Annotated in this window: 48 protein-coding genes, 1 tRNA gene and 1 pseudogene (1 of these 50 cut by a window edge); 27 read left to right on the forward strand and 23 right to left on the reverse strand. The window is 62.5% G+C overall.

What is annotated here, in order from left to right; all coding sequences use genetic code 11:
* Nucleotides 1-929, reverse strand: the beginning of a protein-coding gene (gene mutS / locus CO670_RS16780) for a DNA mismatch repair protein MutS (protein WP_097591279.1). It extends 1,798 nt beyond the left edge of the window; the window shows 929 of its 2,727 coding nt (coding positions 1-929); its start codon is at nucleotides 927-929; its stop codon lies beyond the left edge, outside the window.
* Nucleotides 930-1,042: 113 nt separating this feature from the next.
* On the opposite strand from mutS, the gene CO670_RS16785 reads away from it, so the two are divergent.
* Together CO670_RS16785 and CO670_RS16790 are read left to right on the forward strand one after the other, a co-directional pair.
* Nucleotides 1,043-3,328 (forward strand): NADP-dependent malic enzyme, encoded by a 2,286-nt coding sequence (locus CO670_RS16785; RefSeq protein ID WP_097591280.1) that lies wholly within the window; start codon nucleotides 1,043-1,045, stop codon nucleotides 3,326-3,328.
* Between the two features lie 179 nt (nucleotides 3,329-3,507).
* Nucleotides 3,508-4,497, forward strand: coding sequence for a helix-turn-helix transcriptional regulator (locus CO670_RS16790; RefSeq protein ID WP_097591281.1), 990 nt, complete (start codon nucleotides 3,508-3,510; stop codon nucleotides 4,495-4,497).
* Between the two features lie 59 nt (nucleotides 4,498-4,556).
* Here CO670_RS16790 and CO670_RS16795 read toward each other — a convergent pair whose 3' ends face one another.
* The 6 genes from CO670_RS16795 to CO670_RS16820 form a co-directional block, all read right to left on the reverse strand.
* Nucleotides 4,557-5,435 carry a GNAT family N-acetyltransferase gene (locus CO670_RS16795; RefSeq protein ID WP_097591282.1) on the reverse strand — a complete coding sequence of 293 codons (879 nt, stop codon included), beginning with the start codon at nucleotides 5,433-5,435 and terminating at the stop codon, nucleotides 4,557-4,559.
* A gap of 109 nt (nucleotides 5,436-5,544) precedes the next feature.
* Entirely contained in the window at nucleotides 5,545-7,827 is a 2,283-nt protein-coding gene (locus tag CO670_RS16800; RefSeq protein ID WP_097591283.1) for an ATP-binding protein, read from the reverse strand.
* Between the two features lie 55 nt (nucleotides 7,828-7,882).
* Nucleotides 7,883-8,386, reverse strand: a complete 504-nt coding sequence (gene lspA / locus CO670_RS16805) for a signal peptidase II (protein ID WP_097591284.1) — start codon at nucleotides 8,384-8,386, stop codon at nucleotides 7,883-7,885.
* On the reverse strand, nucleotides 8,383-9,243 hold the full coding sequence (locus CO670_RS16810; protein ID WP_097591285.1) for an RNA methyltransferase: 861 nt from the start codon (nucleotides 9,241-9,243) through the stop codon (nucleotides 8,383-8,385). Before CO670_RS16810 ends, lspA begins: the two co-directional genes overlap by 4 nt.
* Nucleotides 9,240-10,337: a class I SAM-dependent methyltransferase gene (locus tag CO670_RS16815; protein ID WP_097591286.1), complete on the reverse strand. Its 1,098-nt coding sequence runs from the start codon at nucleotides 10,335-10,337 to the stop codon at nucleotides 9,240-9,242. The genes CO670_RS16810 and CO670_RS16815 overlap by 4 nt, the downstream gene beginning before the upstream one ends.
* 119 nt (nucleotides 10,338-10,456) lie before the next feature.
* Nucleotides 10,457-11,047: an NUDIX hydrolase gene (locus CO670_RS16820; protein WP_097591287.1), complete on the reverse strand. Its 591-nt coding sequence runs from the start codon at nucleotides 11,045-11,047 to the stop codon at nucleotides 10,457-10,459.
* Between the two features lie 107 nt (nucleotides 11,048-11,154).
* Between CO670_RS16820 and CO670_RS16825 the strand changes: the two genes are divergently transcribed.
* Together CO670_RS16825 and CO670_RS16830 are read left to right on the forward strand one after the other, a co-directional pair.
* On the forward strand, nucleotides 11,155-11,610 hold the full coding sequence (locus CO670_RS16825) for a carbon monoxide dehydrogenase subunit G (protein ID WP_097591288.1): 456 nt from the start codon (nucleotides 11,155-11,157) through the stop codon (nucleotides 11,608-11,610).
* 44 nt (nucleotides 11,611-11,654) lie between these two features.
* The gene (locus CO670_RS16830; RefSeq protein WP_097591289.1) at nucleotides 11,655-12,089 is read left to right on the forward strand and encodes a GNAT family N-acetyltransferase; all 435 of its coding nucleotides are present in this window, start codon (nucleotides 11,655-11,657) and stop codon (nucleotides 12,087-12,089) included.
* A gap of 17 nt (nucleotides 12,090-12,106) precedes the next feature.
* Here the strand turns inward: CO670_RS16830 and CO670_RS16835 are convergent, their stop codons facing one another.
* From CO670_RS16835 to sppA, 3 genes are all read right to left on the reverse strand, one after another.
* Nucleotides 12,107-12,439 (reverse strand): DUF1049 domain-containing protein, encoded by a 333-nt coding sequence (locus tag CO670_RS16835; protein WP_097591290.1) that lies wholly within the window; start codon nucleotides 12,437-12,439, stop codon nucleotides 12,107-12,109.
* Between the two features lie 209 nt (nucleotides 12,440-12,648).
* Nucleotides 12,649-12,948, reverse strand: a complete 300-nt coding sequence (locus CO670_RS16840; protein WP_003544934.1) for an integration host factor subunit beta — start codon at nucleotides 12,946-12,948, stop codon at nucleotides 12,649-12,651.
* A gap of 29 nt (nucleotides 12,949-12,977) precedes the next feature.
* Complete coding sequence (gene sppA, locus CO670_RS16845; RefSeq protein WP_097591291.1) at nucleotides 12,978-13,928, reverse strand: signal peptide peptidase SppA; 951 nt, start codon at nucleotides 13,926-13,928, stop codon at nucleotides 12,978-12,980.
* Nucleotides 13,929-14,153: 225 nt separating this feature from the next.
* On the opposite strand from sppA, the gene lptC reads away from it, so the two are divergent.
* The 7 genes and pseudogenes from lptC to ptsN all read left to right on the forward strand — a co-directional run bounded on the left by lptC (nucleotide 14,154) and on the right by ptsN (nucleotide 20,383).
* Entirely contained in the window at nucleotides 14,154-14,819 is a 666-nt protein-coding gene (gene lptC / locus CO670_RS16850; protein ID WP_088676646.1) for an LPS export ABC transporter periplasmic protein LptC, read from the forward strand.
* Between the two features lie 15 nt (nucleotides 14,820-14,834).
* On the forward strand, nucleotides 14,835-15,470 hold the full coding sequence (locus tag CO670_RS16855; RefSeq protein WP_097591292.1) for an LptA/OstA family protein: 636 nt from the start codon (nucleotides 14,835-14,837) through the stop codon (nucleotides 15,468-15,470).
* Nucleotides 15,471-15,508: 38 nt separating this feature from the next.
* Complete coding sequence (gene lptB, locus CO670_RS16860) at nucleotides 15,509-16,285, forward strand: LPS export ABC transporter ATP-binding protein (RefSeq protein ID WP_088676648.1); 777 nt, start codon at nucleotides 15,509-15,511, stop codon at nucleotides 16,283-16,285.
* 152 nt (nucleotides 16,286-16,437) lie between these two features.
* A complete protein-coding gene (gene rpoN / locus CO670_RS16870; RefSeq protein ID WP_097591293.1) occupies nucleotides 16,438-17,997 on the forward strand; it encodes an RNA polymerase factor sigma-54 in 1,560 nt (519 codons plus the stop codon).
* Nucleotides 17,998-18,084: 87 nt separating this feature from the next.
* Nucleotides 18,085-18,977 (forward strand): annotated as a pseudogene (locus CO670_RS16875) (EamA family transporter).
* 292 nt (nucleotides 18,978-19,269) lie between these two features.
* Nucleotides 19,270-19,845 (forward strand): ribosome-associated translation inhibitor RaiA, encoded by a 576-nt coding sequence (gene raiA / locus CO670_RS16880; RefSeq protein WP_003570772.1) that lies wholly within the window; start codon nucleotides 19,270-19,272, stop codon nucleotides 19,843-19,845.
* A gap of 73 nt (nucleotides 19,846-19,918) precedes the next feature.
* Nucleotides 19,919-20,383 (forward strand): PTS IIA-like nitrogen regulatory protein PtsN, encoded by a 465-nt coding sequence (gene ptsN, locus CO670_RS16885; protein ID WP_065281989.1) that lies wholly within the window; start codon nucleotides 19,919-19,921, stop codon nucleotides 20,381-20,383.
* Between the two features lie 79 nt (nucleotides 20,384-20,462).
* Here the strand turns inward: ptsN and CO670_RS16890 are convergent, their stop codons facing one another.
* From CO670_RS16890 to CO670_RS16900, 3 genes are all read right to left on the reverse strand, one after another.
* The gene (locus tag CO670_RS16890) at nucleotides 20,463-22,793 is read right to left on the reverse strand and encodes a methyl-accepting chemotaxis protein (RefSeq protein ID WP_097591294.1); all 2,331 of its coding nucleotides are present in this window, start codon (nucleotides 22,791-22,793) and stop codon (nucleotides 20,463-20,465) included.
* A gap of 241 nt (nucleotides 22,794-23,034) precedes the next feature.
* Nucleotides 23,035-23,934, reverse strand: coding sequence for a ribokinase (locus CO670_RS16895; protein WP_097591295.1), 900 nt, complete (start codon nucleotides 23,932-23,934; stop codon nucleotides 23,035-23,037).
* A gap of 85 nt (nucleotides 23,935-24,019) precedes the next feature.
* Nucleotides 24,020-25,243, reverse strand: a complete 1,224-nt coding sequence (locus CO670_RS16900) for a DNA recombination protein RmuC (protein WP_097591296.1) — start codon at nucleotides 25,241-25,243, stop codon at nucleotides 24,020-24,022.
* 204 nt (nucleotides 25,244-25,447) lie between these two features.
* Here CO670_RS16900 and CO670_RS16905 point away from each other — a divergent pair, with 204 nt between their 5' ends.
* From CO670_RS16905 to truA, 6 genes are all read left to right on the forward strand, one after another.
* Entirely contained in the window at nucleotides 25,448-26,944 is a 1,497-nt protein-coding gene (locus CO670_RS16905) for a globin-coupled sensor protein (protein WP_097591297.1), read from the forward strand.
* Between the two features lie 97 nt (nucleotides 26,945-27,041).
* On the forward strand, nucleotides 27,042-27,557 hold the full coding sequence (gene def / locus CO670_RS16910) for a peptide deformylase (protein WP_097591298.1): 516 nt from the start codon (nucleotides 27,042-27,044) through the stop codon (nucleotides 27,555-27,557).
* Nucleotides 27,558-27,619: 62 nt separating this feature from the next.
* On the forward strand, nucleotides 27,620-27,880 hold the full coding sequence (locus CO670_RS16915) for a plasmid stabilization protein (protein WP_097591299.1): 261 nt from the start codon (nucleotides 27,620-27,622) through the stop codon (nucleotides 27,878-27,880).
* Nucleotides 27,877-28,296 carry a type II toxin-antitoxin system VapC family toxin gene (locus CO670_RS16920; RefSeq protein ID WP_097591300.1) on the forward strand — a complete coding sequence of 140 codons (420 nt, stop codon included), beginning with the start codon at nucleotides 27,877-27,879 and terminating at the stop codon, nucleotides 28,294-28,296. Before CO670_RS16915 ends, CO670_RS16920 begins: the two co-directional genes overlap by 4 nt.
* A gap of 20 nt (nucleotides 28,297-28,316) precedes the next feature.
* Nucleotides 28,317-29,252, forward strand: a complete 936-nt coding sequence (fmt, locus tag CO670_RS16925) for a methionyl-tRNA formyltransferase (RefSeq protein ID WP_097591301.1) — start codon at nucleotides 28,317-28,319, stop codon at nucleotides 29,250-29,252.
* Nucleotides 29,252-30,052: a tRNA pseudouridine(38-40) synthase TruA gene (gene truA, locus CO670_RS16930; RefSeq protein ID WP_097591302.1), complete on the forward strand. Its 801-nt coding sequence runs from the start codon at nucleotides 29,252-29,254 to the stop codon at nucleotides 30,050-30,052. The genes fmt and truA overlap by 1 nt, the downstream gene beginning before the upstream one ends.
* A gap of 16 nt (nucleotides 30,053-30,068) precedes the next feature.
* Here the strand turns inward: truA and CO670_RS16935 are convergent, their stop codons facing one another.
* The 3 genes from CO670_RS16935 to dapD form a co-directional block, all read right to left on the reverse strand.
* Entirely contained in the window at nucleotides 30,069-30,665 is a 597-nt protein-coding gene (locus CO670_RS16935) for a hypothetical protein (RefSeq protein ID WP_097591303.1), read from the reverse strand.
* Nucleotides 30,652-31,845, reverse strand: coding sequence for a succinyl-diaminopimelate desuccinylase (gene dapE, locus CO670_RS16940; protein ID WP_097591304.1), 1,194 nt, complete (start codon nucleotides 31,843-31,845; stop codon nucleotides 30,652-30,654). The genes CO670_RS16935 and dapE overlap by 14 nt, the downstream gene beginning before the upstream one ends.
* A 102-nt stretch (nucleotides 31,846-31,947) precedes the next feature.
* On the reverse strand, nucleotides 31,948-32,808 hold the full coding sequence (dapD, locus tag CO670_RS16945; protein ID WP_088687338.1) for a 2,3,4,5-tetrahydropyridine-2,6-dicarboxylate N-succinyltransferase: 861 nt from the start codon (nucleotides 32,806-32,808) through the stop codon (nucleotides 31,948-31,950).
* A gap of 193 nt (nucleotides 32,809-33,001) precedes the next feature.
* Between dapD and CO670_RS16950 the strand changes: the two genes are divergently transcribed.
* Nucleotides 33,002-33,868 carry an LOG family protein gene (locus tag CO670_RS16950; RefSeq protein WP_088676662.1) on the forward strand — a complete coding sequence of 289 codons (867 nt, stop codon included), beginning with the start codon at nucleotides 33,002-33,004 and terminating at the stop codon, nucleotides 33,866-33,868.
* A 90-nt stretch (nucleotides 33,869-33,958) separates the two neighbouring features.
* On the opposite strand, the gene CO670_RS16955 is transcribed toward CO670_RS16950, so the two are convergent.
* Nucleotides 33,959-34,585 (reverse strand): EF-hand domain-containing protein, encoded by a 627-nt coding sequence (locus tag CO670_RS16955; protein ID WP_097591305.1) that lies wholly within the window; start codon nucleotides 34,583-34,585, stop codon nucleotides 33,959-33,961.
* Between the two features lie 111 nt (nucleotides 34,586-34,696).
* Entirely contained in the window at nucleotides 34,697-35,413 is a 717-nt protein-coding gene (locus tag CO670_RS16960; protein WP_097591306.1) for a pyrimidine 5'-nucleotidase, read from the reverse strand.
* A 103-nt stretch (nucleotides 35,414-35,516) separates the two neighbouring features.
* On the opposite strand from CO670_RS16960, the gene CO670_RS16965 reads away from it, so the two are divergent.
* Nucleotides 35,517-36,590 carry a trifunctional transcriptional activator/DNA repair protein Ada/methylated-DNA--[protein]-cysteine S-methyltransferase gene (locus CO670_RS16965; protein WP_097591307.1) on the forward strand — a complete coding sequence of 358 codons (1,074 nt, stop codon included), beginning with the start codon at nucleotides 35,517-35,519 and terminating at the stop codon, nucleotides 36,588-36,590.
* A complete protein-coding gene (locus CO670_RS16970) occupies nucleotides 36,587-37,357 on the forward strand; it encodes an isocitrate lyase/phosphoenolpyruvate mutase family protein (RefSeq protein ID WP_097591308.1) in 771 nt (256 codons plus the stop codon). Before CO670_RS16965 ends, CO670_RS16970 begins: the two co-directional genes overlap by 4 nt.
* Nucleotides 37,358-37,422: 65 nt before the next feature.
* Here the strand turns inward: CO670_RS16970 and argB are convergent, their stop codons facing one another.
* Nucleotides 37,423-38,310, reverse strand: coding sequence for an acetylglutamate kinase (gene argB, locus CO670_RS16975; protein WP_088676966.1), 888 nt, complete (start codon nucleotides 38,308-38,310; stop codon nucleotides 37,423-37,425).
* Between the two features lie 145 nt (nucleotides 38,311-38,455).
* Between argB and CO670_RS16980 the strand changes: the two genes are divergently transcribed.
* From CO670_RS16980 to CO670_RS16990, 3 genes are all read left to right on the forward strand, one after another.
* Nucleotides 38,456-38,995 carry a sigma-70 family RNA polymerase sigma factor gene (locus tag CO670_RS16980; RefSeq protein WP_097591309.1) on the forward strand — a complete coding sequence of 180 codons (540 nt, stop codon included), beginning with the start codon at nucleotides 38,456-38,458 and terminating at the stop codon, nucleotides 38,993-38,995.
* Nucleotides 38,992-39,711 (forward strand): anti-sigma factor, encoded by a 720-nt coding sequence (locus CO670_RS16985; protein ID WP_097591310.1) that lies wholly within the window; start codon nucleotides 38,992-38,994, stop codon nucleotides 39,709-39,711. The genes CO670_RS16980 and CO670_RS16985 overlap by 4 nt, the downstream gene beginning before the upstream one ends.
* 128 nt (nucleotides 39,712-39,839) lie before the next feature.
* On the forward strand, nucleotides 39,840-40,397 hold the full coding sequence (locus tag CO670_RS16990; protein ID WP_097591319.1) for a fasciclin domain-containing protein: 558 nt from the start codon (nucleotides 39,840-39,842) through the stop codon (nucleotides 40,395-40,397).
* Between the two features lie 200 nt (nucleotides 40,398-40,597).
* Here the strand turns inward: CO670_RS16990 and yihA are convergent, their stop codons facing one another.
* From yihA to rpmH, 4 genes are all read right to left on the reverse strand, one after another.
* Nucleotides 40,598-41,251, reverse strand: a complete 654-nt coding sequence (gene yihA / locus CO670_RS16995) for a ribosome biogenesis GTP-binding protein YihA/YsxC (protein WP_097591311.1) — start codon at nucleotides 41,249-41,251, stop codon at nucleotides 40,598-40,600.
* 151 nt (nucleotides 41,252-41,402) lie between these two features.
* Complete coding sequence (gene yidC / locus CO670_RS17000; protein ID WP_097591312.1) at nucleotides 41,403-43,196, reverse strand: membrane protein insertase YidC; 1,794 nt, start codon at nucleotides 43,194-43,196, stop codon at nucleotides 41,403-41,405.
* A complete protein-coding gene (rnpA, locus tag CO670_RS17005) occupies nucleotides 43,196-43,597 on the reverse strand; it encodes a ribonuclease P protein component (RefSeq protein WP_097591313.1) in 402 nt (133 codons plus the stop codon). The genes yidC and rnpA overlap by 1 nt, the downstream gene beginning before the upstream one ends.
* Nucleotides 43,598-43,618: 21 nt before the next feature.
* A complete protein-coding gene (gene rpmH, locus CO670_RS17010; protein ID WP_008524438.1) occupies nucleotides 43,619-43,753 on the reverse strand; it encodes a 50S ribosomal protein L34 in 135 nt (44 codons plus the stop codon).
* Nucleotides 43,754-44,182: 429 nt separating this feature from the next.
* On the opposite strand from rpmH, the gene CO670_RS17015 reads away from it, so the two are divergent.
* The 4 genes from CO670_RS17015 (at nucleotide 44,183) to CO670_RS17030 (ending at nucleotide 50,089) form a co-directional block, all read left to right on the forward strand.
* On the forward strand, nucleotides 44,183-46,177 hold the full coding sequence (locus CO670_RS17015; protein ID WP_097591314.1) for a methyl-accepting chemotaxis protein: 1,995 nt from the start codon (nucleotides 44,183-44,185) through the stop codon (nucleotides 46,175-46,177).
* 263 nt (nucleotides 46,178-46,440) lie between these two features.
* Nucleotides 46,441-47,961, forward strand: coding sequence for a HAMP domain-containing sensor histidine kinase (locus tag CO670_RS17020; RefSeq protein WP_097591315.1), 1,521 nt, complete (start codon nucleotides 46,441-46,443; stop codon nucleotides 47,959-47,961).
* A gap of 123 nt (nucleotides 47,962-48,084) precedes the next feature.
* Nucleotides 48,085-48,161: transfer RNA gene (locus tag CO670_RS17025), tRNA-Arg, on the forward strand.
* Between the two features lie 101 nt (nucleotides 48,162-48,262).
* On the forward strand, nucleotides 48,263-50,089 hold the full coding sequence (locus CO670_RS17030) for a site-specific integrase (protein WP_245425848.1): 1,827 nt from the start codon (nucleotides 48,263-48,265) through the stop codon (nucleotides 50,087-50,089).
* The last annotated feature ends 260 nt before the right edge of the window (nucleotides 50,090-50,349 follow it).

Below are 50,349 nucleotides of genomic sequence, written 5' to 3' on the forward strand. Positions count from 1 at the left end.
GTGCGGGCAAGCTCCAGATTGGCGCGGGTGGCGGGGTCGATGAAGAGCGTCGAAGCCGCACTCTCGCGCTCCGGCTTGCCGAGCGGCGGCCGCTCGGCGATCTGCGTCTTCTCGACATAGGCGACGGCAGCCGCCGCCGCCGCAAGCTCGGCGCGCGAGAAGGTGCCGAAGCCGTCGAGCGTGGCGACGCCGAAGTAACGGGCGATCCGGCCCTCGGCGCTGGCGCTGTCGAAAAGTACCGCCGGCTGCGGCACGGCGGTGCGGCCGAGCACGTCGAAGACCGCCTTGAGTTCGGGATCGTGGAAGATCGTGTCGGGCAGGATCAATTCGCGCGGATCGATGCGCAGGATATCGGCAAGCAGGCGCGAGGCTTCCGTCTCGGCCAGCCGGAAGACGCCGGTCGAAATATCGATCCAGGCGAGCGCCAGCGCCGGTTCGGCGCCGCCGCGAATGCGGGCGAGCGCCATCAGATAGTTGGATTCCGAGGGCGAAAGCAGCTTTTCCTCGGTGATCGTGCCCGGCGTGACCAGGCGGACGACATCGCGCTTGACCACCGATTTCGCGCCGCGTTTCTTGGCTTCGGCCGGATCCTCGATCTGCTCGCAGACAGCGACACGGAAACCGAGCGCAATCAGCTTCTGCAGATAATCGTCGGCGGCATGCACCGGCACGCCGCACATCGGGATATCCTGGCCCATATGCTGGCCGCGCTTCGTCAGCGTGATGCCGAGCGCGCGGGCGGCTTCCAGCGCGTCCTCGAAGAACAGCTCGTAAAAGTCGCCCATGCGATAGAAGAGAAGCGAATCCGGATTGTTCGCCTTGATCTCTATATATTGCTCCATCATCGGCGTGGCCGAGGCGCGGCTTTCCGCCGTAGCTAGCTCGGCAGCCGAAAAGGCTTCATTCCCGGTATCTATTCGTGCGTTCACGGAGGTGCAGTTTTTCCCAAAAAAACAGGTGCCAACCCTATCCGCGCGCCGCTATAGATGACAACAGCATTTGAGGAAGAGCGAAGCGTCGCCCACAGGACGTTGGAGGATATATGCCCGATATCGATAAGAAGGACCGGCCGGTGACCTCGGTGACCGACCAGGAGGCGCTCGAATTTCACGCCATGGGCCGCCCCGGCAAACTCGAGATCAACCCGACCAAGCCGATGGCGACGCAGCGCGACCTCTCGCTTGCCTATTCGCCGGGTGTCGCGGTGCCCGTCAAGGCGATCGCCGCCGATCCGCAGACGGCCTACGACTATACTGCCCGCGGCAACATGGTCGCCGTCATTTCCAACGGCACGGCCATTCTCGGCCTCGGCAATCTGGGCGCTCTCGCCTCGAAGCCCGTCATGGAAGGCAAGTCGGTGCTGTTCAAGCGCTTTGCCGACGTCGATTCCATCGACCTCGAGATCGATACCGAAAATGTCGACGAGTTCATCAATTGCGTGCGCTTCCTCGGCCCGTCCTTCGGCGGCATCAATCTGGAGGACATCAAGGCGCCAGACTGCTTCGTCATCGAAAGCCGGCTGCGCGAGCTGATGGATATTCCGGTCTTCCATGACGACCAGCATGGAACCGCGATCATCGCCGCTGCCGGCCTGATCAATGCGCTGGAGCTGACCGGCCGCGACCTGAAGACGACGAAGCTCGTCTGCAACGGCGCGGGCGCGGCGGCCATCGCCTGCGTCGAGCTCATCAAGGCAATGGGTTTTGCGCCTGACAACATCATCCTCTGCGACACCAAGGGCGTCATCTACCAGGGCCGCACCGAGGGCATGAACCAGTGGAAATCGGCGCATGCGGCAAAGACCGACGCGCGCACGCTGGAAGACGCGATGAAGGGCGCGGACGTCATTTTCGGCCTCTCGCAGAAGGGCGCCTTCTCGGCCAAGATGATCCGCTCGATGGCGGATCGGCCGATCATCTTCGCCATGGCCAATCCCGATCCCGAAATCACCCCGGAAGAAGTGGCCCGCATCCGCGACGACGCCATCATGGCAACCGGCCGCTCGGACTATCCGAACCAGGTCAACAACGTCCTCGGCTTTCCCTATATCTTCCGCGGCGCGCTCGACGTGCGCGCATCGACCATCAACGACGAAATGAAGATCGCAGCCGTCAAGGCGCTGGCCAATCTTGCCCGCGAGGACGTGCCGGATGACGTCGTTGCCGCCTACCAGGGCAACCGGCCGCGTTTCGGGGCGCAATATATCATCCCCGTTCCCTTCGACCCGCGGCTGATCTCGGCGATCCCCGTCGCGGTGGCGCAGGCAGCGATCGAGACCGGCGTCGCCCGCAAGGTCATCACCGACATGGCCGGTTATGCCCGCGAGCTTTCGGCCCGCCGCGATCCGATCGCTTCGACGCTCGCCAGCCTCTATGAGCGCGTGCGCCGCCGCCCGAAGCGGATCGTCTTTGCCGAAGCCGAGGAGGAGCAGGTCCTGCGGGCAGCACTTTCCTACGCCAACCAGCAGCTCGGCACCGCCATCCTGCTCGGCCGCGAAGACCTGATCCGGGCAACGGCCGAACGCGCCGGCATCGATCTCAACCGGCCGGGCCTGGAGATCGTCAATGCGCGTATCTCCACCCGCGTCGAGGCCTATATCGATTATCTCTATGCGAGGCTGCAGCGGCACGGCTATCTCCACCGCGATGCCCAGCGCCTGATCCACAACGACCGCAACCACTTCGCCGCCACCATGGTGGCGTTGGGTGACGCCGATGGCATGGTCACGGGCATCACCCGCAACTATTCCACCGCGCTCGAGGATGTGCGCCGCTGCATCGACGAGAAGCCCGGCCATCGCGTCATCGGCGTGTCGCTGGCGCTCTGCCGCGGCCGCACGGTCTTCGTCGCCGATACGGCGGTGCATGACATGCCGACGGCCGAGCAGCTTGCCGATATCGCCGAAGAGGCCGCCGGTCTCGCCCGCCGCATGGGCTATCAGCCGCGTGTCGCCATGCTTGCCTATTCCACCTTCGGCCATCCCTCGGGCGAACGCTCCGAGCGGGTGCGCGAGGCGGTGAAGATCCTCGACAAGCGCCGCGTCGATTTCGAATATGACGGCGAGATGGCGGCCGATGTCGCACTGAACCGCAAGGTGATGGAGCAATATCCCTTCTGCCGCCTGTCCGGTCCCGCCAACGTCCTCGTCATGCCGGCTTTCCACTCGGCCTCGATCTCGACGAAGATGCTGCAGGAGCTCGGCGGCTCCACGGTGATCGGCCCGATTCTCGTCGGCCTCGACAAGGCGGTGCAGATCACCTCGATGGGCGCCAAGGACAGCGACATCGTCAACATGGCGGCGATCGCCGCCTACGGGGCGGGTTCGTAAACTCGCTCTGCCTCCCATTCGAGAGGGCATTTAGCGCCCGGCCGACAAGCACGTCGGCCGGGCGCTTTTTTGTGGCTTACTCGCCGAGGATATGGTTGAAAGGCTCCATCCGATAAGTCATACTTTTGATACAATGCGCGCGGCATAAAATTGATATTTCATCAGCCGTTTGGATTCCCATGCCGGAAAACGCATCCCCGAATTTTACCGCCCGATTTCAGGGGACCACGTTCGACGATATGGTCGAGGCTCTGACCAAGGGGTTCGGTTCGTTCGACGCATGGCGAAGTGGTCGAGACAAACCACTCGACTGGAAGGTCGGGTTTTGGGGGGATGAGAGGTTGTCGCTGGTCAGCAACCAGGATTCCGGCGGCTGGGGTGCGAGAACGGCACATGGAACGCCGGAAACTCTGGCAATCATCGTTCCGCGCACGGGTGCGCTCGACGTATCGTTTGGTCGGACTGTGGTCGAAGGTACACCCGGGCGGCTGTTGTTGACGAACAATCTTGAGCCGGAACGGGTTTCCGTGAGGGCGACGCCTCACCGGTCAGACACTCTCAGTCTGAGTTGGACGATCTTGGCTCAGACCGTCGCCGCCGTATTGGAGATCCCGCTGACCGGGTCAATGGACCTGGCGCCGGTCGTTGATCGTTCCACGGCAGCGGGACAGATGATCGGCAATCTCGCCCAAACGATGATCGTCGGCATGCGCAATAACGGCCCGCTGCTTCACTCGCCAATTGCCATGTTGAACCTGATCCAGGCGTTTGCCGATTTGGTGGTGCGGTTGGTTCCTCATCGGCTCTCGCATCTTCTCGACAAGAAAATCCACCTGATCGCGCCTCGGCACGTCCGTCGTGCAATTGAATTTATGCATGCGAACATCGCACAGCCGTTGACAATGCATAGTGTCGCGGAGGCGGCAGGCATTTCCATTCGCGCTCTTGAAGTCGGTTTTCGCGCCTTCAAGGGAACCACACCGTCCGCTTACCTCAGGATGATCCGCTTGCAAGCGGTCCGAGAGGATCTACGCGACCCCTCAAACCGGCAGCCGTTGCGGAATATCTGCTTGAAATGGGGATTCTTGCACTTTGGCCGTTTTGCGGCGATCTATCGGGCGGCGTATGGAGAGAACCCTTCGGACACGAGAAGGCGATTCGATATATGAGGACACGCCGTCGTAGTGGCTGAAGCGCGTCGCGAACTTTGAGATTCGCTCCTTGCGCTTTAGCTCGAAAAGCGGCCGGCGTCGGCGCCGTAATAGTTCAGGTAGCGGTCCGAAATGCTGGAGATCGGCAGCACGATCAGCACGTCGGTAGTGTTGAAGGCGTGGTCGATCACCGCGCTGGAGCCGACCATGGCGCCGAGGCGCAGGTAGCCCTTGATGAGCGGCGGCAGGGCCATCAGCGCCCGCTTGGGGTTGACGGCCTCGACCGGCATCAGGTCCATGTTGCGGGCGAGATGCGGCAGGGCGCCGACCGCCCATTCATTCTTCGCCAGCACATTGTGATAGAGGAAGGACAGCGCCAGCGCGTGGCTTTCGAGATAGACGCCGGGGAAGGAGGCGCAGCCGAACATGGCGCTCATGCCGTGCTTTAGCGCATAGGCCCAGTTGCCCTGCCAGAGGAGTTCGACGGTGCGCTTGGTGCGGTATTCCGGCAGCACGCAGGAGCGCCCGAGCTCCATGAAGCGCTTGTCCGGATGCTTGGCGAGCAGGCTCTCGATTTCGAATTCGGAAGCCGAGTAAAAACCGCCATTGGCAAGCGCGACGTCCTGGCGCAGCAGCCGGTAGGTGCCGACGATCTGGTCTTCCGGGTCGCCCTCGAGCGAGCGGTCGAGAACGAGAAGATGATCGCAGAAAGCGTCATAGGCGTCGAAATCGCGTTCGCGGCGCATGGATTCCGGCGGCAGCTGCGCCTTCATTTCATTGACGAAAACGCGATACCGGACGGCCTGGGCGGCATCGATCTCGCGTGCCGTGCGGGCAAGGCGGGTCTCCAGATTGCCGATGCGGCCGAGGATATCGCCGTCCTTTTGCACGGCCGCCGTCGAGGGTCGGGCAGCCTCCGCGGCAGTGTCACGATTCAGGATGTCGATGGAGGACATGGCGATTCTCCCGTTGCCGGCTTATCGACGCCATAAAACACTTCTGTACGACAGGAAAGTGACATATTGCATTTCCCGGCGCAAGAAGCGCGGGCTGGTCCCAAGCGCCCTACCGCGCCTCTGCGCGACGGGCGGAAAGCGCGGCAACGGCCTGAACTTCCGTCAGCAGCCGCACCGGATCGACCGGCTTTACCATCACGCGGTTGGCGCCGTTCAGCAACACCTGGCGGCGCGACTCGTCGCTCTTGTCGGCCGTCAGCACGATCACCGGAACCGGGGCGAGATCGAGCCGCCTTTCATGGCCGCGCAGGCGCCCCAGCATGTCGATGCCGTTGCCGCCCGGCATCGAGAGATCGCTGATGATGATGTCGGGCCGGGCGCTCGCCTCGTAGAGCGCGCAATCGAGCAGCGTCTCGAAATCCTCGACGTGGCGCACCTTATGCCCGCCCTTTTCCAGCATGACGCGCACCAGCATGGCGTTGATCGGATCGTCCTCGCCGAGCAGGATGCTGAGGCCGCTTGCCGCAACCACCGTCTCGGCCACCGAAAGGCCGAAGCCCGGCTGGTTGTCGTTCAGCGCATCGCGCTTCTCCATGCCGCGCATACGCCCGCGCAGCACGTCGATCAGCGACTGTTCGCGCAGCGGCCGGATGAGCCAGGCATCGAAGAGATCGAGCGGATGGGCGCTGCGCTCCTCCGGATTGACGAGGAGGACCTTGCGCAGGCCGAGGGCGGCGATTTCGGCGCGGTCGGCGAGATGAGCGGAAAATTCCGCCGACATGCGATGGTCGACGATGATGTCGGTCGGCCGCCGGCTGCCATTGGCCATGCCGAGCAGCGTCGCACGCGCCGTCTCGCCGTCGCTGACGAGATGGCAGAGGCCGCCGAGCGCGGTGATCGTTTCGGCAATCGCAGCGCGCGCAGCCCCGGCCGGCGCCAGCAGCACGACGCTGTTGCCGGCAAGCAATGTGTTTCGCCGGTCCGGCCGCTCGCTGCCGATGTCGACGGGAAAGCGGATGGTGAATTCGCTGCCCCGGCCTTTTTCGCTGGCAACCGTCAGCGCACCGCCGAATTCACGCATGATGCGGGCGGAGATGGCAAGGCCGAGCCCGGTGCCGCTGCTCTTCTGCGCGACTGTGCCGCCCTGCTCGAACTCGCCGAAGACGCGCGCCTGCTCCTCAGCCGTCATGCCGGGGCCTGTATCGGCCACGGTGATCAGCAGATTGCCGGCGTCGAGCCACACGCGGATGAAGACGCCGCCCGCCTGGGTGAACTTCACCGCGTTGCCGATGACGTTGAAGAGCACCTGGCGCAGCCGCGCCGGATCGAAGCTCATATTCTCCGGCACGTCGGACGATACTGTCGCGCCGATCTCGATGCCTTTTTCATGCGCCCGGTGGGCGAGCATCTCGACGACGCTTTCCAGAAGCTTGCGCAGCGATTCCGAGCGCGGATGCAGCTCGAAGCGGCCGACCTCGATGGTGGAGAAGTCGAGCAGGTCGTCGACGAGCTGCGCCAGCGCATGGCCGGATTGGCGGATGTTCGCGAGGTAATTCTGCTGTTCCTGCGTCAGCCGCGTTTCCGCGATCAGATGCGTCATGCCGAGAATGCCCGAAAGCGGCGTGCGAACCTCGTGGCTGACGGTGGCAAGCAGCCTGGATTTGGCGGCGCTGTTATATTCGGCCTTCTGCCGGGCATCCTCGCGCGCCTGCGCGACGAGGCGTTCCTCGGTCACATCGCGGGCAACGCTCTGCAGCAGAAGACGGCCGTTTGCCGGATCGCGGGTGACGACGTCACGCCAGAGGAAGATGCGCTGGCCCTCCGGCGTCGAGATCTCGACATCGTAGCAATGTGGGACCGGGCCGGGGCGGAAGGCGATCCCGATCTCCTCGCAGGTCCGCCCTTCCGGACGCGGCCGTCCGGTCAGGCGGCGAAAAGTGTCGTTGGCGCCAATGATGCGCCGGTCCATGGTACGGCTGACCGTGATGTCGCCGAGCACGTCGTGCACGTCGGCAAAGAGTTTCGCGCCGTCGTTCCAGTCCGGCAGAGGTTCCATCTTGGGCTGCCTGGGCCGGCGCCGGCGGACCATCAGGAAGGCATAGCTGGCGATGACGGCAAGGCCGAGAACGACGAGACCTCCCGAAAGGAGCAGCGGATCGCCGGCATGGGCAAGCAGCAGCAGGATCGTCGCGGTGAGGAGGCCGGCCCCGCCCAGCCAATAGAACAGCAGGACCCTTGCGGCCGCAGGCCCCTTTTGGGCGTCATCGGCTTGCTGGGATGCGGATGCGTCCGGCCGTGAGGCAGAGCCCTCCAGCCGCGTCTCATGCGGCTTGGCGGCGGCTCCGCCGAACGCGGCGGACAATCTTTCCTGCAACTGTCCCAGGTTGTGCATGGTACCTGGCTAACATGAGGGCCGTTCCGAATGCCTTCAGGAATTCGATAAGATTTTAGCGGCCCGCCTTTTTCGGCAGCAGCAGTTCGTCGAGGATGACGCAGCCCGCACCGACGGTGATGAAGCTGTCGGCGAGGTTGAAGACCGCAAAAGACCAGCTGTCGGTGTGGAAGAGGATGTAATCGATCACGTGGCCATAAGCGAAGCGGTCGACGAGATTGCCGATCGCACCGGCAATGATCAGCGCATAGCCGAGATGCGCGAGCCAGCGATCCTTCTCCGTGCGGTACCACAGCCAGATGACGAAGGCGACGATGACGAGCCGCATGCCGACGATGAACCAGCCGTCCATGCCCGACAGCATCGAAAAGGCGACGCCGAGATTGTAGGTGCGGTAGAGCGCCAGCATCGGAATGACGGGAACGGCTTCCTGCAGCGGCAGATAGTGGTCGACCGCGATCTTGACGGCCTGGTCGATGAGAACGGCGATGACGATGAAGAGAAGAATGGGCGCCGGGCGAGAAAAGAGCGCGGGGCGTGCGTGCGTCTGTTCGGTCATTTGACCTCGGCAAGTGAGAGGAGATGGCGGCGCGCCTCGAAAAGCATGACGGCGGTGGCGACGGCGAGGTTCAGGGAATCGGCGCGGCCCTGCTGCGGAATGCGGGCGAGCGCGTCGGCCTCCCTCGCCAGCTGGTCCGGCAGGCCCGACTGCTCGTTGCCCATCAGCAATACGACCGGCTTCTTCCTGTAGTCGATCGTGCGGTAATCGACCGCGCCGGCAAGATGCGTCGCGACGACGGAAACGCCGGCCGATTTCCGCCAGGCGATGAATTCCTCCGGCGTCGCCCGTGCCACCGGGACGGCGAAGACCGAGCCCATCGTGGCGCGCACGGTTTCGAGCGAGAAGGGATCGGTCGCTTCTCCGACCAGGATGACGCCGGAAGCGCCGGCCGCATCGGCCGTGCGGATGATGGTGCCGAGATTGCCGGGGTCGCGCACGCGGTCGAGCGCCACCCATGTCTCGCCCTCTTTCGGCCGGATATCCCTGAGCGGCTTCCAGCGCTGGTCGAAGATGCCGACGACCATCTGCGGATTGTCGCGACGGGTGATCGAGGCGATCACTTTTTCGCTGACTTCGAGCACCAGCCCGCCCGCGGCGACTGTTTTCGCCGCCATCTGTTCGACCAGCGGCTTGCTCTTGGCAGCCTTGGCATAGACCAGCGTGCGGATCGTCCAGCCGAGCTCGATCGCGTCGATGACGAGCTTCAGCCCTTCGGCCAGGAAAGTCCCGCTCTCCTCCCGCGACTTCTTGTTCATCAGCGCCTTGATGTCCTTGATGATGGGATTGGCGAGCGAGGTGACTTCTTTCACCTGGCCGACCCTGCGCGGTCCTTGATCGTGAAAGTCCTTGCTCATTTCGGCACCCAGCGGGAAAAGAGAGAGGTGGAAAGCGCGCGGCCCTGCGTCTTGCCGTCGGCGCCCGCCTCGCGGATCACCAGCTCGCCGGATTCGACCACGCCGCCCGCACCGCGCATCGTTTCGCGCATCAGCTCGTGGATCGAATAGAAGCTGGCGCGGATCGAATAGGCTGTCAGCACCAGGCCGGCTGCCTTCGGCGAGAGGATCTCGCGGCAGATGTCGAGCATCAGCGGCAGATGCTCGAAGAGATGCCAGACTTCGCCGTTCGGGCCGCGGCCGAATTTCGGCGGATCGGTGAGGATGATGTCGTACTGGCTGCCGCGGCGCTCCTCGCGCAGGATGAATTTCATCGCATCCTCGCAGATCCAGCGGATCGGCAGCTTCTCCATGCGCCCGAGCGCCTGGTTTTCCCGCGCCCAGCCGATCGCCTTCTTCGATGCGTCGACATGGGTGACCTCGGCGCCTGCCGCGGCGGCGACAAGCGAGGCGACGCCGGTATAGCCGAAGAGGTTCAGCACCTTCAGCGGCCGGCCGGCTGTTTCGGCCTGCTCCTTCATCCAGCTCCAGTGCACGATCTGTTCGGGAAAGACGCCGACATGACGGAAGGAGGTGAAGCGGCCGAGAAAATCGACGCCGAGCAGGTTGAGCGGCCAGGTCTCGCCGAGCGCCTCCTTCGGGAAGCGCCAGCGGCCGGTGCCTTCCTCGTCGGTATCGCCGGTGAAGACGGCATCGACCTTTTCCCAGAAATGCGGCGGCAGCGAAGGCTGCCACAATGCCTGGGCCTCGGGACGGATGATGCGGTAGGGACCGTATTGCTCCAGCTTCTGGCCGTTGCCGCTGTCGATCAGGTGGAAGTCGCCGGCCCCGAGCGATTCGAGGATGACCGGCACGCGCTCAGCCGGGCGTTCACCGCTGCGCGTCATGAGAGGGCGTGAAACCGCAGCCGGTGCCGGAGCTTCCCGCACCGCCTCGCGTGCGGCCGCAGGCCGCGCAACGGGCTTCGCCGGCCGGCCGGCCCGATCGTCCCTGCGGCTTTCACCGGCGGGACCTGATGTCTTCTTCTGGCCCGGCCGGCGTTCTCTATGTTTCAACGTGCTCTTCCGCGTCTCTGTCGAGGTGTCTTTATGAGGTTTTCGTCCTCTAGCCCAGAAGACCGCGCCGGATCAACTGCGCCGACCAAGCCCCGAAGCAGGTTCTCCCGGCCCGGCGTTTATTTCAAGCCCTCGCGTCCCTGCATGCGGAGCCAGCTTTCTGCCGAATAAAGCGCCGCGACATGCATCGACTGCATGATGACGGCGCCGGACCGTAGATCGGCGAGAATGTCCCCGAGATCGGCAAACAGCATGTCGACCTTCTCGCCGGGGTCGAAACTGGGTTCGCCTGCTCTGTTCAGGCCGAGCGCCAGCCAGCTCGTGACCATGTTGCTGTGGTTGGCGGCGTTCGGATAGGAGGTGAGCAGTCTGACGAAAGTCGAGGCTTCGTAGCCGGTCTCTTCCCTCAGTTCGCGCCGCGCCGCAGCCATCGCCGCATCGCCGGCCTCCATGTCACCGCGTTCCACGCCTCCAGCGACGAGGCCGAGCACGATCTCGCCGCGGCCATGCCGGTATTCCCGCGTCAGCAGCACGCGCCCGTCGGGCATCAGCGGGATGACGTTGATCCAATCGGGGTAGTCGAGCACATGGAACGGGGCGATGACGGTTCCATCGGCGGTCAGGCAGTCGTCGCTGCGAAGCCTGATCCAGCGATCCTCATAGGTGATGCGGCTCGCCGTCACGCTCCAGGGCTTCAATTCGTCGCTCATCACAATCCCTGCTCCAGATGAAGCCAGGCAGATAACATTCCCTTCCGCCTTGGCAAAGCGCTTTGCCGCTGGGATAAGATTGAGCGAATCGGAGATGGGGCTGTCGAATGGATTTCACCGGCGAAGAACGTATCGCCGCGCCGCGGGATGTCGTCTGGGCGGCGCTCAACGATCCCGAGATCATGCGCGTCTGCATCCCCGGCTGTCAAAATATCGAGCGGCTGTCGCCGGAAACCTTCGAGGCGACGATCAAGGTCAAGTTCAGTCTGCTGTCGGCCACCTTCCACGGACTGCTGACGCTTTCCAACGTCGATGCGCCGAAAAGCTACACGCTTTCGGCTGAAGGCAAGGGCGGCCTTGCCGGTTTTGCCAAAGGCAGCGCGGATGTCGTGCTCGAGGAAAGCGGTGCCGAGACGATCCTGCATTACCGTGCCGGCGCCGAGCTCGGCGGCAAGCTCGCAGGGCTCGGCGCCCGCCTGCTCGATTCCACCTCGCACAGACTCGCCGAGGGGTTCTTTTCGGATTTCAACGCCGCCGTCGTCGCCAAAATGGCGGCAGGCTGATGTCACGGCTTGGCGCGGACAGGGGCTTGGTTTAAGCCGGAATCATGACATGGACCATCAGGCCGCCGCGGGCGGAAGACCAGGAAGCGCTTGCGGAGATCTATCTGTCCGTACGTCGCGAAACATTCGTCTGGGTCGATCCCGGCAAGTTCCACCGGGAGGATTTCGCCGCCCATACCAATGGCGAGACGATTTTCGTCTGCGACCACGCGGATGGCGGCGTGGCAGGCTTTCTCTCGCTCTGGCCGGCGGATGATTTCATTCACATGCTGTATATACGCCCGGAATTGCAGGGCAGCGGCGCCGGGACGGCGCTGCTGCGGGCGCTGCCGGAATGGCCGCGACACAAATACCGCCTGAAATGCCTGGTGAAGAACCGCCGGGCAAAGGCCTTCTACCTCTCCCATGGTTTCGAGGTCACCGGCAACGGCACGTCGCCGGAAGGCGATTACGAGGAGCTGAGCTTCCTTCCTGCCTGATGGAAATATCGGATGGCTTAGCGCGACGGCAACTGCCCGGCAATTTCCTCGGCGCGGCTTTTGTGGCGGTCGGCCTCACCCTGCCAGCGGATGGCTTCTTTGGCCTCGGTGCGGGCGCGCTTGCGGTGTTTGCCCTGGCCGAACCAGGTGGCGGCCGAGCCGACGAGCATGCCTGTGATCAGCGCGATGAACAGGAAGACGAAGAAGGGCGCGGAAACCGCAAGCACCTGATCTTCAGGCCTGAACGGATTGAAGGCGAGCGTGACGCTCTGCCGGTTGGCGACGCAGAAGACGATGAGGATGACGCCGAGCGGCAACAAAATCAAAAGGTTGACGATCTTCTTGGCCATTTCAGGTCTCCACATGCTGGATTGCGCCGGCCTTTTCGGGCCGATGCGCCAAAGCGCGTGGCGATCTTTCAGATTCGCTCCTTGCGCTTCAGGTCTTTGTTTTTACGCATGTCGCAAACCGTTTCACGCTTTTGCGCGACATGCGCTAGCAGAATAGGAAAACGGCCTTCAAGTTCAAGTGCGGTTTCGCCGCAGGCAGTTCGCGCCGCTCAATCCTCTTCGTCGGCCTGGCCGGGGTTCAGCCGCTCACGCAGTTCCTTGCCGGTCTTGAAAAAGGGAACCCACTTTTCCTCGACGAAGACGGTATCGCCGGTGCGCGGGTTGCGGCCGGAACGGGAAGGGCGGTTCTTCACGGAAAAGGCGCCGAAGCCGCGCAATTCGACGCGGTTACCCGCAGCCAGTGCATCGGTGATCTCGTCGAGAACCGCGTTGACGATATTCTCGACGTCGCGATGATAGAGATGCGGGTTGCGTGCCGCAACAATCTGCACCAATTCGGACTTGATCACAGTCGCCCCCTTAAATTATTGATTTCTTATCAATCGCGGCCAACCTGCCAAACTGAAAGCAGCCCGTCAAGAAGCAACTTTGGGGGCAGGATTCCATTGAGATCCTGGCCTTTGACGAGATCATCATAACCGAAGATCGTAATCAACCGCGAAACAGCCCCAGCGAGCAGAAAGGGCGTATTGCTCTTCTTGTCCCAATCCACCATCGGCAGTGCGCTGTCGATGCCGCGCGATGTCAGATAGGCGCGGATTTCCGCTTCGCCGCCGATCGTATCGACGAGTTTCACCTTCAGTGCCTGCCGGCCGGTGTAGATCGTGCCGTCGGCCAGCTTCAGCACCTCGTCCCGCGGCAGCTTGCGCCGGTCGGCGACCAGATCGACGAACCAGTTATAGCTGTCGACCACCATGTTGCGGATCATCGCCTTGGCTTCCTCGCTCGCCTCGTGGAAGGGCGAGGGCTCGGCCTTCAGCGGCGAGGATTTGATCTCCTGCAGCGATACGCCGATCTTGTCGAGCAGCGGCTGGATCTGCGGATACTGGAAGATGACGCCGATTGAGCCGGTGATCGAACTGTCGCCGGCAATGATCGTGTCGCCGGCGGTGGCGATCATGTAGCCGGCGGAGGCGGCAAGCGTGCGCACGTCGGAGACGACGGGCTTCTTGGCCGCAATCGCCCGGATCGCCTTGAAGATCTTTTCGCCGCCATAGGTCGTGCCGCCGGGCGAGGAGATCGAAACCACCACCGCCTTGACCTGGTTGTCGGTCTCGATCTTCTTCAATCGCTCGAGAAGCTCGTCGTCATCGACGATCAGCCCCGATATCGTCACATGAGCGACATGCGGGCGCGCCGTCCCGGCGTCGCCGAGGGCAAATTGGTAGAAGGCGAAACCAAGCGCCACGATCAGGGCGACCGCGATGATGCGCCAGAATCCGAGCTTGCGGCGCAGCCGCCGCCGATCCGCAATGATCGAACTGTCCATGAAAACCTCCAGCGCTGGGCTCCGGTTTCGGCATCCCGCCGATCGATCCGGTCAATAGGGTGGCAGCGGCACGTACGAATGCCACTTTTTGATGTTTTTCCGTTTTGTTGCTTGTTGCAGAAAAAATTCCATATTGGCAAGCCAATGTAATAATGCGAAACGAACTGTGATTGGCGGCCGGCTTTGTTACGAAGGCGCGGCGATCACCGCACATGGACGAGGCATATGCTCGATACCCTGAAGAACAACGGAAGCGCCGCTTTTGCGGGGTCCGGCAAGACCCCCTATGGCGATGCGTTGTTCCATTCCGCCCGCGTGCGGCGGCTGAAGGTGCTGCTGCCGGCGGCAGCTCTTATCGTCTCTTTCGCCTTCATCGCGGTGTCGGTGATCCGCACCTACCTGCCCGAAAATATCAAGATCGAAGGCGCCAAGATCGAAAACGGCAAGGTCGTGATGGAAAAACCGGCGATCTCCGGCCGCAATTCCGATGGCATCAACTATTCCATGCTTGCCGAGAGGGCGCTGCAGGATATCCGCGATCCCGATCTCATCACGCTTGAAACCATCAAGGCCGCCGTGCCGATGAATGACGGGCTGATCGCCCGTGTCGTCGCCTCGACCGCCGACTACAATCGCGCCACCGACAACCTGCATATGACGACGCCCTTCACCCTGGTGCTGAGCAGCGGTCTCAATGCGAAATTCCAGTCCGCCCATCTCGACATAAAGGGCGGCAACATGCGCAGCGACGATCCCGTCACCATCACCAAGGACAATGCCTCCATAGTTGCGAACACGCTTCAGATCACCGATAAGGGGCGCGTGATCACATTCGAGGGGAATGTTCGCATGAATGTCGATCCCACCACCATCCATAAACAGGGCACTTAACCAGCCGGGTTACCTATGACAAAAGATTGTCGCATTTCCACTTGCAAGACTGGCATGGCATTCATTGCCGGCGCAGTTGCCCTTATTCTGACGGCCTCCGGCGCTGGCGCGCAGTCGACGACGATGTCGGGCATGAAGCTTTCCAATGACCAGCCGATCCAGATCGAAAGCGACAAGCTCGAAATCCACGATCAGGAACACACCGCTTTGTTCACCGGCAACGTCAAGGTCGTCCAGGGGACGACGACCATGCAGTCGGGCAAGATGACGGTCTACTACAAGGATAAGGCGGCAAAGCCGGCCGCTGACGGAAGCCAGCCGGCAGCGCAGCCGCAGCAGTCGGCCTCGCTTGCATCGGGAAGCGCCGATATCGACAAGATCCTGGTCACGGACAAGGTCTTGCTGACGTCGGGCACGCAGACGGCGACCGCCGATGACGGCAATTTCGACATGGCTTCGCAGACATTCATCCTGACGAGCGATGCGGGCAACAAGGTCGTGCTGTCGGATGGACCGAACGTCTTTACCGGCTGCAAGCTGACCGTTCACATGCAAACTGGCCGGGCGGAGCTTGAAAGCTGCGGCGGGCGTGTCCAGATTCAGCTCGATCCGAAATCGCAGCAGAATCCGCAGCAGCAGAAGCAGAACTGAAACCGGCCTCCCACGTGAAATTATCATCGCTATCCACCATGTTCGGCAAACCTGAGCCGCAAGCTTCGGGTGCCGCCGACAAGAGCCGCTATCAGGGAACGCTGATCGCACGTGGTCTGACGAAGACCTATGCGACGCGTCGCGTCGTCAACGGCGTCTCGCTGGTGGTGCGCCGTGGCGAGGCCGTCGGCCTGCTCGGCCCGAACGGTGCCGGCAAGACCACCTGCTTTTACATGATCACCGGCCTCGTGCCGGTGGACGAAGGCACGATCGAGATCGACGGAAACGAAGTCACGACCATGCCGATGTACCGCCGCTCGCGCCTCGGCGTCGGCTATCTGCCGCAGGAGGCCTCGATCTTCCGCGGACTGACGGTGGAGGAGAACATCCGCGCCGTCCTCGAAGTGCATGTGAAAGACAAGGCCGAGCGCGAGCAGAAACTGAACGAGCTGCTGGAGGAATTCCATATCCAGAAGCTGCGCAAGAGTGCTGCCGTCGCCCTATCGGGCGGTGAGCGCCGCCGCCTGGAAATCGCCCGCGCCCTTGCTACCGACCCGACCTTCATGCTGCTCGACGAGCCCTTCGCCGGCGTCGACCCGATCTCGGTCGCCGACATTCAGAATCTCGTCCACCACCTGACGGCCCGCGGCATCGGCGTTCTCATCACCGACCACAATGTGCGCGAGACGTTGGGCCTGATCGATCGCGCCTATATCATCCATGCCGGGGAAGTGCTGACCCACGGCCGGGCGAACGACATCGTCAACAATCCGGAAGTCCGCCGGCTCTATCTCGGCGACAATTTCAGCCTCTGACGGCGAAACGGGCAGAAATTCACCATGGCGGCACAGTTCCGCTTGACCAAACCCGATAAAAAAGCAATTTTTGGGCCAAGTTGGATTTCCGTGGCCTGAGGCGTTGATCGGACGCGGTTTCCCGAGGAATCGTGGGGAGTTTCGCGTCCGTCATGGCACTGTCCGCCAATCTTTTCCTGCGCCAGAACCAGTCATTGGTGATGACACCGCAACTGATGCAATCCATCCAGTTGCTGCAGATGACGCATTTTGAACTCACCCAGTTCATCGCCCAGGAAGTGGAAAAGAACCCGCTGCTCGAATTTCCGTCGAATGACGGCGAGGCCGCTGGCGAACGCGGCGAAACCGACGACGGAGATTATAACCACCAGCCGGAGGATGCCGCAGCCGACGACGGCTACGACAGCCGCGCCGAGGCGCTCTCCAGCGACTGGTACGACAATGGCGGCAGCGCCAGCACGAGCCGGCTGAACGACGAGCTCGACGCCAACTATACCAATGTCTTCCCCGATGACGGCGCGCCGCAGCGGCTCGATGCGCCGGAACTCGTCAGCCAGTGGAAGTCGATGCCCGGCAGCGGCGAGGTCGCCGATTACGATCTCGATGATTTCGTCGCCGGCCAGGTGTCGCTGCGCGATCATCTCGCCCAGCAGATCCCCTTCGTCCTGCCCGATATGACCGACCGGCTGATCGCGCAGAACTTCATCGATCAGCTCGATGATGCGGGTTATCTGCAGGCCGATATGGCCGAGACGGGCGAAAGGCTGGGCACGAGCCTCGCGCAGGCCGAGCGTGTGCTTGCCGCCCTTCAGACGCTTGATCCGCCGGGTGTTTTCGCCCGCAGCCTGTCTGAATGCCTGGCGATCCAGCTGAAGCAGAAGGACCGGTACGACCCCGCCATGCAGGCGCTGGTCGAAAATCTCGAACTTCTGGCGCGGCGTGATTTCGCCACGCTGAAGCGCCTCTGCGGCGTCGACGAGGAAGACCTTCTCGACATGCTCGGCGAGATCCGCCAGCTCAATCCCAAGCCCGGCAGCGGCTTCGAGGCCGGCGTTTCCGAAGCCATCATGCCCGATGTGGTCGTCAGGCCCTCCGCGGAAGCCGGCTGGCTGGTTGAGCTCAATCCGGATACGCTGCCACGCGTGCTGGTCAACCAGTCCTATTTTGCCCGCGTGACCAGGAACGGCGAGGATCATGCCTTTCTTTCCGAGTGCCTGCAGAGCGCCAACTGGCTGACGCGCAGCCTCGATCAGCGCGCGAAGACGATCATGAAGGTGGCAAGCGAGATCGTCCGCCAGCAGGATGCTTTCCTGCTGCACGGCGTCGACCATCTGCGCCCCTTGAACCTGAAGACGGTCGCCGAGGCGATCAAGATGCATGAATCCACCGTCAGCCGCGTCACCTCGAACAAATATATGCTGACGCCGCGCGGCCTCTTCGAACTCAAATATTTCTTCACGGTTTCGATCAGCGCCGTCGAGGGCGGCGACAGCCATTCGGCCGAGGCCGTGCGCCACAAGATCCGCGCGCTAATCATGCAGGAAAGCCCCGACGCCGTGCTCTCCGACGACGATATCGTCGACATGCTGAAAAAGGGCGGCATCGACCTCGCCCGCCGCACGGTTGCCAAATATAGAGAGGCGATGAACATCGCTTCCTCCGTCCAGCGCCGCCGCGAGAAGCGCGCGCTCGCCAAGGTCGCCGGCTTCTGACGCTTGAATGCTTCGATCCGGATCGAAGCATTCTGCTGCCTATCCTGCTACCCCTCGCTTGTCTCAACGAATGTCGAAGTGCCGACCATGACGCAGCAGAACCCGAGCCTTGCCAGGGAGCTTTCTGGGGTTCCTCCTACACTTTCATCAAGATCGGCGTCGAGACCATCCCGCCGGTCACCCTGATCGCTGCGCGCACGCTGATCGCCGGCGGCATTCTGCTCGCCATCCTCCGTTACCGGCGTGTCCGGCTGCCACGCGACCGCGCCACATGGCGCCGCTTCTTCGTTCAGGCCTGGCTCAACAGCGTCGTTCCCTTCACGCTGATCGCCTGGGCGGAGCAATCCGTCGATGCCGGACTGGCGGTGATCCTGAATTCGGCAACGCCGATCTTCACCTTCCTGCTGACGGTCCTGATCACCCGCCACGAGCAGGTGACCCTGCGAAAGCTCTTCGGCGTCATATCGGGGCTGACCGGCATCTGTCTCGTCATCGGCATCGAAGCGCTGGCCGGACTCGGCGAGAGTCTGACGGCACAGATCGCCATCATCCTGGCGACCATCTGTTACGCAGGTGCCGCAATTTTCAGCAAGAACTTCAAGGGGCTCGATCCCGCTGTGCCGGCGGCCGGCTCGTTGATTTCGGGCGCCGTCATTCTCCTGCCGGTGAGCTTTGTCGTCGATCGGCCGTGGGAACTCGATCCCTCCACGGCATCGGTGCTGGCGCTGCTTGCCCTTTCCGCCTTTTCCACCGCTCTCGCCTTCGCGATCTATTTTCGCCTCGTCCAGACGCTGGGTTCTGTCGGGACCACCTCGCAGGCCTATCTCAGGGTGCCGATCGGCGTTGCGATCGGCATGGTGTTCCTCGGCGAGACGCTGAGCCCGACGGCGTGGATCGGATTCGTTTGCGTCATCCTCGGCGTCGCAGCCATGACGATCCCCCAGAGAAGGGCGGCGGTTATGCCGGCCCGAAGCGGCTGAGAACGATTGCGGGAGAATCGGCGGCGGCGTTTCCCGGCAGCTAGCCCGCTAAACGCTTTCCGGCAGCCGCCAATGCGAATCCGGCGTCCCTATTGACTTTTCGGCGGCCCCCGTCTAGAAGCCCGCCGCAATCGATGCCGTGGACGGCATTTGGAGTTATCCCCATCATCCAAAGGGTACCAAGGACACGCAGGCTTGCGCCGATCTTGCTTGAGATTGCGCGAAGTGCTTGGATGAACCTGAGGCTTGGCGTAAACTGATACCCGCAAACGACCATAAGAAGGGAAACTCCATGAGTGTGCGTGTATCCGGGAAACATATGGAAATTGGTGAATCGTTCCGTCAAAAGATCGAGGACCAAATTGGTATGGCCATCACGAAATACTTCGACGGGGGGTATTCCGGCCAGGTGACCGTGGAAAAGGCGAGTTCCCGTTTCTCCGCAGACTGCAAGCTCCATCTCGACAGTGGCGTGGTGTTGCATGCGGCCGGCGAAGCGACCGATCCTCAGCTTGCTTTCGACGCCGCTTCCGAGCGCATCGAAAAGCGTCTGCGCCGCTACAAGCGCAAGCTGAAGGACCATCATGCCGGAAACCATCTGAATGGTTTTGCAGAAGTCTCCTACACGGTTATGGATTCCGTTCCTGATCACGAAGATGAAATTCCCGACGATTTCGCCCCGGCGATCGTCGCTGAAAGCACGAAGCAATTGAAGACCATGTCGGTCGCCACCGCCGTGATGGCGCTCGACATGACCGACGAGCCGCTTCTCCTGTTCCGCAGCCCCGGCAAGGAACATCTGAACATCGTTTACCGTCGCCACGACGGAAATATTGGCTGGATCGATTCGGCCAATATCAAAGGCTGAGATCAGGGCGGTGAGCGGCGGTGTTGCCGCCGCTCCTTGCGTCATCTGATCCCGGCGACAGAAGGAAAAAGAAATGGCATTGGCAGATTTGCTCCATCAGGATGCGATCATTCCCGCCCTTAGAGTAAATTCCAAGAAACAGTTGCTTCAGGAATTGGCAGCAAGAGCCTCCAGGATCACGGGGCTTTCCGAGCGCGAGATCTTCGACGTCATCCTGCAGCGTGAGCGTCTGGGATCGACGGGCGTCGGCAACGGCATCGCCATTCCTCACGGCAAGCTGGTGAACATCCATTCGATCGTCGGCATTTTTGCCCGGCTGGAGCAGCCGGTCGATTTCGAGGCGCTCGACGACCAGCCGGTCGATCTCGTATTCCTGCTTTTGGCGCCGGAAGGCGCCGGCGCCGACCATCTCAAGGCGCTGTCGCGGATCGCCCGCGTGCTGCGCGATCATGATCTCGTCGCAAAGCTGCGCGCGACCGATTCCGCTTCGGCGATCTATGCCTTCTTGAACGAAGAGCAGACGTCGAACGCAGCCTGAACACTATCTGTTTCCGAACGAAAAAGGCGCCTGGTCTTCCAGGCGCCTTTTTCATTTATCACGAGCCCAACGGAAGGGTTCAGAACTCTTCCCAGCTGTCCTGCGCCACCGCGGCCGAACCGCGCGATGCGGCAGCCGGCCGGCGAACAGCGGTGGTGTGGCGGACCGCGGGAGCGGCCGGCGCCCGCATCTGCTGCGCGACGGAGGCGAGGGCCGTGGCATTGCCGGAGCCCGAGACCCTGAAGCGGGTGGCGAGCGCCTTCAGCGTCTGCGCCTCGTCATTGAGCGCGACGCTGGCAGCGGTTGCTTCCTCCACCATTGCCGCGTTCTGCTGCGTCACCTGGTCCATCTGGTTCATGGCCTGGTTGATTTCCTTCAGGCCGACGGCCTGTTCGCTGGCGGAGGCGGAGATCTGCCGGATGAGGCTGTTGATGCCCATTACTTGTTCGGCGATCTTATGCAGCGTGCCGCCGGCGCGCCCCACGAGATCGACACCTTCCTTGACCTGGACCGCCGAGGTGTTGATCAGCGTCTTGATCTCCTTGGCGGCGTTGGCCGAACGCTGTGCGAGCTCGCGCACTTCCTGAGCGACGACGGCAAAACCCTTGCCGGCTTCGCCCGCGCGGGCGGCCTCGACGCCGGCATTGAGAGCGAGCAGGTTCGTCTGGAAAGCGATCTCGTCGATGACGCCGATGATCCGCGAGACCTCCGTCGAAGACTGCTCGATCCCCTGCATCGAGGCGATCGCCTTTTGCACCACTTCGCCCGATTTCTCGGCATCCTGGCAGGCGAGGTTGACGTTGTCGGCTGCGGTGCGCGCGTTCTCGGCGCTGGAATCGACCTGCGCGGTGAGCTCGTTGAGCGCGGCCGCCGTCTCTTCCAGGCTTGCAGCCTGCTGCTCGGTGCGCTTGGCGAGGTCGGAAGCGCTGTTGCTGATCTCGCCGGTGCCGGCGCCGATATTGACGACGCTGAGATTCATCGTGTTGATGGTCTCTTCGAGGCTCGCAAGGGCGGCGTTGAAGTCCTGCTTCAGCTTGCCGTATTCGCCGGGGAATTCCTCGGTGATGCGGTAACCGAGATTGCCGTGAGACAGCTCGGACAAGCCGGCGCCGACGATCGAGACGATGTGACGCTGCAGCGACACCGATTGCTGGCGCTCCGATTCCGAGCGGCTGCGTTCGGTCTCGGCGGCCTGCCGCTGGTTGGCGGCCTCGTCTTCGAGGCGCTGGCTGTCGGCGAGCTTGAAGCGGAAACCTTCGAGCGCCTTGGCAACCGAACCGACTTCGTCGCTGCGGTCCTGGGCGGCGACGGGCTCGGCATATTCGCCGTCGCTGAGCGCCTTGACGCTGGCGACGAGGCTGCCGAGCGGCCGCTGCACGAACGCGCGGACGGCGAAATAGAGCGCGAGCATCACCGCGCCGAGCACGATCAGGCCGGTAGCGATCATCATGTAGGTCTGGTCCTGCACCGGAGCGTTGATCACCGTGTGCGGGACATCGACGAGCACGACCCAGGTGGCGTTGACGCCCGGGACCTCGAACGGATAGACGACGCGGTCGAAGGGATCGAGACCGTCATAGGTGAGGTTCCGGACGAGCCCGGGCTGCTTGCCCGACAGCGCCGACTTGACGACGTCGGCGCCTTCGCCGTCATATTGTTTGGTCATCAGGTCGGGGATCGGCGCGACGATCCAGCTGCCGGCCTGCGACAGCAGCGTGACGCGGCCGGAGCCGAAAGGATGCAGCGCCTGCAGCTTGTCGGTCAGCGACTTCAGCGAGATGTCGACGCCGCCGACGCCGATCATCTTCCCCCCTGATATGACGGGATAGGCGATCGAGGTCAGCAGTGTCGGTACGTCGGTTCCTTCAGCCAGATAGGGCGTCGTGATCGCGCCCTTGCCGCTGTCGGCGGCAAGCTTCCACCATTCGGCGGTATAATCATTGTCGAACGTCGAATACTGGACGCCGCCATCCTTGGTTTTCGACCAATAGGGCGTGAAGGCGCCGTTCTTGTTGGTGCCTTCGTCGTTGTTGTTGGCGATCTCGGTCGTCTTGCCGTCAAGCGCGCCGAGCTGCTCGCAGAACCAGCTGCCGAAAGCGAAGGCATTCTGTTCGAGATTGGCCTTCAGCACGTTGATCATGCCCTTGCGATCGAGCGACTTGCCTTCATGGGCACGGCCGATGACCCCTGACATGCTGCGCGCGGCACTGGCGAGCTCGCCGACATTGGCGGCGATTTCATTGGCAATCGCTTTTGCCTCGAGATTGGCCTGATCCATCGTCAGCGTCTGGACGCGATCCCGGGTCTGGCCAATGAGGAAAAAGTTCGAAACGGCGAGAACAAGCGCGATGGCGACGCCGGTAATGACGATGAGTTTCGCCGCAAGCGATTTCATGCGAAAAATGAACATGGGTTCCTCGGGCAAGGATGCGCCGAACGGGCATTCTTCGGCACAGGAGCAAAGCACCGCTCCGTCATGGAGCAGCCAAATGGAGGCCGGAACCAAAGGCAGTAGAGGCCGGCGATCATGAGCAACATCGCCAGAGATCTCTTAAATTTGAATGAAATTTTAGTCGCGTGCATAAGCAAAACCGCAAGAAACTCCCTCAGATTTAAGGGGTGTTACCGGCGGTTTCGCAAAGAGACCTGACTTATATCCTGTCTGCGACTTCCTCGCTCAGGGGGATCGAAGGCTGTGCCCCTGATTTGAGGCATGCCAGCGAACCGGCAACCGCCGCGCGGCGCAGCGCCGAAGGAAAATCGAGCCCGTCGTCGAGGCTCGCGGCGAAATAGCCGCAGAAAGTATCGCCCGCGCCGACCGTATCGACAGGGTCGATCACCAGCCCTTGCGCTCTCGAAATTGCACCGTCGCGGATGGCGATGACGCCGTCGCCGCCGAGCGTCACGATCAGCGTTTGTCCGGTTTCCTGATGCAGGCGGACGAGGGCTGCCTCGCGCGCTTCGGCGTCCAGCCCGTCCTGTCCGGCGAGCCGTTCGAACTCGGTTTCGTTGGCGATGACGATATCGGCCAACCGGCCGAGGCGCGGCGCGTCGGGGATCAGCGGCGCGAGGTTGAGAATGCTGGTGATGCCCTTGGACCGTGCTGCCGAAAGCGCGCGCTCGACGGCTGCGACCGGCACTTCGAGCTGCAGCATCAGGATATCGCCTTCGCTCATGCGGCCGACTGCCGCTTCGGCATCGGCAGGTGTAACCCGCCCGTTGGCGCCCGGAACGACGGCGATCATGTTTTCGCCGTCGCCGCCGACAAGGATCAGCGCCGTGCCTGTCGGACCATCGACACGCCTGACGAGAGAAAGGTCGGTTCCCGCATCATCGAGCAGGGCAAGCGCATCCGCCGCGAAGGCATCCTTGCCCACGGCACCGGCCATATGCACGTAGCGTCCGGCACGGCGCGCCGCGAGCGCCTGATTGGCGCCCTTGCCGCCGGCGGCCGTGGCAAAGCCGTTGCCGGCAACCGTCTCGCCGGGCTTCGGCAGGCGCTCCGTCGTGGCGATGAGGTCCATATTGATGGACCCGAAAACTGTGATCATGAGGATGTCCCGTCCTTTTGGAACATGCGGGGCGACGTCATGCTCCAACTCTTTTAAAATGTGGAGCAGACACTGCCCGAAGCGGTCACTCCTCGTCAACCACCCGGAGTTTCAGAAGGCCGGTGCGGCTTTCCACCGATTTGGCCGCAGGCTCGCTGTCGCGGGCAGGCTTGCCGTCGCCGCCGGCCTCGAATTCCAGCGCCTCGATCTTGGCGCCGCGCTTGGTCAGCTTGTCGGCTGAAGTGACCACCATATCTATATCCTTCTGAGTCATGGCGAAATGACCCTGCAGCTTGCGCACCCGCTCGTCGAGGCGGCCGAGATCGTCCATCAGGAGCGCCACCTCGCCCTGGATCAGATGCGCCTGCGCCCGCATGCGCTGGTCCTTGAGCACGGCCTGGATGACCTGGATCGACAGCATCAGCAGTGACGGCGAGACGATGACGATGCGCGAACGATGCGCCTTCTGCACCACCGGCTCGAAGTTCTCGTGGATCTCGGCAAAGATCGATTCGGACGGCACGAAGAGAAAGGCCGTATCCTGGGTTTCCCCCTGGATCAGGTATTTCTCGGAAATGTCCCGGATATGGACGTCCATATCGCGGCGAAACTGCTGGCTTGCGATCTTGCCGGCCTCGGGGCTGCCGGCATCGCGGATCGCATTCCAGGCTTCCAGCGGAAATTTGGCGTCGATCACCAGTGCCGGCGCGTCGTTTGGCATGCGGATCGTGCAGTCCGGCCGCGAACCGTTCGAAAGCGTCGGCTGGAAAGTGTAGGCGCCCATCGGCAGGCCGTCGGCGATGATCGTTTCCATGCGCGACTGGCCGAAGGCGCCGCGCGTCTGCTTGTTGGAAAGAATGGCCTGCAGCCCGACGACATCCTTGGCGAGCGTCTGGATATTGTTCTGCGCGGCATCGATGACCGCCAGCCGCTCCTGCAGCCGCTGCAGGTTCTCATGTGTCGATTTCGTCTGCTCGGTGATCGTCGAACTCATGCGCTGCGACATGCCGTCGAGACGCTGGTTGATCGCCTGGTTGAGCTCGCTCTGTCGCGAGCCGAAGACCTCGGCCATGGCCGTGATTCGGCCCTGCATCTCCGCCTGGATCTTCAGAAGCTCAGCCATGCGCGCCTCGCTCTCGGCGGCGCGAAAGCTCGCCTCTTCCGTTTGCTCGCGGCGAAGGCTGGCGCTGCGCAGAAGAAGGACGATCGCCAGCAGGATCAGCGCAGCGAAAGCCCCGCCGGCAAGCGCCAGCATGGCCGGGCTGATCGAGCCAAGGGAAAGAGTGAGCGATTCGGAATGACTGGTCATGCTGGAACCATAACAGAAGAAGCGGCGATATATAGATCAAAACGTGAACGGAATCGATGGTCCCCAATATCTTCGCAAGCTGTCGGTCTTCTTCGCTCGTGAGAAGAAATCGCGGGCTAATTTAACCATTGCTCAACTATATTCGCCAAAACCTGTGGCGCAGAAATTCCCTCCCGCGCATTCGCGCCAAGTACAGAGATCCCCATGACGTCCCAGCAGACTGACAATGCCCTCAGGCAGCGCCTCGATTTCATCGAACTGGACGACGCCGCGCGCAAGTCGATGCGGGATCTGCGCCCTGTCATCGCCGAATTGATTGGCGGCGCGCTCGACAAATTTTATGCCAAGATCGCCAAGACCTCCGCCGTCGCGAGCTTCTTTTCCGACAAGTCCCATATGGGCCATGCCAAGAAGCGCCAGCAGGATCATTGGGCGAATCTCGCCGGCGGCGCCTTCGACGAGACCTATGTCGCCGGCGTGACCGCCGTCGGCCGCACGCATGCCCGCATCGGGCTGGAACCGCGCTGGTATATCGGCGGCTACGCCATCCTCATGTCCGAACTCGTCAAGGGCATCATGGAGAAGCAATGGCCGTCGATCTTCGCGCGCCAGCAGGGCAAGCTGCTGGCCGAGAAGCTGTCGGCCGTCATCAAGGCCGGCATGCTCGACATGGATTATTCGATCTCCGTCTATCTCGAGGCGCTCGAAGCGAAGCGCCACGCGTTGGAAGAAGAGCGCGCCAAGGCCGAGGCCGACCAGGCAATGGCACTGGAGCAGCTGCGCCGCGGTTTGGAAGCGCTGTCAAATGGGGATCTCGACGCCACGCTGCCGGCCGACCTGCCGGGCAATTTCAAGCAGATGGCCGAGGACTACAACCGTGCCGTCAGCGCCCTTCGCCAGTCCTTCGCATCGGTGCGCGAGACCTCCGGCCATATCATGAGCGGTGCCGACGTCATTTCCAACGCGACCAACGATCTGGCGCTGCGCACCGCCCAGCAGGCGGCAGGCGTCGAGGAGAGTTCGGCCGCCCTGCAGCAGCTTTCCGTCAGCGTCGGCCAGACGGCCGCCAATGCCGAGAAGGCGTCGGACGCCGTGCGCGAAACGCAGCAGAAGGCGAAGAACTCCGGCGAACTCGTCACCAGCGCCGTCTCGGCGATGGCCGGCATCGAGAAATCCTCGACCGAAATTTCCAAGATCATCGGCGTTATCGACGAGATTGCCTTCCAGACCAATCTGCTGGCGCTGAATGCCGGTGTCGAGGCGGCCCGCGCCGGCGATGCCGGCAAGGGCTTCGCCGTCGTCGCCCAAGAAGTCCGCCAGCTTGCCCAGCGCACGGCGGAAGCCGCAAAGGAGATCAAGAACCTGATCTCCCAGAGTTCGACACAGGTCAATGAAGGCGTCGACATCGTCTCCAGCACCGGCGAGGCGCTGAACGACATGATCAGCCGCATCGACATCATCAACCGTTTCGTCGCCGATATCGCCGCTGCCGCGCGCGACCAGGCGACCGGCGTCAACGAAGTCAGCGTGGCGATCCGCAGCATGGGCGAGATCACCCAGCAGAATTCCGGCATGGTCGAGCATACTTCGGCGGAAACCCGCCGTCTCAAGGATGAGGTGGAGAGCCTGATCACGCTGCTGCGGCGCTTCCGCGCCCAGCCCGAGGGCCGTTCGGCCATCGCTGCCCGCCGGGCGGCGTGACGCGAATATGGCAAAATTCGGGGCGGGGAGGCAAAAAAGCGCGCTCCCCCGCCGCCGGATAATTCCATAGTCGGAAAAGATGGGTTATGGGAACGCCATGACCATTAAGCCACTCATCATTCTTCCCGATCCTCTCCTCCGCCAGATATCCAAGCCGATCGAGCGGGTGGATGCCGACCTGCAGCGTCTTGCCGACGACATGCTGGAAACCATGTACGATGCCCCGGGCATCGGCCTTGCCGCCATCCAGATCGGCGTGCCGCGCCGCATGCTCGTCATCGACGTTGCGCGCGAAGGCGAGGAAAAGCAGCCGCAGGTCTTCATCAATCCCGAAATCGTCAAATCCTCCGACGAGCGCTCCGTCTATGAGGAGGGGTGCCTATCGATTCCGGATTACTATGCCGAGGTCGAGCGTCCGGCGATCGTTTCGGTGAAATTTCTCGACCGGGACGGCAAGGAGCAGACAGTGGAAGCCGACGGCCTGCTCGCCACCTGCCTGCAGCACGAGATCGACCACCTGAACGGCGTGCTCTTCATCGACCATATTTCGCGGCTGAAGCGGGAGATGGTGATCAAGAAATTCACCAAGGCGGCGAAATCCAAGGCCCTCTGACGAGCGTTGAAAATGCGTCGGCGAGGCATTATGATATCGCTGATATCATAATGGAGGCGCCGATGGGTGACCTGCTTATTCGAGATGTTCCCGAAGCGATGAAGCGGCAGCTTCAGGAAAGCGCCCAGCGCAACGGCCGCAGCCTTTCGGAGGAAGCGATCGAAATCATCCGCCGCCAGATTGCGGTGGAGCGCTCGGGTGCTTCCGCCGGGCAGCGCCTGCGCTCTCTGATGGGCGAGGAAAGGTTGAGCGAAGACGAAGTCGAAGCCATCGCCGCAGCCCGCCACGAACGCGACCGCGAGCCGCCGCGTTTCGACAGATGATCGTGCTCGATACGAATGTGATTTCCGAATTGCAGGGACGGACGCACAGTGAGCGGATCTTGAACTGGCTGGACGCCTACGACGTCGAGACGCTTTTCCTGACCACGATCTCGGTCGGGGAAATGCGCTACGGGCTTGAACTCCTTGATGACGGAAGGCGAAAGACGGCGCTGATCTCCGACTTCAACCGGATCGAGTCCGAATTTTCCGGCCGTTTGCTAGGGTTTTCCCTGAGCGCAGCGAATCGCTACGGCCTTCTGGCTGCGGCGCGCAGAAAGGCGGGACGGCCGATGGAAACGAAGGACGCCATGATCGCCGCCATCTGCCTTTCGAACGGCGCAACGCTCGCCACCCGCAACACCAGAGATTTCGAGGGGCTTGATCTCAAGCTCGTAAACCCGTTTGAAGACGGCTGATCCTCAATTGGCGAGATAGAATGTCCCTTCGCATCATCTTCATGGGAACCCCGGAGTTCTCGGTCCCAACCCTGCGCCTGCTTGTCGATGCCGGGCATAAGATCGTTGCGGTCTATACGCAGCCGCCGCGGCCGGGCGGCCGGCGCGGGCTCGATCTGCAGAAATCGCCAGTGCACCAGGCGGCCGAGCTGCTCGGTCTTCCTGTCTTCACGCCGGTCAATTTCAAAGATCCGGAAGAGCGCGAGAGGTTTGCCGCCTTCAATGCCGATGTCGCCGTCGTCGTTGCCTACGGATTGCTGCTGCCGGAGGCGATTTTGAACGGCACGCGGAACGGATGCTACAACGGCCATGCCTCGCTGCTGCCGCGCTGGCGGGGTGCCGCTCCGATCCAGCGGGCGATCATGGCGGGCGACGAAAAGACCGGCATGATGGTGATGAAGATGGACAAGGGCCTCGATACCGGCGCCGTCGCGCTGACCCGCGAAGTCGAGATCGGCCCGAACATGACGGCGGGCGAGCTGCACGACCGGCTGATGCAGGTCGGCGCCAAGGCGATGGCGGAAGCCATGGTGAAGCTGGAGATGAACGACCTGCCGCTGACGCCGCAGCCGGCAGAGGGCGTGCTTTACGCCGCCAAGATCGACAAGGCCGAGACCCGCATCGATTTTGCCAGAGATGCCAAGGACGTGCACAATCATATCCGTGGCCTCGCGCCGTTCCCCGGCGCATGGTTCGAACTTGAAGTCGGCGGCAAGCCGGAACGGGTGAAGGTGCTGGGCTCGGAGCTGGGAGAGGGTGAAGGTGCTGCCGGAGAGCTGCTGACGGATGATCTCCTGATTGCCTGCGCCTCTGGCGCGGTGCGGCTGACCCGGCTGCAAAAGGCAGGCGGCAAGCCGCTCGCCGCGGCCGATTTCCTCAGGGGCACGCCGCTGGCGGCGGGCATGAGGCTCTCCTGATGCCGCGCTACCGCATGACCGTCGAATATGACGGCGGCCCCTATGTCGGCTGGCAGCGGCAGGAGAATGGTCCTTCGGTGCAGGGCGCGATCGAAGCCGCCGTGCTGTCGCTCACCGGCGAAACCGTCTCGATCCGCGGCGCCGGCCGCACCGATTCCGGCGTCCACGCCATGGGTCAGGTGATCCATGCCGATCTTTCGAAAGAATGGTCGCCCTACAAGCTGCAGAATGCCCTGAATGCGCATCTGCGGCTCGCCGGCGAGCGTGTCTCCATTCTCGACGTCGAGGTGGTTCCGGACTTTTTCGATGCCCGCTTCTCGGCGCTGAGACGCCACTATCTCTACCGCATCGTCAGCCGCCGCGCGCCGCTGGCGCTGGAGGCCGGCAAGGCCTGGTGGGTACCGAAGGCGCTCGATCACGAGGTCATGCATGCCGCCGCCCGGAGGCTGGTCGGCAGGCACGATTTTTCCACCTTCCGTTCCGCCCATTGCCAGGCGAACAGCCCGGTGCGCACGCTCGACCGGCTGGATGTGACGCGGAATGGCGAGCTGATCGAGATCCGCGCCACCGCTCAGAGCTTCCTCCACAACCAGATCCGGTCCTTCGCCGGCACGCTGAAGCTTGCCGGCGAAGGCAAATGGACGCCAGACGACGTGCAGGCAGCGCTCGAGGCGCGGGATCGCAAGGCCTGCGGCCCGGTCGCGCCGCCGGAAGGGCTCTATTTCATGCGGGTGGACTATCCCGAGGTGATCACCGACCGGCGAAGGCCGGTCGACGAAACCGACGACGATCTGTCTTAAAGCTCCGCCGCTCCAGTCAGATCGGATAGATGCCGAGGAAGCGCTGGAGATATTCCGAAAGGATCATCGGCGGCACGAGCAGCACCAGCGTCAGCGCGCCGACCATCAGCGCGTGGCCATAGCAGATCATCCGCAGAATACGCGCCAGCACGAAGACCTGCGCCAGCATGCAGGCAAGCAGCAGCAGCGAGACGAAGCCGACGGTTCCGGGCAGGAAGAAGACCAGCGCCAGCAGCAGCCCGTTGATGTAGGAAAGCGGCACGCCGAGCCAGTTGACGCTGACGACGAGCGGCGCGAAGCGCTCGCCCATGCGGAATGCAAGCAGCAACAGCCCGGCAAAGACCAGCGGCACGAACCAGTTGGCGACCTCGACGAGGCTGAGCCTGATATAGAAGGCGAAGTCGACATCGGCTTCCGGCGGCATCGCCCGCAGGAAGGCCTGTCGCCACCAGAGCCAGGAAATGCCCATCGGCGGCAGGCACCAGGCCATCGCCCAGAACGAACGGTTGACGCCGCGCTCCGACATGTCGAGGAAGCGGAAGCCGCGCGGATCCAGCCGGATCAGCAGCCAGAGGCCCGCCAGATAATATTGGACTTCTCTAAGACCCGGCATTGGCGAACCAGCGGGCGATGAAGGTCTCGTAGATCGCCGTCAGCATCTCCAGATCGGAAACGGCGACGCGCTCGTCGACCATGTGCATCGTCTGGCCGACGAGGCCGAATTCGACGACCGGGCAGTAATCCTTGATGAAGCGCGCATCCGACGTGCCGCCGGTGGTCGAAAGCGCCGGCGACCGGCCGGCGACACTTTCGACGGCTGATGACAGCGAGGCGATCAGGGCGTTGTTGCGCGTGAGGAAGACATGGCTCGGCCGGTCGGCCCAGACGATGTCGTATTTCACCGGCTCCCGGCCCGGTCGCAAGACGCCGTCGCGGGCGGCGGCGTCGAGGCGCCGCAGGATTTCGGCCCTCAGCGTCTCGGCTGTCCAGCTATCGTTGAAGCGGATGTTGAAGCTTGCCGATGCCTTGGCCGGAATGACGTTGGTCGCGGGATTGCCGACGTCGATGGTGGTCACTTCGAGGTTCGACGGCTGGAAGTTGTCGGTGCCGCCGTCGAAGGGCGGGTCCATCAGCGCCTCGGTCAGCTGCAGAATGCCGCGCACCGGATTGTCGGCAAGATGCGGATAGGCCGCATGGCCCTGCACGCCATGAACCGTGATCTTGCCCGACAGCGAGCCGCGCCGGCCGATCTTGATCATGTCGCCGAGCCTGTCCGGATTGGTCGGCTCGCCGACGAGGCAGGCATCCCAGCGTTCGCCGCGATCGGCCGCCCAGTGCAGCAGCTTGATCGTGCCGTTGATCGCCGGGCCTTCCTCGTCGCCGGTGATGAGGAAGGAGACCGAGCCCTTCGGCGGACCGTTCTTCTCGATATGGCGAGCGACGGCGGCGACGAAGCAGGCGATGCCGCCCTTCATGTCGACGGCGCCGCGGCCGAAAAGCTCGCCCTTGGCAATCTCGGCGGCGAAGGGCGGATGCGTCCAGGCGGCCTCGTCGCCGACGGGAACGACATCGGTATGGCCGGCAAACATCAGGTGCGGCCCGTCGCTGCCGAGCCGGGCATAGAGGTTCTCGATATCGGGCGTGCCCTCTTCGCTCGCCTTCACCCTGTCGATCTTGAAGCCAAGCGGCGCAAGCATCGCCTCCAGCGCCGTCAGCGCGCCGCCTTCGGCGGGCGTCACGGACGGGCAGCGAATCAGGGTCTGGAGATTGGCGACGGGATCGGTAGCGGTCATGGCGGTCGAACTATCCGGCGGGAATGGCAAAGACATGGCAAGGCGGGACCGCCTCGCGCAAAAAGACGCCCGCCTGTTTACCGGATCAATTTCCCGATGTCATCAATCGCGAAGCAGCTCGTTGATGCCGGTCTTCGAGCGGGTCTTTTCATCGACGCGCTTGACGATCACGGCGCAATAGAGATGCGGCGCCGGCTGGCCGTTCGCCATCGTCGCATTGCCCGACGGCATCGAGCCGGCGACGACGACGGAATAGGGCGGCACTTCGCCATACATCACCTCGCCGGTGGCGCGGTCGACGATCTTGGTCGACTTGCCGATATAGACGCCCATGCCGAGCACCGAGCCTTCGCGGATGATGCAGCCCTCGACCACTTCGGAGCGGGCGCCGATGAAGCAATTGTCCTCGATGATCGTCGGGCCGGCCTGCATCGGTTCCAGCACGCCGCCGATGCCGACGCCGCCGGAGAGATGCACATGCTTGCCGATCTGCGCGCAGGAGCCGACCGTCGCCCAGGTATCGACCATCGTGCCTTCGCCGACATAGGCACCGAGATTGACGAAGGACGGCATCAGGACCGCGTTCGGCGCGATATAGGCCGAGCGGCGCACGACGCAGTTCGGCACGGCGCGGAAGCCCGCGGCGCGGAACTGGTTCTCGCCCCAGTTTTCGAACTTCGAGGGAACCTTGTCCCACCAGGTGGAATTGCCAGAACCGCCCTTGACCACTTCCATGTCGTTGAGGCGGAAGGACAGGAGCACTGCCTTCTTCAGCCACTGATTGACCGTCCAGGCGCCGTCGGCGCCGCGCGTCGCCACGCGCGCCTTGCCTTCGTCGAGCAGATTGAGCGCTGCTTCGACCGCGTCGCGGACCTCGCCCTTCGTCGACGTGTTCACATTGTCGCGATTGTCGAAGGCGGCTTCGATGGTCTTTTCGAGGGATGCGAGGTCGGTGGCGCTCATGGGAATTCCTTAAACTTCGATCTTTATCGTGGAGACGGCGCAGTCTCCGGAATTGCGGTTGGCGGGATTGTGTCCTGCTCTACAGCATGCGCCCGTAGAATGGAATGATTTTTCGGGCAGGATCAATCTGGATTCAAGGCGTTATCGCGACATATCCGGCACTAAGGCCGGCAGGACTGAAAGGCATTTCGATATGGCGAAGGGACGAAACGGCGGTTCTAGGCGCAAGGATGGCGTATGGGACCCGCTGAAGAGCAGCTCGACCGACAGGCAGCGCGCCGAGGCCGTGCCGAAGACGCCGCAGACGATGTCGCCTGCCTATCGCCTTGCCTATGTCGATGAGGATTTCCTCTGCCGCGAGGAACTGCGGCCTATCCGCCTGCAGCTGGAGCTCCTGAAGACGGAGATGATGCTGACCGAACGCGGCATCCGCTCGACCGTCGTCATGTTCGGCGGCGCCCGCATTCCCGCTCCCGGCCAGAGCGCCTGGGCGGCGCGCAATGATGTCCAGCGCGCCAATCTGGAGGCGGCGTCCGTCTATTATGACGAGGCGCGCAAATTCGCCCGGCTCTGCTCGAAATATTCGGCGACCTTCGATTTCCATGAATATGTGATCGTCACCGGCGGCGGTCCCGGCGTGATGGAGGCAGGCAATCGCGGCGCGACCGACGAGGGCGCGCCTTCCATCGGTCTCAACATCGTGCTGCCGCACGAACAGGCGCCGAACGCCTATGTGACGCCCGAACTCAGCTTCAACTTCCACTATTTCGCCATCCGCAAGATGCATTTCATGGTGCGCGCCAAGGCGATCGCGGTCTTTCCCGGCGGCTTCGGGACGCTTGACGAATTCTTCGAATGCCTGACGCTGATCCAGACCGGGCGCATGGAGCGCCTGCCGCTGATCTTGTTTGGCGAGGCGTTCTGGAAGAGCATCATCAATTTCGACGCATTGGCCGAATTCGGCACGATCGCGCCCGATGATGTCAAGCTGATCAGCTTCGTCGAGACGGCCGAAGCCGCGTGGAAGATCGTGCAGGATTTCTACGAACGCCGCGAATAGGGGCTCAGCGCCGCATTCCGATTGAAGAGGCACGAGAATCTCTTTCCCCGGCGGAGCGGGGAAAGAGTGGAGCCGATGGTTCGTTCCGCCCTACAGGAATGGCCGGTCCGGCATGTCGTCGATCGAAATGACGCCGTCCTTGTTGCGGTCCATCCGGACGAACAGCTTGTCGATGGCGGCTTCGGCTTCCTGCTTGGAAATCTGGCCGTTCTCGTCGGTGTCGACCCGGTGCATCATGATCGAGGCGTTCATGATGTTGCCGCCATGACGCATCCAGCGATGGCCGTCACGACCTTCGTGACCCTCGCGCGGCGGTCGGCGCTGATCGCCGTTCTCCGCCGTCTTGGGGGCGGCATTCGCGTCGCTGTTTTCGTCGGCATTCTGTTTGCGCTTGTCGCGCATCGCCTGCATCTGCGTCTGCCGGTATTGCCGGATTTCGCCGGGTGTCAGCGACCCGTCATTGTTGGTGTCGATCGCGGCGAAAATCTTGTCGATACCTTCGGTCGCCTCTTCCTTGGTGACCTGTCCGTCCTTGTTCACATCGAACTGCTTGAGCATGCGCACATAGGTGATTTCGCGGAAGGCGCCGAAGTCCGGACGGCCTTTGCCGGCATGCTGACGCGGCCCATCGCCGGGCGCGGCAAAGCTTGCTCCGGCTGCTGCGCCGAAAACGAGGACGGAGGAAAGCGCTGCCAGTATCAGCTTGTTGCGGTACATCGTATTTCCCTTTCGTAAGGTGTCCCCTCACGAAAGAAGCTATGGCAACGAGGCGGGAAGACCCAGTTAAACATCGGTAAGCTGGGTGAAACTTTCGTAACGTGATGCCCGTCAGCGGCCGGATCCGGTCACCTTGCCGAGGAAGGCGGCGAGGTCGTCGGTGACGAAATCGATGTGATCTTCCTCGCCGCTGGTTTTTTCCCACCATTCGACGACCGTTTCTTCCAGATTGCGCGGCACGAGCAGTACGGTCTGCATGCCGAGCGCTTTCGGCACCGTCAGATTGCGCGGCAGATCCTCGAACATCGCCGCCTTGCTCGTTTCGACGCGTTTCAGCGCCGTAAACTTGTCGTAGGTCGCCTGCGCCGGTTTCGGCACGTAGTCGGCGGCGACGATATCGAAGATGTCGTCGAAATGCTCGAGGATGCCGAGCGCGCCTGCCGTCATCTCGGCATGCTTGACGCTGCCGTTGGTAAAGATGAACTTGCGCCCCGGCAGCGCCTTGATCGCCTCGCCGAGTTCCGGCTGCGGCGTCAGCGCCGAATAGTCGATCGCATGCGCCTTTTCGAGGAAATCATTCGGGTCGATGCCGTGATGGATCATCAGTCCCTGCAGGGTCGTGCCGTGGTCGAGATAATACTGCTTCTGCAGCTTTCGCGCTTCGTCCCGCTCCATCTGCAAGAGCGCTGCGACATAGGCCGTCATGTTCTTGTCGATCTGCGCGAAGAGATTGACATGATGGGGATAGAGCGTGTTGTCGAGGTCGAACACCCAGTCGGTGACGTGTTCGAAATCGGCTTTTTCAGGCGTGCGGTCGATCTTTGTCATGGGCGTCCTTATGGCACAGGCGCGACCGCAGGGAAATCGACAAGAAAAAATAGACGCCCGATTTTCGGCGGACGCGGCAGGCGCGGGGTGCTAGAAAGTCGGCATGCTCTTCGAACGCCCCGACGACGATACGCTCTATGACGCCCTGATCGCGCGCCGCGCCGATTACGAGGGCCAGGCCTATGTCTGCGTCAAGACGACAGGCATCTTCTGCCGTCTGACCTGCCCGGCGCGCAAGCCGAAGCGGGAAAACACCATCTTCTTCGATACGATCGCCGCCTGCATGCATTCCGGCTTTCGCCCGTGCCGGCGCTGCAGGCCGCTCGAGCAGCCGGGCAGGGAGCCTGTTGTCGACGATCTGCTGGCGCGGCTGGACAGCGAGCCCGAGGTTCGCTGGACCGAGCACGAACTCGTGCGCCGGGGGCTTGATCCCTCGACGGTGCGCCGGGCCTTCAAGCGGGCGCTCGGGATGACCTTTCACGACATTGTCCGCTACCGCCGTCTCGGAGAGGCGGCCAGGCAGCTAGCCGACGGCGCGCGGGTGATCGATGCGCAAATCGAGGCCGGATACGAATCCCCGAGCGGCTTCCGCACGGCGTTTCAGCGGCTCGTCGGCAAAGCGCCGGCGCTCTCGCAGAACCGCGAACTGCTCTTTGCCGATTGGTTCGACACGCCGCTCGGACCGATGATTGCGGTCGCCGACCAGACATATCTGCATCTTCTCGAGTTTCACGATCGCAAGGCACTGCCGACCGAACTCGAGGCGCTGCAGAAGCGCGTCCGTTCTTCGGTCGCGATCGGCCGGACGCCTGTCATCGATCAGATCGAAGCGGAGATTCGCGATTATTTCGAAGGCAGGCTTACCGTCTTCAAAACGCCGCTGGCGCTTGGCGGCACGCCGTTCGAAAAGCATGTCTGGGCAAGGCTCGTGGATATCCCGGTCGGTCAGACGCGCGCCTATGGCGATCTCGCAAGGGAGATGGAGCGGCCGGAGGTCGTGCGTGCCGTCGGCCGTGCCAACGGCGCCAATCAACTCGCCATCATCGTGCCCTGCTATCGCATTCTCGGCGCGGATGGTTCGCTGACCGGCTATGGCGGAGGGCTCTGGCGCAAGCAGTGGCTGCTGCGGCATGAAGAGAAGATCAGAACACGGGCAAAGATGGAGGAGACGGCATGAACCAGACTGACAAAGCCAAGGCATTCCATGCGTTGCATCAGAAGGGCGATCCGATCGTCCTGTATAACATCTGGGACGCGGGCACGGCGAAGGCCGTTGCCGATGCTGGGGCCAAGGCGCTTGCAACGGGAAGCTGGTCGGTCGCGGCAGCGCAAGGTTATGCCGACGGCGAAAAGCTGCCGATGCCGGCGCTGGTCGAGACGGTGAAATCCATCACCAATGTCATCGACCTGCCGCTTTCGGTCGACTTCGAAGGCGCCTATTCCTCGGAGCCCGCAGGTGCCGCCGCCAATGCCGCCAAGCTGGTGGAGGTTGGCGCTATCGGCATCAATTTCGAGGATCGGGTCGTCGGCGGCAGCGGCTGCTATCCGGCCGAACGCCAGGCGGCCCGCATCCGCGCCATTCGCGAGATGACGGATGGGAAAGGTATTCCCTTCTTCATCAATGCCCGCACGGACCTCTTCCTCGCCGAGAGCGATCTTTCCAAGCATGCAAGCTTGGTGGACGAGGCGATCGAGCGGGGCAGGGCCTATGCGGCGGCTGGCGGTAGCGGCTTCTTCGTTCCGGGCCTGATCGATGCCGCATTGATCGAAAGGATCTGCGCGGCATCGTCGCTGCCGGTCAATATCATGATGAGGGCCGGCGCGCCCGACGTGAAAGTGCTGGCAAAGCTCGGCGTCGGCCGCATCAGCTACGGTCCGGGGCCTTATCGCTCGATGATGGAAAAGCTGAAGCAGGAAGCGGCGGCGATCTATAGCCAGCTTTGAGGCCGATATCTGGAACGCGGCACAAAGGCATGCGCCCTTCGCATTGGTGAAGGGCGCAGCCTCGATCAGGGAACGATCAGCGTGCCGATGCCGTGCTCGGTGAAGATCTCGAGCAGGACGGAATGGGCCGTCTTGCCGTTCAGGATGACGACGCCCTGGACGCCGGCCTTGATCGCGTCAATGCAGGTTTCGACCTTCGGGATCATGCCGCCGGAGATCGTGCCGTCGGCAATCAGCGCATGCGCTTCGGCGACGGAGAGCTCCTTGATCAGCTGGCCGTTCTTGTCGAGTACCCCCGGCACATCCGTCAGGAACAGCAGGCGGGTGGCGTTCAGCGCACCGGCGATAGCGCCGGCGAAGGTATCGGCGTTGATATTATAGGTCGCGCCGTCGCGGCCCGGCGCCACGGGCGCGATGACGGGGATCATCTCGGAACGGGCGAGCAGATCGAGCAGCGTGCGGTCGACCTCGACCACTTCGCCGACGAAGCCGAGATCGAGAACGCGCTCGATGTTCGAATCCGGATCCTTGACGGTCTTGCGCGCCTTCTCGGCGAAGACCATGTTGCCGTCCTTGCCGCAAAGGCCGATCGCCCATTCGCCGGTCTGGTTGATGAGCGCGACGATCTCCTTGTTGATCGAGCCGGCGAGCACCATCTCGACGATCTCGACGGTCTTCTGGTCGGTGACGCGAAGCCCGCCTTCGAATTTCGATTCGATGCCCATCTTGTTCAGCATGGCGCCGATCTGCGGGCCGCCGCCGTGAACGACGATCGGGTTGACGCCCGATTGCTTCAGGAGCGCGATGTCGCTGGCAAAGGCCTTGCCGAGCTCCGGATTGCCCATGGCGTGGCCGCCATACTTCACGACGATCGTCTTGTTCTCGTAGCGCTGCATGAAGGGCAGCGCCTGGGCGAGAAGACGTGCCTGGATTTCGCTTTCGGACTCGTTCATGGGAACCCCGCAGAATTGATCGCGGCCTTTTATCGCAAGTTTCTGACAGAGGGAATAATCCAGCACGCAATAGTTTTTCGTATGTGGCGCGAGGCTGGCGGACTTTGCCGTCCGATGGCGGCGCAGCCACGATATGAGGAACGGCATGCAAGGCGATGAGATCAAAGACCTGATCGGCCGCGTCGCGCTCGGCGACCGCAGGGCCTTTGTTGCCCTCTATAACCAGACCGGACCGAAACTTTTTGCGATCTGCCTGCGTATCTTGAAGCATCGCACCGAGGCCGAAGAAGCCCTGCAGGAAGTCTATATCAGCATCTGGCAGCGCGCCGGGAGCTTCTCGGCCGCTTCCGGTTCGCCCTCGGTCTGGCTGGCGGCGATCGCCCGCAATCGTGCGATCGACCTGCTGCGGGCGCGCAAGCCGATCGCCGACGAACTGGACAGCGCCTACGATCTTGCCGATTCCGCCCCCGACCCGGAAATGCAGACAGTGACGAAGGATGAAGGAAGGCGGATTGACACCTGCATGGAAGAGTTGGAAGCTGATCGAGCGGTCGCCGTGAAACGGGCTTATGTCGAAGGGCTGAGCTATCAGGAACTGGCCGATCAGTTTGGTGTGCCGCTGAACACGATGCGGACCTGGCTCAGACGCAGCCTCTTGAAACTGAGAGAGTGCATGGAACGATGACATCGCCCGACAAAAGCAAGGGAAACCGCTCCCGTGACGAGGTCCTCGCCGGCGAATATGTGCTTGGCGTCCTGTCGCTTCAGGATCGCCGGGTGGTGGAAGAGCGCATGCGTCACGATCGGATCTTCGCCGCGATCGTCAGCCGCTGGGAAACCAACCTCTCCGCCTTCAACGACGAATATGAGGGCGCCGCCCCGAGCCGCGAGACCTTCAAGCAGATCGAGGCGCGGCTTTTCGGCGACGGCGAAAAGCCCCCGTCCTTTTCGCAAGGGCTCTGGAATTCCGCCGTCTTCTGGCGTTCGCTGGCCTTTGCCTGCATCGTCGTTGCCGTCAGCGCCGTCATCTTCGCCTCGGGTGTCGTGCCGCAGCCGCAGGGGCCGACGCCGCTGGTGGCCGAGCTTGCGGGCCAAAACAACGCCATCAATCTTCGCGCCTCCTACGAGATCCAGAGCGGCAAGCTGAAGATCGTGCCGGTCGCCGCCGGCAAGCCGGAGGAGAAATCGCTGGAACTCTGGCTCGTGCCGGGCAGCGGCATGCCGAAATCCCTTGGTATCTTCAAGCCGGGCGAAGGCGGAGAGCTCGTCATTCCGGCCGATCTGCGGGCTCAGATCGCCGCTGGCGCCAATCTCGCCGTCAGCCTCGAACCTTTCGGCGGCTCTCCGACGGGACAGGCGACCGGTCCTGTCGTCGCAAGCGGCACCGTGCGCCGGCCATAATCAGGCGCCGGCCGTAAAATCACTTTTTCCTGTCTGAAACTCTTCGGCGCGGCTCTCCGTAGTTCGAAATGTCCGGACGACGCTCAGGCATCAAGCCGGCGGACGAGTTCCGGCCCGAGGAGAAAATCATGACCAAGTCTGCATTGCGCGCTGTTGCGCTCGCCACCGCCATGTCGGCCGCAGCCTTCGCTGCCCACGCGAAAAATCCAGAGGTCGGCGGCGCCGCGATGTTCGAGAACAAGAACATCGTCGAGAACGCCATGAATTCCAAGGATCACACGACGCTGGTCGCAGCCGTCAAGGCGGCCGGCCTCGTCGGCACGCTCGAGGGAAAGGGTCCCTTCACCGTCTTCGCACCGACCAACGAGGCCTTCGCCGCCCTGCCGGACGGCACCGTCGAGGCGCTGCTGAAGCCGGAAAACAAGGCAAAGCTGACCAAGGTGCTGACCTGCCACGTGGTCGCGGCCGACGCGATGGCCAAGGCGGTCGCCAAGATGATCAAGGACGACGGCGGCGAACACGACATCAAGACCGTCGGCGGCTGCGTGCTGAAGGCCAGGGAAAGCATGGGCAAGATCACGCTGACCGATGAAAACGGCGATGTCGCCCATGTGACGATTGCCGACGTCAAGCAGTCGAACGGCGTCATCCATGTCGTCGATAAGGTGCTGCTGCCGAAGACCTAAAGCCCGCCCTTGTTGGCAGAGGCAGGGTCTTCCCCTGGCGCGGATGGCCGCCCCTCACGCTAACCCTCTCCCCGTTAAAACGGGGCGAGGGGACGTGCCCTGCGAGGAGTTAAAGGGGAACGGAAAGGTCGCGGCATGTTCCTTCGCCCCGCGGGCGGGGAGAAGGTGGCGGCAGCCGGATGAGGGGCAGGTGGCGATCTCTACTTCCAGTTTGCGATGCCGACCGTTTCGGCGATCGCCTGGCGCAGATCGTCCAGCCCGTCACCCTTTTCCGAAGACGTGGACAGCACGGCGGGATAGGCGGCGGGGCGCTTGCGGATCTTTTCCGCCGTTTCGGCGATGAGTTTCGGCACGGCCGGCGCCTTGATCTTGTCGGTCTTGGTGAGGACCACCTGGTAGGAAACGGCGGCCTTGTCGAGCAGGGTCAGCACGTCTTCATCGTTCTTCTTGATGCCGTGGCGGCTGTCGATCAGCACATAGACGCGTTTCAGCGTCGCGCGGCCGCGCAGATAATCGAAGACCAGCTTGGTCCATTTGTCGACCTGTTCCTTCGGCGCCTGCGCGTAGCCATAGCCCGGCATGTCGACGATCGCCATCGGCGGCAGGTCGTCGCCCTCGCCGGAATAACCGTCCGGAACGAAATAATTGAGCTCCTGCGTGCGCCCCGGCGTGTTCGACGTGCGCGCAAGACCCTTCTGCCCGACCAGCGCATTGATCAGCGACGATTTGCCGACATTCGAGCGGCCGGCAAACGCCACTTCCAGCGGCCCTTCCGGCGGAAGGAAGTTGAGCGACGGTACGCCGCGGATGAAGATCCAGGGATGGCCGAAGAGCGGCTTTTCGGTGTCGGGCATGCGGGCTCAGCAACCTCCGGGTTGGGTCTCTTGTCGGGCTTCGTGGTTTTGCAGGCAGATGTCAAGCTTCAGAGGCCGTCCGCAAGCATACCTTGCCTCTCTCGCGACGGCTGGAAACGAAAAGCCCCGCCGAAGCGGGGCTTGACGAGCGTTATTTCGATGACGCCGCTTTTCGTCGGAAGATGCCCTTCAGATTGTCGAAGAGTTCGATCTTGACGCCGTGACGCTTCATGATCAGCGATTGCTGCAGCACCGAGAGCGTGTTGTTCCAGGCCCAGTAGATGACGAGGCCGGCCGGGAAGCTTGCCAGCATGAAGGTGAACACCAGCGGCATCCAGTTGAAGATCATCGCCTGCGTCGGATCGGGCGGGGTCGGGTTCATGCGCATCTGCACGAACATGGTGACACCCATGATCAGCGGCCAGACACCGAGATGCAACAGTGTCGGCGCTTCGAAGGGCAGGAGGCCGAACAGATTGACGATCGTCGTCGGATCGGGCGCCGAAAGGTCCTGGATCCAGCCGAAGAACGGCGCATGCCGCATCTCGATGGTGATGTAGATCACCTTGTAGAGCGAGAAGAAGATCGGGATCTGCAGCGCCACCGGCCAGCAGCCGGCGATCGGGTTGATCTTTTCTTCCTTGTAGAGCTGCATCATCGCCTGCTGCAGCCCCATGCGGTCGTCGCCGAATTTGGCCTTCAGCTCTTCCATCTTCGGCTGCACGCGCTTCATGTTCGCCATCGAGGCGTATTGCTTGCTGGCGAGCGGGAAGAACAACAGCTTGACGACGATGGTCGTGCACAGGATCGCCACGCCGAAATTGCCGAAGAAGCGGAAGAAGAAGTCCATCATCGTGAACATCGGCTTGGTGATGAAATAGAACCATCCCCAGTCGATCAGCCGGTCGAATTTCGGGATCGAATAGGAAGCTTCATAGCCGTCGATGACGGGCACTTCCTTGGCGCCGGCGAAGACGAGGTTCTTGAGCTCGATCGACTGGCCCGGCGCAACGGTGAAGGCGTCGTCCTTGTAGTCGGCCTGGTAGCGCGGCTGGCCGTCGGCGAAATGCGAGAAGCGCGCTTCATAGGCCGACGTCTGCGGCGGAACGATCGTCGCCGCCCAGTATTTGTCGGTGATGCCGAGCCAGCCGCCGGTGGACTTGGCTGGCTGCACCGGTTCCTTTTCGACGGCGCTGTATTTGGTTTCGATCAGGCCGTCGTCGCCGATGACGCCGATGAAGCCTTCATGCAGAACGTAGACCGAGGGCGTCGTCGGTTTGTTGTAGCGCGTGACGCGGCCGTAGGAGGAAAGCGAGGCGGGCGCCTGGCCGGCATTCTCGATCTTGTCGGTGACGCTGAACATATAGCGGTCGTCGACTTTGATCGTCCGGGTAAAGGTCAGGCCCTTGTCATTGGTGTAGGAGAGTGTCACCGGCGTCTTTTCGGTGAGCTTGGCGCCCTCGGGAACCGTCCAGAGGGTCGTGGGACCCGGAACGGCGCCGGTCGCGTCGCTGCCGATATAGCCGAGTTCGGTGAAATAGCCGTCCTTGGTTTCCGCCGGGCTGAACAGCGTGATGATCGGGCTCGAGTCGTCGACGGTCTCGTGATAGCCCTTGAGCTTCAGGTCGTCGAGGCGGGCGCCGGCAAGGTTGATCGAGCCGGAAAGCGCGGGCGTATCGATGGCAACGCGCGGGGTTTTCGCGAGCGCCTGCTCGAGCGTCGCCGTCGCGGCCGCCTGGCCGGAAGGTGCCGAACCGCTCGTCTGGGCCGGCGCCTGGCCGCCTGCCGCGGGCTGCTGCACCTGCTCGGTCTGCTGCTGCGCCTTCTGGGCTTCCTGCGCCTTGCGCTGGGCCTCGATGCGCGGATTCATGTAGAGAAACTGCCAGCCGAGGACGATCAGCACCGAGAGAGCGATCGCAATGAAGTAATTGCGGTTGTTTTCCATCATACGTTCCTGGGGCGTCCGTCTCCGGAGCGCCTGTGTTTCGGCCTGGTTTCCACGCGGGATTTCAGTTCCGCAGTCAATTCTTTGAAGGACGCCTCAAGCACGTCCCTGCGCGCGACAACCACATAGTCGTGTCCGGGCTGCATTGCAAACCCCGCATGAAGCCGCACCGCCTCTTTCAGGCGCCGCCGCATGCGGTTCCGTTCGACCGCGTTGCCGTGTTTTTTGGTGACTGTAAAACCGACGCGCGCTTGGCTGTCGGGTTCCCTCCGGTCGAGGACTTCGAGGAGGAAGAGGCCGCCGCGGCGTTTTTCGCCTTCGCGCACGGCAAGAAACTGCGGGCGGCTTTTCAGCCGCCCGACAGTGTGTTTCCGTTCTTTGGTCGTCAATTCGCCCGCCATCTCTTCTCGGGCAACCCGGCCTTAGGCCGAGAGACGCTTGCGGCCCTGCGCGCGGCGGGCAGCGATGACCTTGCGGCCACCCTTGGTGGACATGCGCGCACGGAAGCCGTGGCGACGCTTGCGGACAAGCTTGGATGGTTGGTAGGTACGCTTCATTTATTTAAACACCGCGGAGTGCGGCCCTTCTTGAATTTGCATTATGCAAGGAGCGTTGTTTTTCGAACGGGCGGGCCATGAAAGGCCTGAATGACCGGACGTGCGGCGGCTTATACGGATGAAGGCCGGGAAAGTCAATTATACCGGACGAATTCCAATCGGCACTTGGCTCGACTGTGATTTTTCGCACTGTGGTGTTAAGAAATGACGATTGCGCTAAGCGGTTGCAGTATTGTTGCATCCTCAAGTTTATTTCCCGCCGATACGCCATTTTATAGCGAAAGCACGTCTCGGCGACCGCTCAAACCCATAGAATTTCATTGGCGCAATCGTAAACATTGAACACAACTTTAATTAATTTCGCCGATGTTGAGCCCATCGGCTGGAGATTTGCCTTCCAGGGCCGTGTCGTAGCTAGGGAGCATTGCATTGAAGATCCGCGGCAAAATTAACCTGCTGGTTTCTGTGATGGGCGCGGTCGCGCTTCTGATCGGCGCAACGGCACTGTCCGCCATGCGCGAATATAACCGCAATCTCACAGCCTATGAGCATGCTGCCGCTCGCGCCTATGCCGGTGAACGCCTCAACCGTTTCGTCACGGCCGTGGTCATGGAATCGCGCGGCATTTACGCCGCCAAGGATATCAAGGATACGCCGAACTTCGCCAAGGGGCTGATGGCCGGCCTCGACGAGATCGACAAGGTCATTGCCGGCTGGGCGCCGCTCGTCCCCGAGGGCGAGAAGGAGACTTTTGCCAAGCTCGTCGCCAGATCGGCGGAATTCCGCACGTTCCGTACGGAAACGGCCCGCCTCGGCACGGAAGTCGGCCCCGAGGCCGCCAGCCAGCAGGGCAACAATGAGGCCAACCGCGCCAACCGCAAGGCCTTCCAGGCCGAAATCGACGCGGTCGTCGCCATCGACAAGGCCGCGCTCCAGGCCGTCAACGACGAGATCGAGAGCTTCCGCACCTGGATCCTGATGCTCGTCCTCAGCATCACCGGCATCGGCATCGCCGTCGGCATCGGCATGGGTTTCTATATCGGCACCAGCCATCTGAGCCGCCCGATCAAGCGCGTCACCCATGCGATCAAGGAGGTCGCCGACGGCAATTTCGACGCCGAGGTCCCCTTTGCCGGCCGCAAGGACGAAATCGGCGAAATGGCCGCAGCGGTCGCTGTCTTCAAGGAGAACGGCCTCGCCATCAAGCGCCTGAACGCGCAGGAACTGGCCATGCGCGCCAAGAGCGACGACCTCCAGTCGAGCATGTCGGTCGTCGTCGCTGCGGCTGCGGCGGGCGATTTCAGCCACCGCATCACCAAGGATTACGAGGACGACAACCTCAACCAGTTCGCCGGCAACATCAACACGCTGCTGTCGAGCGTCGATACCGGCATCGGCGAGACCCGCCGTGTCATCGCAAGCCTTGCCGAAGGCGACCTCACCCAGACGATGAACGGCAGCTTCCAGGGCGCCTTCGCCGAGCTGCAGCAGAACGTCAACAATACTTTCGCGACGCTGCAGGCGACGATGCGCGAAGTGCGCGAGACGACGGAAGCGATGAATGGCAACACCGCCGAGCTGCGCAATGCGAGCGACGACCTGTCGAAGCGCACCGAGCAGCAGGCAGCCGCCCTCGAGCAAACCTCTGCCGCGCTCGACGAGATCACTGCCGTCGTCCAAAACTCCACCGAGCGGGCGCATGAGGCCACCATCATGGTGTCGGAAGCCAAGGAGAATGCCGGCCGCTCCGGCGTCGTCGTGCGCAATGCCGTCGAGGCCATGGGTCGCATCGAGCAGGCATCGCGCGAAATCAGCCAGATCATCAACGTCATCGACGAGATCGCTTTCCAGACCAACCTGCTGGCCTTGAACGCCGGCGTCGAGGCGGCGCGCGCCGGCGAGGCCGGCAAGGGCTTTGCGGTGGTGGCGCAGGAAGTGCGCGAACTGGCGCAGCGTTCGGCGACGGCCGCCAAGGACATCAAGGCGCTGATCACCAAGTCGGGCGATGAGGTGCAGGTCGGCGTCAAGCTGGTCCAGGCGACGGGCGAGGCTCTCTCCGAGATCGGCACCCGCGTCATCGCCATCAACGATCATATCCATTCGATCGCCACCGCCGCGGTCGAGCAGTCGACCGGCCTCAAGGAGGTCAATACCGCCGTCAACCAGATGGATCAGGTCACGCAGCAGAACGCCGCGATGGTGGAAGAGACATCCGCCGCCACCCACAGGCTCTCGGCCGAGGCCAATGGGCTGGTGCATCTCATTGCGCGCTTCAAGCTGTCGAATGCGGCGGCACCGGTTGCGCTTGCCCGGACCGAGGCGCACAAGCCCGTCGCCTCGCCGGCCCGCCGGGCGGTTGCCAAGGTCGCCCGCGCCTTCGGCGGCGGTGCGGCGGCCGCCGAACAGAGCTGGGAAGAATTCTGATCCTTCCCGATGATGTGCCTTCGAACGCCGCCTCCGGGCGGCGTTTTTGTGACGACTTGACGCTGCTCGCAAAGATTTGAAAGCGGAGCCTATTGGTCTAATATAAAGCTCCAGAGCATGATGCCGAAAAATGTAAGCGGTTTTCGGACGGCATCATGCTCTAACAGATAAGCGAGAACAGGATTGGTTTCAGGCCGACCAGGTCGGAAACCAATCCTGTTCTTGCGGTGAGGGCGGCCGCGCCGCCGATCGGGCGAGAGAATATGCCGGTGCAAGACCAAGGCAACAATCCTTCGGCGGAAATCCCGGCGGGCAGCGAGGCCACCAAGGGCCGCTGCCCGTCTGCCGGTCTGTTCGGCGGGCTGTCCGGCAAGCTGCTCTGGCTCACCGTCTTCTTCATCATGCTCGCCGAAATCCTGATCTTCTTTCCCTCGGTGGCCAGCATGCGCCTGCGCTGGCTGCAGGACCGGCTGAACACGGCCGCCGCCGCCGCCATCGTCATCGATGGGCTGCAGCCGATCGAGCTGCCGCGCGCCCTGCAGAAGGAGACGCTGGAAGCGACGGGCACGAAGGCGATCGTGCTGCGCAAGGACGGCACCTCGCGGCTGCTGGCGACGACCGACATGCCAACCTCCGTCGACGAGGCCTACGACCTCACCGACGTGCCGCCGCTGACGGCGATACGCGACGCGCTCGATACCTTGGTCTTCGGCGGCAACAGGATGATCCGTGTCTATGGCCCCGTCGGCGAAACCAGCACCGGCGTCGAGGTGGTGATGAAGGACAAACTGCTGCGCCGGGCAATGTTCGCCTATTCTCGGAACGTTCTCCTGCTCTCGGTGCTGATCTCGCTCTTCACGGCGACGCTGATTTTCTTTGCGATCAACCGCATCCTCATCGGTCCCATCCGCCGGCTGACCGGCAGCATGCAGCAATTCTCCTCGGATCCGGAAAATCCGGCCCATATCTATATCGGCGACGGCGGCCGCGACGAGCTGGCGGTTGCCGGCCGCAACCTCACCTCAATGCAGATGGAGCTGCAGAAGACGCTGAAGCAGCAGAGGAACCTCGCCGCTCTCGGCCTTGCCGTTTCCAAGATCAATCACGACATGCGCAATATCCTGGCATCGGCGCAGCTGATGTCGGACCGGCTGGTCGATGTCGACGATCCGATGGTCAAGAGCTTCGCGCCGAAGCTTCTGCGCACCATCGACCGCGCCGTCGGCTACACGACCGAGGTCCTGTCTTACGGCAAGGCGAGCGAATCGGCGCCGCGCCGCCGCCATGTCCGCCTTCTGGAGCTGACCCAGGACGTCAAGGACATGCTGGCGATCGATCCGCAGAGCGGCATCGAATTCACAGAGCAGATCGGCGTCGATCTCGAGGTCGATGCCGATGGCGAGCAACTGTTCCGCGTCATCCACAATCTCTGCCGCAACGCGCTGCAGGCGCTGACCTCGCCGGGCGAGGGCGGGCCGGGCTCGGTCCGGCGCATCACCGTCGCCGCCCAGCGCGTCGGCAGCGTCGTCAGCATCACGGTGGACGATACCGGTCCCGGCATGCCGCTGAAGGCGCGCCAGAACCTCTTTGCCGCCTTCCGCGGCTCCGCCCGCTCGGGCGGCACCGGCCTCGGCCTCACCATCGCCCGCGAACTGGTGCTCGCCCATGGCGGCACGATCGCGCTTGTGGAAAAACCGACGGTCGGCACGCAGTTCCGCATCGAGATCCCCGATCGCCCGGTTTCCCTGGAGGATTACCGCAGCCGGGCGCACTTCGAAAAGTGACATGATTTCTGAAGGCGCAGCCGCCGGCAGACAAACACGCGATTTTTTTCGAAATGCTCTTGCATTGTCCGAAAGGACCCTTTAGAGGATCGCCCACGCAAGCGGCTCCGCCGCATTTTGCACGCACCCGTAGCTCAGCTGGATAGAGCACCAGACTACGAATCTGGGGGTCAGGAGTTCGAATCTCTTCGGGTGCGCCATTCTTTTCCTAATGCATTGAACCTAAAAAACATCTAGGGTTTCAGAACCTTAGCGAGAGCCGCCTAGTACACAACGGTATCGCACAAAGGTGGGACACTCGATGGCAGGGCTCAGCTATATGCAGAGACGGACTTCAGGCATCTACGAGTTTCGCAAGCGGCTCCCTCAGGAGCTTGCCGGAAAGCCAGCGCCCAAGAACGCTCCTGCCGCGCTCTCAGAACTCATCAATCCCGACACAGGACGCTTCAAGCGGGAGCTTACGGTTTCCCTGAAGACGACGAACTTTGCCGATGCCAAGCGCAAGGACATGCGGGAGGCTCTCAGGGTCATAGACCTCTTCGCCTTGGCTTCCCGGTATCAGAGAGGTGAGGTTGGTGAGGAGGTGGTCTCACTTCTGCGCCTACCTTCAGTCGAGGAGATCGAGGCCGATACCATCGCCGCCTTGCTCAAGGAGGATGAGGTCGAGAGGGAGCAGGGCGACCCACGGCGCTATATGCAAACCCCAGAGGAGCGGGCACAGTGGCCGGACCTCCTAGACCCCGGCTTTGGTCGGCTGGGGATGGCAGAGGGTCACCTCGAAGCTAAGCAAGAATGGACAGAGACCCTCTCGAAGGAATACCGCTCAGCCTACGCCAGCCGCAACCCCGATATCGTGAGGGCAGAGCTTCATGCCTACCTTAAGGCTGGCAACCATCCCATAGACCCCTCATCTCCCTACTACCGAGAGGCAGGCCTTGCGGTCCTAAGGGGCCACGTCAAAGCCTATGACCTTATGCTGAAAAGGCAGGAGGGTGAGGATATCCCGACCCCCAGCCCTAGCCCAGCCAAGGGGCCGACGCTCTCGGATGCCTTCAAGGCATGGCGTGAAGGGACCCCGGCGAGGGGCGGCAAGAAGGCATCTCCCAGCACAGTCAGGGAGGCGGAAAGGGCAGTCAGGTACTTTACGGAGTGGCACGGGGACTTGCGCCTAGGGGACATCACCAAGGAGAAGGCGAGAGACTTCCGCACTAACGGGCTCGCCAAGATACCTACGAGGCTGACCGGGAAGCAGCGCTCAATGTCGCTTAGGGCCCTTGTTAAGGCCGGTGATGGCGGGCAGGAGCTTATTCATGCGGCAAGCGTCAACAAGTATCTAAACCTCTTGGCGGCCATCGTGAGCGCCTGTGAGCGTGAGGGCTTGGTGGATAGCCTTCCCGCCTTCAGCAACCCCTTCACTAAGCTCGGCCTCACCATCGACAAACGCAATGACACCAATCGCCGGGAGCCGTTCTCTGAGGCGGACCTGAAGGCTCTCTTCGAGAGCGTGGTCTATGCGCGGGGCGAGAGGCCATTGGGTGGTGGCGGTGAGGCTGCCTATTGGTTGCCGCTCATCGCCCTCTTTTCCGGGGCGCGGCTCAATGAAATCGCTCAGTTGCGCATTAGGGACCTGAGACAGGACTCGGAGACCGGCTTGTGGTTCATCGACATCGGGACAGAGGGTGATCGGTCGATTAAGACGGCAAGTTCTCGGAGGCAGGTCCCGCTGCACCCTGAGCTTATCAAGCTTGGTCTTCTCCGCTATCGCCAGCAACGCCTTGAGAAGGACCGCAAGGACAACGCCAGCCTATGGCCGGACATCAAGTCAGCCGACGAGGCCTATCGCTCAACGGCATGGTCTAAATGGTTCAATCGTTATCTGCGGGTCTCTGTGGGTATTAAAGACCCATCAATCGTATTTCACTCCCTGCGGCATACCTTCAAGCGGATGGCCCGCGATGCCGGTCTCTCGGAGGAGCTTCATGATGCCCTGACGGGGCATGCGGGAGGCGGGGGGGTGGGCCGAAGCTATGGCTCCGGGTTTGGCTTGAGGGCCCTCGGGGAGGCAATGGCGAGGATAGGGGTCCCATCACCTGTCAAGACCCTGCCCGAGTGGGAGCCGCAAAGGTAGGGCATGGTGGTGGGTAGACTTCGAGACGGGAGAGAGGGGCCGAACCCCTTCATACCTCTCCCCCGCCTCTTGGCCTCAGGGTCTAACTAGCTATTCTGCAGCGACCCTCAGGTGGCCCTGCTGGCCATGCTTCAGGTCATAGAGACGGAAGGCGTCTGTGAGCATGGCCTCGTAGTCCGCCCTGGTGAGGGTGGCTTCGTGCCCCCACTCAATGGCGTGCTTATTGTGTTTAAGCGTGGAATGTTGACCCCTCTGGCGGG

The organism is Rhizobium sp. J15, from assembly GCF_002531825.1.
GTDB lineage: Bacteria > Pseudomonadota > Alphaproteobacteria > Rhizobiales > Rhizobiaceae > Rhizobium.

Excerpts from the sequence above, each read along its gene's own strand:
- CO670_RS16960 (WP_097591306.1), bottom strand. The coding sequence starts at position 35,413 with ATGACAAAGATCGACCGCACGCCTGAAAAAGCCGATTTCGAACACGTC.
- CO670_RS16790 (WP_097591281.1), top strand. The coding sequence starts at position 3,508 with ATGCCGGAAAACGCATCCCCGAATTTTACCGCCCGATTTCAGGGGACC.
- lspA (WP_097591284.1), bottom strand. The coding sequence starts at position 8,386 with ATGACCGAACAGACGCACGCACGCCCCGCGCTCTTTTCTCGCCCGGCG.
- CO670_RS16915 (WP_097591299.1), top strand. The coding sequence starts at position 27,620 with ATGGGTGACCTGCTTATTCGAGATGTTCCCGAAGCGATGAAGCGGCAG.
- def (WP_097591298.1), top strand. The coding sequence starts at position 27,042 with ATGACCATTAAGCCACTCATCATTCTTCCCGATCCTCTCCTCCGCCAG.
- CO670_RS16965 (WP_097591307.1), top strand. The coding sequence starts at position 35,517 with ATGCTCTTCGAACGCCCCGACGACGATACGCTCTATGACGCCCTGATC.
- ptsN (WP_065281989.1), top strand. The coding sequence starts at position 19,919 with ATGGCATTGGCAGATTTGCTCCATCAGGATGCGATCATTCCCGCCCTT.
- CO670_RS16890 (WP_097591294.1), bottom strand. The coding sequence starts at position 22,793 with ATGTTCATTTTTCGCATGAAATCGCTTGCGGCGAAACTCATCGTCATT.
- CO670_RS16970 (WP_097591308.1), top strand. The coding sequence starts at position 36,587 with ATGAACCAGACTGACAAAGCCAAGGCATTCCATGCGTTGCATCAGAAG.
- yihA (WP_097591311.1), bottom strand. The coding sequence starts at position 41,251 with ATGCCCGACACCGAAAAGCCGCTCTTCGGCCATCCCTGGATCTTCATC.
- CO670_RS16785 (WP_097591280.1), top strand. The coding sequence starts at position 1,043 with ATGCCCGATATCGATAAGAAGGACCGGCCGGTGACCTCGGTGACCGAC.
- CO670_RS16980 (WP_097591309.1), top strand. The coding sequence starts at position 38,456 with ATGCAAGGCGATGAGATCAAAGACCTGATCGGCCGCGTCGCGCTCGGC.
- CO670_RS16835 (WP_097591290.1), bottom strand. The coding sequence starts at position 12,439 with ATGGCCAAGAAGATCGTCAACCTTTTGATTTTGTTGCCGCTCGGCGTC.
- CO670_RS17020 (WP_097591315.1), top strand. The coding sequence starts at position 46,441 with ATGCCGGTGCAAGACCAAGGCAACAATCCTTCGGCGGAAATCCCGGCG.
- sppA (WP_097591291.1), bottom strand. The coding sequence starts at position 13,928 with ATGGACAGTTCGATCATTGCGGATCGGCGGCGGCTGCGCCGCAAGCTC.
- CO670_RS16955 (WP_097591305.1), bottom strand. The coding sequence starts at position 34,585 with ATGTACCGCAACAAGCTGATACTGGCAGCGCTTTCCTCCGTCCTCGTT.
- rpmH (WP_008524438.1), bottom strand. The coding sequence starts at position 43,753 with ATGAAGCGTACCTACCAACCATCCAAGCTTGTCCGCAAGCGTCGCCAC.
- fmt (WP_097591301.1), top strand. The coding sequence starts at position 28,317 with ATGTCCCTTCGCATCATCTTCATGGGAACCCCGGAGTTCTCGGTCCCA.
- rpoN (WP_097591293.1), top strand. The coding sequence starts at position 16,438 with ATGGCACTGTCCGCCAATCTTTTCCTGCGCCAGAACCAGTCATTGGTG.
- CO670_RS16855 (WP_097591292.1), top strand. The coding sequence starts at position 14,835 with ATGACAAAAGATTGTCGCATTTCCACTTGCAAGACTGGCATGGCATTC.
- CO670_RS16895 (WP_097591295.1), bottom strand. The coding sequence starts at position 23,934 with ATGATCACAGTTTTCGGGTCCATCAATATGGACCTCATCGCCACGACG.
- CO670_RS16900 (WP_097591296.1), bottom strand. The coding sequence starts at position 25,243 with ATGACCAGTCATTCCGAATCGCTCACTCTTTCCCTTGGCTCGATCAGC.
- CO670_RS16800 (WP_097591283.1), bottom strand. The coding sequence starts at position 7,827 with ATGCACAACCTGGGACAGTTGCAGGAAAGATTGTCCGCCGCGTTCGGC.
- CO670_RS16795 (WP_097591282.1), bottom strand. The coding sequence starts at position 5,435 with ATGTCCTCCATCGACATCCTGAATCGTGACACTGCCGCGGAGGCTGCC.
- CO670_RS16920 (WP_097591300.1), top strand. The coding sequence starts at position 27,877 with ATGATCGTGCTCGATACGAATGTGATTTCCGAATTGCAGGGACGGACG.
- yidC (WP_097591312.1), bottom strand. The coding sequence starts at position 43,196 with ATGGAAAACAACCGCAATTACTTCATTGCGATCGCTCTCTCGGTGCTG.
- CO670_RS16990 (WP_097591319.1), top strand. The coding sequence starts at position 39,840 with ATGACCAAGTCTGCATTGCGCGCTGTTGCGCTCGCCACCGCCATGTCG.
- lptB (WP_088676648.1), top strand. The coding sequence starts at position 15,509 with ATGTTCGGCAAACCTGAGCCGCAAGCTTCGGGTGCCGCCGACAAGAGC.
- dapE (WP_097591304.1), bottom strand. The coding sequence starts at position 31,845 with ATGACCGCTACCGATCCCGTCGCCAATCTCCAGACCCTGATTCGCTGC.
- CO670_RS16905 (WP_097591297.1), top strand. The coding sequence starts at position 25,448 with ATGACGTCCCAGCAGACTGACAATGCCCTCAGGCAGCGCCTCGATTTC.
- CO670_RS16830 (WP_097591289.1), top strand. The coding sequence starts at position 11,655 with ATGACATGGACCATCAGGCCGCCGCGGGCGGAAGACCAGGAAGCGCTT.
- CO670_RS16820 (WP_097591287.1), bottom strand. The coding sequence starts at position 11,047 with ATGAGCGACGAATTGAAGCCCTGGAGCGTGACGGCGAGCCGCATCACC.
- CO670_RS16810 (WP_097591285.1), bottom strand. The coding sequence starts at position 9,243 with ATGAGCAAGGACTTTCACGATCAAGGACCGCGCAGGGTCGGCCAGGTG.
- CO670_RS16985 (WP_097591310.1), top strand. The coding sequence starts at position 38,992 with ATGACATCGCCCGACAAAAGCAAGGGAAACCGCTCCCGTGACGAGGTC.
- lptC (WP_088676646.1), top strand. The coding sequence starts at position 14,154 with ATGCTCGATACCCTGAAGAACAACGGAAGCGCCGCTTTTGCGGGGTCC.
- argB (WP_088676966.1), bottom strand. The coding sequence starts at position 38,310 with ATGAACGAGTCCGAAAGCGAAATCCAGGCACGTCTTCTCGCCCAGGCG.
- CO670_RS16950 (WP_088676662.1), top strand. The coding sequence starts at position 33,002 with ATGGCGAAGGGACGAAACGGCGGTTCTAGGCGCAAGGATGGCGTATGG.
- CO670_RS16935 (WP_097591303.1), bottom strand. The coding sequence starts at position 30,665 with ATGCCGGGTCTTAGAGAAGTCCAATATTATCTGGCGGGCCTCTGGCTG.
- raiA (WP_003570772.1), top strand. The coding sequence starts at position 19,270 with ATGAGTGTGCGTGTATCCGGGAAACATATGGAAATTGGTGAATCGTTC.
- CO670_RS16825 (WP_097591288.1), top strand. The coding sequence starts at position 11,155 with ATGGATTTCACCGGCGAAGAACGTATCGCCGCGCCGCGGGATGTCGTC.
- dapD (WP_088687338.1), bottom strand. The coding sequence starts at position 32,808 with ATGAGCGCCACCGACCTCGCATCCCTCGAAAAGACCATCGAAGCCGCC.
- CO670_RS17030 (WP_245425848.1), top strand. The coding sequence starts at position 48,263 with ATGGCAGGGCTCAGCTATATGCAGAGACGGACTTCAGGCATCTACGAG.
- rnpA (WP_097591313.1), bottom strand. The coding sequence starts at position 43,597 with ATGGCGGGCGAATTGACGACCAAAGAACGGAAACACACTGTCGGGCGG.
- truA (WP_097591302.1), top strand. The coding sequence starts at position 29,252 with ATGCCGCGCTACCGCATGACCGTCGAATATGACGGCGGCCCCTATGTC.